This window comes from Pseudomonas sp. B6002 (assembly GCF_013385985.1).
Lineage (GTDB): Bacteria > Pseudomonadota > Gammaproteobacteria > Pseudomonadales > Pseudomonadaceae > Aquipseudomonas.
The window spans coordinates 114,912-172,582 of the sequence record NZ_JACAOY010000010.1; the positions used below are offsets into that span (position 1 = coordinate 114,912).

General features: G+C 61.5%; 47 protein-coding genes (1 of these 47 only partly in view). 26 read left to right on the forward strand and 21 right to left on the reverse strand.

Annotated features, from left to right (window positions below; all coding sequences use genetic code 11):
* Both HX792_RS14050 and HX792_RS14055 read left to right on the forward strand, forming a co-directional pair.
* A protein-coding gene (locus tag HX792_RS14050) for an RNA polymerase sigma factor (protein WP_176996667.1) crosses the window boundary here: on the forward strand, positions 1-41 show its end. Its footprint begins 586 nt before the window's first position; only the last 41 of its 627 coding nucleotides appear in the window; its start codon lies beyond the left edge, outside the window; the stop codon is at positions 39-41.
* Positions 38-715, forward strand: a complete 678-nt coding sequence (locus HX792_RS14055; protein WP_176996668.1) for an anti-sigma factor domain-containing protein — start codon at positions 38-40, stop codon at positions 713-715. Before HX792_RS14050 ends, HX792_RS14055 begins: the two co-directional genes overlap by 4 nt.
* A 128-nt stretch (positions 716-843) precedes the next feature.
* Here HX792_RS14055 and fdhA read toward each other — a convergent pair whose 3' ends face one another.
* The 8 genes from fdhA to HX792_RS14095 all read right to left on the reverse strand — a co-directional run bounded on the left by fdhA (position 844) and on the right by HX792_RS14095 (position 10,836).
* Positions 844-2,043: a formaldehyde dehydrogenase, glutathione-independent gene (fdhA, locus tag HX792_RS14060; protein WP_016972852.1), complete on the reverse strand. Its 1,200-nt coding sequence runs from the start codon at positions 2,041-2,043 to the stop codon at positions 844-846.
* Between the two features lie 185 nt (positions 2,044-2,228).
* On the reverse strand, positions 2,229-3,086 hold the full coding sequence (purU, locus tag HX792_RS14065; RefSeq protein ID WP_005792124.1) for a formyltetrahydrofolate deformylase: 858 nt from the start codon (positions 3,084-3,086) through the stop codon (positions 2,229-2,231).
* Positions 3,087-3,210: 124 nt separating this feature from the next.
* On the reverse strand, positions 3,211-3,843 hold the full coding sequence (locus HX792_RS14070) for a sarcosine oxidase subunit gamma (RefSeq protein ID WP_176996669.1): 633 nt from the start codon (positions 3,841-3,843) through the stop codon (positions 3,211-3,213).
* 124 nt (positions 3,844-3,967) lie between these two features.
* The gene (locus HX792_RS14075; RefSeq protein ID WP_176996670.1) at positions 3,968-6,985 is read right to left on the reverse strand and encodes a sarcosine oxidase subunit alpha; all 3,018 of its coding nucleotides are present in this window, start codon (positions 6,983-6,985) and stop codon (positions 3,968-3,970) included.
* On the reverse strand, positions 6,982-7,284 hold the full coding sequence (locus HX792_RS14080; RefSeq protein WP_010207083.1) for a sarcosine oxidase subunit delta: 303 nt from the start codon (positions 7,282-7,284) through the stop codon (positions 6,982-6,984). Before HX792_RS14080 ends, HX792_RS14075 begins: the two co-directional genes overlap by 4 nt.
* A gap of 15 nt (positions 7,285-7,299) precedes the next feature.
* Positions 7,300-8,550 (reverse strand): sarcosine oxidase subunit beta, encoded by a 1,251-nt coding sequence (locus HX792_RS14085; protein ID WP_176996671.1) that lies wholly within the window; start codon positions 8,548-8,550, stop codon positions 7,300-7,302.
* Between the two features lie 22 nt (positions 8,551-8,572).
* Positions 8,573-9,826, reverse strand: coding sequence for a serine hydroxymethyltransferase (gene glyA / locus HX792_RS14090; protein ID WP_176996672.1), 1,254 nt, complete (start codon positions 9,824-9,826; stop codon positions 8,573-8,575).
* A 281-nt stretch (positions 9,827-10,107) separates the two neighbouring features.
* On the reverse strand, positions 10,108-10,836 hold the full coding sequence (locus HX792_RS14095; protein ID WP_176996673.1) for a TraX family protein: 729 nt from the start codon (positions 10,834-10,836) through the stop codon (positions 10,108-10,110).
* 90 nt (positions 10,837-10,926) lie between these two features.
* Between HX792_RS14095 and HX792_RS14100 the strand changes: the two genes are divergently transcribed.
* Both HX792_RS14100 and HX792_RS14105 read left to right on the forward strand, forming a co-directional pair.
* Entirely contained in the window at positions 10,927-11,967 is a 1,041-nt protein-coding gene (locus HX792_RS14100) for a low specificity L-threonine aldolase (protein ID WP_110620199.1), read from the forward strand.
* Between the two features lie 174 nt (positions 11,968-12,141).
* Positions 12,142-12,342, forward strand: a complete 201-nt coding sequence (locus HX792_RS14105) for a hypothetical protein (RefSeq protein WP_176996674.1) — start codon at positions 12,142-12,144, stop codon at positions 12,340-12,342.
* Positions 12,343-12,436: 94 nt separating this feature from the next.
* Here the strand turns inward: HX792_RS14105 and gbcB are convergent, their stop codons facing one another.
* On the reverse strand, positions 12,437-13,537 hold the full coding sequence (gene gbcB / locus HX792_RS14110) for a glycine-betaine demethylase subunit GbcB (RefSeq protein ID WP_028618224.1): 1,101 nt from the start codon (positions 13,535-13,537) through the stop codon (positions 12,437-12,439).
* Positions 13,538-13,817: 280 nt separating this feature from the next.
* Between gbcB and gbcA the strand changes: the two genes are divergently transcribed.
* Positions 13,818-15,113, forward strand: a complete 1,296-nt coding sequence (gene gbcA / locus HX792_RS14115; protein WP_016972861.1) for a glycine-betaine demethylase subunit GbcA — start codon at positions 13,818-13,820, stop codon at positions 15,111-15,113.
* Positions 15,114-15,959: 846 nt separating this feature from the next.
* Here the strand turns inward: gbcA and HX792_RS14120 are convergent.
* From HX792_RS14120 to HX792_RS14145, 6 genes are all read right to left on the reverse strand, one after another.
* Positions 15,960-16,730, reverse strand: a complete 771-nt coding sequence (locus tag HX792_RS14120; protein WP_176996675.1) for an electron transfer flavoprotein subunit beta — start codon at positions 16,728-16,730, stop codon at positions 15,960-15,962.
* Between the two features lie 10 nt (positions 16,731-16,740).
* The gene (locus HX792_RS14125) at positions 16,741-17,961 is read right to left on the reverse strand and encodes an electron transfer flavoprotein subunit alpha/FixB family protein (protein ID WP_176996676.1); all 1,221 of its coding nucleotides are present in this window, start codon (positions 17,959-17,961) and stop codon (positions 16,741-16,743) included.
* Positions 17,961-19,916, reverse strand: a complete 1,956-nt coding sequence (gene dgcB / locus HX792_RS14130; RefSeq protein WP_176996677.1) for a dimethylglycine demethylation protein DgcB — start codon at positions 19,914-19,916, stop codon at positions 17,961-17,963. The genes HX792_RS14125 and dgcB overlap by 1 nt, the downstream gene beginning before the upstream one ends.
* Before the next feature lie 163 nt (positions 19,917-20,079).
* Positions 20,080-22,140, reverse strand: a complete 2,061-nt coding sequence (gene dgcA, locus HX792_RS14135; RefSeq protein ID WP_176996678.1) for a dimethylglycine demethylation protein DgcA — start codon at positions 22,138-22,140, stop codon at positions 20,080-20,082.
* Positions 22,141-22,155: 15 nt separating this feature from the next.
* A complete protein-coding gene (locus HX792_RS14140) occupies positions 22,156-22,686 on the reverse strand; it encodes a DUF5943 domain-containing protein (RefSeq protein ID WP_016977793.1) in 531 nt (176 codons plus the stop codon).
* 78 nt (positions 22,687-22,764) lie between these two features.
* Entirely contained in the window at positions 22,765-23,742 is a 978-nt protein-coding gene (locus HX792_RS14145; RefSeq protein ID WP_176996679.1) for a dipeptidase, read from the reverse strand.
* A 218-nt stretch (positions 23,743-23,960) separates the two neighbouring features.
* Here HX792_RS14145 and HX792_RS14150 point away from each other — a divergent pair, with 218 nt between their 5' ends.
* A complete protein-coding gene (locus HX792_RS14150; RefSeq protein WP_176996680.1) occupies positions 23,961-24,362 on the forward strand; it encodes a lysozyme inhibitor LprI family protein in 402 nt (133 codons plus the stop codon).
* A 41-nt stretch (positions 24,363-24,403) separates the two neighbouring features.
* Positions 24,404-24,820 carry a DUF3010 family protein gene (locus HX792_RS14155; RefSeq protein ID WP_176996681.1) on the forward strand — a complete coding sequence of 139 codons (417 nt, stop codon included), beginning with the start codon at positions 24,404-24,406 and terminating at the stop codon, positions 24,818-24,820.
* A gap of 125 nt (positions 24,821-24,945) precedes the next feature.
* Here the strand turns inward: HX792_RS14155 and HX792_RS14160 are convergent, their stop codons facing one another.
* The gene (locus HX792_RS14160) at positions 24,946-26,124 is read right to left on the reverse strand and encodes an AAA family ATPase (protein WP_176996682.1); all 1,179 of its coding nucleotides are present in this window, start codon (positions 26,122-26,124) and stop codon (positions 24,946-24,948) included.
* Positions 26,125-26,192: 68 nt separating this feature from the next.
* Entirely contained in the window at positions 26,193-27,137 is a 945-nt protein-coding gene (locus HX792_RS14165; RefSeq protein ID WP_176996683.1) for a GlxA family transcriptional regulator, read from the reverse strand.
* Between the two features lie 193 nt (positions 27,138-27,330).
* On the opposite strand from HX792_RS14165, the gene HX792_RS14170 reads away from it, so the two are divergent.
* The 6 genes from HX792_RS14170 (at position 27,331) to HX792_RS14195 (ending at position 32,740) form a co-directional block, all read left to right on the forward strand.
* A complete protein-coding gene (locus HX792_RS14170) occupies positions 27,331-28,275 on the forward strand; it encodes a choline ABC transporter substrate-binding protein (protein ID WP_176996684.1) in 945 nt (314 codons plus the stop codon).
* Between the two features lie 77 nt (positions 28,276-28,352).
* Positions 28,353-29,240, forward strand: a complete 888-nt coding sequence (locus HX792_RS14175) for a 3-keto-5-aminohexanoate cleavage protein (protein WP_176996685.1) — start codon at positions 28,353-28,355, stop codon at positions 29,238-29,240.
* Between the two features lie 129 nt (positions 29,241-29,369).
* On the forward strand, positions 29,370-30,335 hold the full coding sequence (locus tag HX792_RS14180) for an L-carnitine dehydrogenase (protein ID WP_176996686.1): 966 nt from the start codon (positions 29,370-29,372) through the stop codon (positions 30,333-30,335).
* A gap of 111 nt (positions 30,336-30,446) precedes the next feature.
* Positions 30,447-30,923: a thioesterase family protein gene (locus tag HX792_RS14185; RefSeq protein WP_176996687.1), complete on the forward strand. Its 477-nt coding sequence runs from the start codon at positions 30,447-30,449 to the stop codon at positions 30,921-30,923.
* A 15-nt stretch (positions 30,924-30,938) separates the two neighbouring features.
* The gene (locus HX792_RS14190; protein WP_176996688.1) at positions 30,939-32,099 is read left to right on the forward strand and encodes a gamma-butyrobetaine dioxygenase; all 1,161 of its coding nucleotides are present in this window, start codon (positions 30,939-30,941) and stop codon (positions 32,097-32,099) included.
* Between the two features lie 377 nt (positions 32,100-32,476).
* Complete coding sequence (locus tag HX792_RS14195) at positions 32,477-32,740, forward strand: hypothetical protein (RefSeq protein WP_176996689.1); 264 nt, start codon at positions 32,477-32,479, stop codon at positions 32,738-32,740.
* 88 nt (positions 32,741-32,828) lie between these two features.
* Here HX792_RS14195 and HX792_RS14200 read toward each other — a convergent pair whose 3' ends face one another.
* Both HX792_RS14200 and HX792_RS14205 read right to left on the reverse strand, forming a co-directional pair.
* Positions 32,829-33,932 carry a GlxA family transcriptional regulator gene (locus HX792_RS14200; protein WP_005792167.1) on the reverse strand — a complete coding sequence of 368 codons (1,104 nt, stop codon included), beginning with the start codon at positions 33,930-33,932 and terminating at the stop codon, positions 32,829-32,831.
* A 502-nt stretch (positions 33,933-34,434) separates the two neighbouring features.
* Positions 34,435-35,811 (reverse strand): L-serine ammonia-lyase, encoded by a 1,377-nt coding sequence (locus HX792_RS14205; RefSeq protein WP_176996690.1) that lies wholly within the window; start codon positions 35,809-35,811, stop codon positions 34,435-34,437.
* A gap of 415 nt (positions 35,812-36,226) precedes the next feature.
* Here HX792_RS14205 and HX792_RS14210 point away from each other — a divergent pair, with 415 nt between their 5' ends.
* The 3 genes from HX792_RS14210 to choV all read left to right on the forward strand — a co-directional run bounded on the left by HX792_RS14210 (position 36,227) and on the right by choV (position 39,261).
* Entirely contained in the window at positions 36,227-37,174 is a 948-nt protein-coding gene (locus HX792_RS14210) for a choline ABC transporter substrate-binding protein (RefSeq protein ID WP_176996691.1), read from the forward strand.
* Between the two features lie 66 nt (positions 37,175-37,240).
* Positions 37,241-38,086: a choline ABC transporter permease subunit gene (gene choW / locus HX792_RS14215; protein ID WP_010565949.1), complete on the forward strand. Its 846-nt coding sequence runs from the start codon at positions 37,241-37,243 to the stop codon at positions 38,084-38,086.
* Positions 38,083-39,261 carry a choline ABC transporter ATP-binding protein gene (gene choV / locus HX792_RS14220; RefSeq protein WP_176996692.1) on the forward strand — a complete coding sequence of 393 codons (1,179 nt, stop codon included), beginning with the start codon at positions 38,083-38,085 and terminating at the stop codon, positions 39,259-39,261. Before choW ends, choV begins: the two co-directional genes overlap by 4 nt.
* Before the next feature lie 156 nt (positions 39,262-39,417).
* Here the strand turns inward: choV and HX792_RS14225 are convergent, their stop codons facing one another.
* Positions 39,418-41,352, reverse strand: a complete 1,935-nt coding sequence (locus HX792_RS14225; protein WP_371319357.1) for a BCCT family transporter — start codon at positions 41,350-41,352, stop codon at positions 39,418-39,420.
* Positions 41,353-41,743: 391 nt separating this feature from the next.
* Here HX792_RS14225 and betI point away from each other — a divergent pair, with 391 nt between their 5' ends.
* From betI to yccS, 10 genes are all read left to right on the forward strand, one after another.
* Entirely contained in the window at positions 41,744-42,337 is a 594-nt protein-coding gene (betI, locus tag HX792_RS14230; RefSeq protein ID WP_176996694.1) for a transcriptional regulator BetI, read from the forward strand.
* Between the two features lie 110 nt (positions 42,338-42,447).
* Positions 42,448-43,920, forward strand: coding sequence for a betaine-aldehyde dehydrogenase (betB, locus tag HX792_RS14235; protein ID WP_176996695.1), 1,473 nt, complete (start codon positions 42,448-42,450; stop codon positions 43,918-43,920).
* A 137-nt stretch (positions 43,921-44,057) separates the two neighbouring features.
* A complete protein-coding gene (betA, locus tag HX792_RS14240) occupies positions 44,058-45,752 on the forward strand; it encodes a choline dehydrogenase (protein ID WP_176996696.1) in 1,695 nt (564 codons plus the stop codon).
* 214 nt (positions 45,753-45,966) lie between these two features.
* On the forward strand, positions 45,967-47,409 hold the full coding sequence (locus HX792_RS14245) for a TldD/PmbA family protein (protein WP_176996697.1): 1,443 nt from the start codon (positions 45,967-45,969) through the stop codon (positions 47,407-47,409).
* On the forward strand, positions 47,409-48,725 hold the full coding sequence (locus HX792_RS14250) for a TldD/PmbA family protein (RefSeq protein WP_176996698.1): 1,317 nt from the start codon (positions 47,409-47,411) through the stop codon (positions 48,723-48,725). The genes HX792_RS14245 and HX792_RS14250 overlap by 1 nt, the downstream gene beginning before the upstream one ends.
* A gap of 401 nt (positions 48,726-49,126) precedes the next feature.
* Positions 49,127-50,017 (forward strand): alpha/beta fold hydrolase, encoded by an 891-nt coding sequence (locus HX792_RS14255; protein WP_176996699.1) that lies wholly within the window; start codon positions 49,127-49,129, stop codon positions 50,015-50,017.
* A 36-nt stretch (positions 50,018-50,053) separates the two neighbouring features.
* Entirely contained in the window at positions 50,054-51,481 is a 1,428-nt protein-coding gene (gene mdtD / locus HX792_RS14260) for a multidrug transporter subunit MdtD (protein ID WP_176996700.1), read from the forward strand.
* Positions 51,482-51,611: 130 nt separating this feature from the next.
* Positions 51,612-52,949: an ATP-dependent RNA helicase DbpA gene (gene dbpA, locus HX792_RS14265; protein ID WP_256349848.1), complete on the forward strand. Its 1,338-nt coding sequence runs from the start codon at positions 51,612-51,614 to the stop codon at positions 52,947-52,949.
* Positions 52,950-53,144: 195 nt separating this feature from the next.
* The gene (locus HX792_RS14270) at positions 53,145-54,323 is read left to right on the forward strand and encodes an NAD(P)/FAD-dependent oxidoreductase (RefSeq protein WP_176996702.1); all 1,179 of its coding nucleotides are present in this window, start codon (positions 53,145-53,147) and stop codon (positions 54,321-54,323) included.
* 211 nt (positions 54,324-54,534) lie between these two features.
* Positions 54,535-56,718 (forward strand): YccS family putative transporter, encoded by a 2,184-nt coding sequence (yccS, locus tag HX792_RS14275; protein WP_176996703.1) that lies wholly within the window; start codon positions 54,535-54,537, stop codon positions 56,716-56,718.
* Positions 56,719-56,812: 94 nt separating this feature from the next.
* On the opposite strand, the gene HX792_RS14280 is transcribed toward yccS, so the two are convergent.
* Positions 56,813-57,550: an ABC transporter substrate-binding protein gene (locus tag HX792_RS14280; protein WP_176996704.1), complete on the reverse strand. Its 738-nt coding sequence runs from the start codon at positions 57,548-57,550 to the stop codon at positions 56,813-56,815.
* Positions 57,551-57,671 lie beyond the last annotated feature (121 nt).

Here is a 57,671-nt window from a genome sequence, read left to right on the forward strand (position 1 = left end):
GTCGCGGCATGGAGCGCCTGCGCAGGTGCCTTGAATCATGAACTACCAAACCACCGCCCTGCGCCGCGCCCTCGCCGCCGACTACGCCATCGGCTTGATGCCGGCCACCGCGCGCCGACGTTTTGATGCCCTGTTGCTCGACGATGCCGCGCTGCGGGTCGAACTCGGCCACTGGCAGGACGCCCTCGCCAGCCTGACCGGCGCGCTGCCCGAACGGCCGGTGCCGGAACATGTGTGGGAGGGCATCAAGGCGCGCATCGAACCGCAGGTGCTGCATATGCCGGCGAAGAAACCGTTCTGGATGAGTTTCCGCGTGCTGGCTGCCGCCTGCGCCGTGGTAGTGGCGCTGTTGGTGGGCGTGCTGTACCAGCGCGATATCGGCCCCGAGTACAGCGCCACACTGGCCAGCGCCAACCAGCAACCGGCGCTGCAGATCCAGGCGTTTGGCGATCATTTGCAAGTGGAGGCGCTGTCACTGGCCGCCGTGGAACCGACGCGCGCCTTGGAACTGTGGGCTATCCCGGCTGGCGGTAAGCCGGTGTCCCTGGGCCTGGTGCCTGTTGCCGGCAAAGGTCGAATTCAGTTGAGCAAGGAGCAGCAGGCATTGCTCACCGCCCCGCTAACCCTCGCCGTCAGCCTGGAACCACAGGGCGGCTCGCCCACTGGGCAACCCACCGGCCCCGTGCTGTATCAGGGCCAATTGGCATCAATTTAAGCCGAGCCAAAACACCATGGGAGGGGGCTTGCCCCCGATAGCGGTGTTTCAGCCAACAAATAAGCGACTGACACTACGCCATCGGGGACAAGCCCCCTCCCACATTTGGATTTACGCGTGTTTGAGATTTACGCCGCGCTGAACAGCTTGTGCGGATCGATCACAAACTTCTTCGGCACACCCGCATCGAACTCGCCATAACCACGCGGCGCGTCATCCAGGCTGATCACCTGCACACCGACGATTTCGGCAATGTTGATTCGGTCCCACATGATCGCCTGCATCAACTGGCGGTTGTACTTCATCACCGGGGTCTGGCCGGTGTGGAAGCTGTGGGATTTAGCCCAGCCCAGGCCAAAGCGAATGCTCAGGCTACCCATCTTCGCGGCGGCATCCACAGCACCCGGGTCTTCGGTCACGTACAGGCCGGGGATACCGATCTTGCCTGCCACACGCACCACGCCCATCAGCGAGTTAAGCACAGTGGCAGGAGCCTCCGCCTTCACGCCTTCGTGACCATGACCACGAGCTTCGAAGCCTACGGCGTCGACCGCGCAATCCACTTCCGGCTCGCCCAGTAGTGCGGCGATCTGTTCGTGCAGCGGAGTGTCCTTGGACAGGTCGGCAATTTCAAAACCCTGGGCCTTGGCGTGGGCAAGGCGCACCGGGTTGACGTCACCGATGATCACCACCGCCGCACCCAGCAGGCGGGCAGAAGCGGCTGCGGCCAGGCCAACCGGGCCGGCACCGGCGATGTAGACGGTGCTGCCCGGGCCAACGCCGGCCGTCACAGCGCCGTGGTAGCCGGTCGGCAGAATATCGGAGAGGCAGGTCAGGTCGCGGATTTTCTCCATGGCCTTGTCGCGGTCCGGCAGTTTGAGCAGGTTGAAGTCAGCGTACGGCACCAGCACGTACTCGGCTTGGCCACCGGTCCAGTCGCCCATGTCGACATAGCCGTAGGCGCCACCGGCACGGGCCGGGTTGACGGTCAGGCACACGCCGGTGTGTTGTTCCTTGCAGGAGCGGCAACGGCCGCAGGCCACGTTGAACGGCACGGACACCAGGTCGCCGATTTTCAGGTTCTCGACGTCGCTGCCCTTCTCGATCACTTCGCCGGTGATCTCGTGACCGAGCACCAGGCCGGTCTGGGCGGTGGTACGGCCGCGGACCATGTGTTGGTCGGAGCCGCAGATGTTGGTGGAGACCACGCGCAGGATGACGCCGTGCTCAATCTTCCTGCCACGGGGGTCCTGCATTTTGGGATAGTCGATTTTCTGTACTTCGACCTTGCCGTTGCCGAGATACACGACACCACGATTACCAGACATGCTTTCACCTCGCTGTTGTTTTTATGGAACCACGTTGCCCAGGCAGGCAGCGCGTTTAAGTGCTCGGGTACAGATGCTGTTTCTTGTGTTGTTTATTAGGGCCTCATCGCAGGCAAGCCAGCTCCCACATTTGATCGGGTTCACACGGTCAAAAATGTGGGAGCGGGCTTGCCCGCGATAGCGATCTAAAGAACGACCGTGCGATTGGCGTTCAAGAACACCCGCCGCTCAATGTGATACCCCACCGCCCGGGCCAACGTCAGCCCTTCGATATCGCGCCCCTTGGCAATCAAGTCCTCGGGGTAGTGGCTGTGGTCCACCACCTCCACGCCCTGGGCAATAATCGGGCCCTCATCCAGGTCGTTGTTGATGTAATGCGCCGTGGCGCCCACCAGCTTCACACCCTTGTTGTACGCCTGGTGATACGGCTTCGCGCCTTTGAACCCCGGCAGCAACGAGTGGTGAATATTGATGGCCTTGCCATCGAGCTTGCGGCACAGCTCCGGCGACAGCACTTGCATGTAGCGCGCAAGGATCACCAGCTCGGCGCCGGTGTCTTCCACCACTTGCCACACCTGACGCTCCTGGGACGGTTTGTCGTTGGGGTCGAGGGGGAAATGGTAGTAGGGAATCTGGTGCCAGTCGGCCAACGGCTTCAAATCGGGGTGGTTGGACACCACCGCGACCACGTCCATCGACAGTTGGCCGATGCGTTGGCGGTACAGCAGGTCGTTCAGGCAGTGATCGGCCTTGGAGACCATGATCACCACTTTTGGCCGGTAGTTCGGCGCCGTCAGTTCGAAGATCATGCCGAAGGCTTCACCGCGCGTGGCCAGGCCATCGCGGAAAGCCTGCTCGTCAAACCCGTCGGGCTGGCGGAATTCCACACGAATGAAGAACCGACCCGAAAGGCGATCATCGAACGAATGGTGCTCGGTGACGTAGCAGCCCTGCTCGAACAGGTAGCGGGTGACCGCATCCACCGTGCCGAGCACGCTGGGGCAGTCGGCGGTCAAAATCCATGTGTCGGGTGCGCGGCTCATTGCAAAACACTCCTCAACCATCTGCATGCAACGCAACCTTGTAGGAGCCGGCTTGCCGGCGATGGCGTTCTCAAGACCGCTATCGCCGGCAAGCCAGCTCCCACAATGTCAGCGTTGCGTCATATCAGGCTTCTACGCTCAGGCCGAACTCGGCCGACGCATCCTGCAGCCACAACCACCAGTAGTCCGAGAAGCTGCGACGGATCAGCAGTTCCCACGTGTCTTCGGCCGTGTGGCGGATCACCAGTTGCGACTTGGCGAACACCGTGCCCACCGCCTTGCCCACCGGGAAGTTGTTGGGGTGCACGTCGTAGCTGGTGGACTTCATCAGCACATCGCGTACGTTCGGGCCGCGCAGTTCTAGGATCTGCTGGCCGCCGCTGACGTTGACGACCTGGATATGCAAATCACCCAGGGCGGCACGCAGGTTTTGCTCGGCGGCAAATTCTTCCCCACTTGGCACGACCAGTAGCCACTCATCCGGGCCGAGCCATTGCAGGCTGGTTTCACCCTTGACGATGACTTGCAGGGCGCCGGGCAATTCGATGCCCAGGGCCTTGTGTACGCCGGCCGCGAAGGCGGCGTCATGGCCGTCGCCACGAATCGTCAGGTGGCCCAAAAGTTTCTTTTCACGCACGGTCACGCCGGCGTTCTTGCGGCCCTTGCCGACCAGGCTGGCGAGGTCGGCATGGTGCAGCGACGACTCGGCCTTGGCACCGGAAGTGGGGCGTTGTTGGTAAACATTGGCTGCTGTCATGGAGCACCTGTTCTGAATGCTGTGCTGTCTGTTCGGGCCTCATCGCGGGCAAGCCCGGCTCCCACAGGGGAATGCATTCCAAATGTGGGAGCTGGCTTGCCTGCGATGCAGGCGACTCGGTCTGTCAGATGTTCTGGCGATCGCCTTTCGGGTCGAAGAACACCGAGGAAACAATCTCCGCCTCGATCACGCTGCCATCCGCTTGCGGTGAGAACACCCGCTCGCCCATGCGCTTCAAGCCGCCCTTCACCACCGCCATCGCGAACGAATAGCCGAGGGAGTTATGGGCATAGCTTGAGGTGACGTGGCCGACCATCTTCATCGGGATCGTCTGCTTCGGATCGAACACCAGCTGGGCGCCTTCCGGCAGCCACACTTTTGGATCGACCGGCTTCAAGCCCACCAGTTGCTTGCGCTCTTCGCGCACGCAGTCTTCACGGTTCATGCCGCGCCAGCCGATCCACGAGAACGGCTTGGTACGGCCGACGCACCAGCCCATGTTCAGGTCGTCCGGGGTCATCGAGCCGTCGGTGTCCTGGCCGACGATGATGAAGCCCTTCTCGGCCCGCAGTACGTGCATGGTTTCGGTGCCGTACGGGGTCAGGTTGTATTTCTTGCCTGCCTCGACGATTTTTTCCAGCACGCCCATGGCGTAGTCGGCCTGCACGTTGACTTCGTACGACAGCTCACCGGTAAACGAGATCCGGAACACGCGCGCCGGTACGCCGCCGACCAGACCTTCCTTCCAGGTCATGAACGGGAAGCCGTCCTTGTCCAGGTCGATGTCGGTCACTTCGCTCAACAGCTTGCGGCTGTTGGGCCCGGACAGGGTCATGGTCGCCCAGTGGTCGGTGACCGAGGTGAAGTACACCTTCAGGTCTGGCCATTCGGTCTGCTGGTAGATTTCCAGCCACTGCAACACGCGAGCCGCGCCGCCGGTGGTAGTGGTCATCAGGAAGTGGTTGTCGGCGATGCAAGCGGTCACGCCGTCATCGAAGACCATGCCGTCTTCCTTGCACATCAGGCCGTAGCGCGCCTTGCCCACGTCGAGCTTGGTCCAGGCGTTGGAGTAGATGCGGTTGAGGAACTCACGCGCATCCGGGCCCTGGATGTCGATCTTGCCGAGGGTGGACGCATCCAGCAGGCCGACGCTGTCGCGCACGGCCAGGCATTCGCGTTTCACCGCAGCGTGCAGGTCTTCACCGTTGCGCGGGAAATACCAAGGGCGTTTCCACTGGCCAACGTCTTCAAACTCGGCGCCGTTCTTCACGTGCCAGGCTTGCAGCGCGGTGTAGCGCACTGGCTCGAAGATGTGCCCACAGTGACGGCCCGCGACCGCACCGAAAGTCACCGGCGTGTAGTTCGGCCGGAACATGGTGGTGCCCATCTGCGGGATAGTCACGTTCAGCGAACGGGCGGCAATGGCCAGGCCGTTGACGTTGCCCAGCTTGCCCTGGTCGGTGCCGAAGCCCAGCGCGGTGTAGCGTTTGACGTGCTCGACCGACTCGAAACCTTCGCGGGTCGCCAGTTCGATGGCGGCGGCGGTCACGTCGTTTTGCAGGTCGACAAATTGCTTCGGCGCCCGTGCAGTCGGTTTGTCATGCGGTACCTGGTAGACAGCCAGTGTCGGCTCTTCCAAGCGGCTCAAAGCTTTTGGCAGAGTGCCTTCCACTGGTGCAAACCCGGCTTCGCTGGCCGCGCGCACGCCACCTTCAAAGCCGTCCGCCAGGGAATCACCGAGGCCGTAGACGCCGTTGATGCCCCCCACGCACACGCGTTTCTGCGGGGCTTCGCCCGGTACGAAACCGAGGATGTCTTCACGCCAGGTCGGCTTGCCACCCAGGTGCGAAGCCAAGTGAACCACCGGGCTGTAACCGCCGGAGCTGGCGACCAGGTCGCACTCCAGCCACTCGCCAGGGCTGGTGACTTTGTGGGCTTTCACATCAATCGCGGCCACGCGGGCAGCGGTGACGTGTTTGCTGCCACGGGCCTCGATCACGGCGCTGCCGGTGAGGATACGAATGCCTTTGGCACGCGCCTCTTCCACCAAGGCGCCGCGTGGGTTGTGGCGCACATCGGCCACCGCCACCACTTGCAGGCCCGCGTCGAGCCAGTCCAGCGCAACACGGTAGGCATGGTCGTTGTTGGTCGACAACACCAGCTTCTTGCCCGGTGCCACGCCGTAGCGGCGCACGTAGGTCGAAACGGCACCGGCCAGCATGTTGCCCGGCACGTCGTTGTTGCCGTACACCAGCGGACGCTCGCACGCGCCGGTGGCCAGCACCACACGCTTGGCGCGTACACGGTGAATACGCTGGCGCACCACACCAATCGGCGCACGGTCACCGAGGTGATCGGTGAGGCGTTCGTGAATGGTCAGGAAGTTATGGTCGTGGTAGCCGTTGACGGTGGCGCGAGGCAGCAGCACCACGTCCGGCAGGGCTTTCAATTCAGCAATGACGCTGGCGACCCATTCGGCGGCCGGCTTGCCGTCGAGGCTTTCGCGGGAATCGAGCAACGAGCCGCCGAACTCTTCCTGCTCATCGGCGAGGATCACACGGGCACCGCTGCGCGCCGCTGCCAGTGCAGCAGCCAGGCCTGCAGGGCCTGCGCCGACGACCAGCACGTCGCAGTGACGGTTCATGTTGTCGTAGGTGTCCGGATCGTTCTCGGTCGGCGAACGGCCAAGGCCAGCTGCCTTGCGGATGTACTTCTCGTACGTCATCCAGAACGATTGCGGGTACATGAAGGTTTTGTAGTAGAAACCCGGCGGCATCAGCTTGCCGCCGACCTTGCCGAGAATGCCCATCACGTCATTGTTGACGTTCGGCCAGCCGTTGGTGCTGGTCGCGACCAAACCTTGGTACAGCGCCTGTTGCGTGGCGCGCACGTTAGGGATCTGGGTGGCTTCGGTGGCGCCGATCTGCAGCACCGCGTTCGGCTCTTCGGCGCCGGCCGCAAAGATGCCGCGAGGGCGCGAGTACTTGAAGCTGCGGCCGATGATGTCGACGCCATTGGCCAGCAGGGCTGCGGCCAGGGTGTCGCCTTCAAAGCCTTTGTAGGTCTGGCCGTTGAAGCTGAAGGTCAGGACTTTATTACGGTCGATCCGGCCACCGTTGGACAGGCGATTGGTCTGGCTCATACCTTCTCTCCAGAGGCCTTGGCGGTGAATTGTGGCTTCTCACCGATCTTGTAGGTTTCAAGAATTTCGTAGGTCAGGGTGTCACGCGTGGCGTTGAAGTACTGGCGGCAACCGGCAGCGTGAATCCACAGCTCGTGGTGCAGGCCACGGGGGTTATCGCGAAAGAACATGTAGTCGCCCCACTCTTCATCGGTGCAGGCATTCGGGTCCAGCGGGCGCGGGATGTGCGCTTGGCCGGAGGCGTGGAATTCCTCTTCGGAGCGCAGTTCGCCACAGTGAGGACAGAAGATATGCAACATAGGGAATTTCTCCTGTTAGTGGGCGACGGCCGCAGCGCCGTGTTCGTCGATCAACGCACCGTTGTGGAAACGGTCGATGGAGAAAGGTGCCGCCAACGGGTGCATCTCACCCTTGGCCAGGCTGGCGGCAAACACGTTGCCTGAGCCTGGGGTGGCCTTGAAGCCACCAGTACCCCAACCGCAGTTGAAGAACATGTTCGGTACCGGGGTCTTGGAGATGATCGGGCACGCATCCGGCGTGGTGTCGACGATGCCGCCCCACTGACGGTTCATGCGCACGCGCGACAGCACCGGGAACATCTCGACGATGGCCTGGATGGTGTGTTCGATCACCGGGTACGAGCCACGCTGGCCGTAGCCGTTGTAGCCGTCGATACCGGCGCCGATCACCAGGTCGCCCTTGTCGGATTGGCTGATGTAACCGTGTACGGCGTTGGACATGATCACGCTGTCGATAATCGGCTTGATCGGCTCCGACACCAACGCTTGCAGCGGGTGGGACTCAATCGGCAGGCGGAAGCCCGCGAGCGAGGCCATGTGCCCAGAGTTACCGGCGGTGACCACACCGACGCGCTTGGCGCCGATAAAGCCCTTGTTGGTTTCCACGCCGATGCACACGCCGTTTTCCTTGCGGAAACCGATCACTTCGGTCTGCTGGATCAGGTCCACGCCCAGTGCGTCAGCCGCACGGGCAAAGCCCCAGGCCACGGCATCGTGACGGGCCACGCCGCCACGACGTTGCACGGTGGCGCCCAGCACGGGGTAGCGGGTGCTCTTGGAGCAGTCGAGGTACGGGATCTCGTCGGCCACTTGCTTGGCATTGAGCAGTTCGCCGTCCACGCCGTTGAGGCGGTTGGCACTCACGCGGCGCTCGGAATCACGGATGTCTTGCAGGGTGTGGCACAGGTTGTACACACCACGCTGGGAGAACATCACGTTGTAGTTCAGGTCCTGGGACAGGCCTTCCCACAGTTTCATCGCGTGTTCGTACAGGTGCGCCGACTCGTCCCACAGGTAGTTGGAACGCACGATGGTGGTGTTGCGCGCGGTGTTACCGCCGCCCAGCCAGCCTTTCTCGACCACGGCCACGTTGGTGATGCCGTGCTCTTTAGCCAGGTAATAGGCGGTCGCCAGACCATGCCCGCCGCCGCCGACGATGACCACGTCGTAGACCTTCTTGGGGGTCGGCGTGCGCCACATCTTCTGCCAGTTTTCGTGGTGGCTGAGTGAGTGCTTGAAGAGGCCGAAGCCCGAGTAGCGTTGCATAGTCATTACTCCAAAACCGCGCTCAGCGATAAACCGGGAAATCAGCGCACAGGGCAGACACGTGCTTGGCCACGTTGGCCTCGACGTCGGCGTCGCCGAGGTTGTCGAGGATGTCGCAGATCCAGCCAGCCAGTTCGATGCACTGCGGCACTTTGAAACCACGCGTGGTCACCGCCGGGGTGCCGATGCGCAGGCCCGAGGTCACGAACGGCGACTGCGGGTCATTCGGCACGGCGTTCTTGTTGACGGTGATGTGGGCGCGGCCCAGGGCGGCGTCCGCCTCTTTGCCGGTAAGGCCCTGACGGATCAGGCTGACCAGGAACAGGTGGTTGTCGGTGCCGCCGGACACAACATCGTAGCCACGTTTGATAAACACGCCGGCCATGGCCTGGGCGTTGTCGATCACTTGTTGCTGATAGGCCTTGAAGCCAGGCTCCAGCGCTTCCTTGAAGCACACGGCCTTGCCGGCGATGACGTGCATCAGCGGGCCGCCCTGGGCGCCCGGGAACACGGCAGCGTTGAGTTTCTTTTCGATCTCTTCGTTGGACTTGGCCAGGATCAAGCCGCCCCGTGGACCGCGCAGGGTCTTGTGGGTGGTGGTGGTGACCACATCGGCATACGGCAGCGGGTTCGGGTACAGGCCAGCGGCAACCAGGCCGGCGACGTGGGCCATGTCCACGAACAGCAGCGCGCCGACCTTGTCGGCGATCTGACGGAAGCGTGGGAAATCCAGGGTCTTGGAGTAGGCAGAGAAACCGGCCACGATCATTTTTGGCTTGTGCTCCACCGCCAGGCGCTCGACTTCGTCGTAGTCGATCAGGCCGGTGTCGGTGTTGATGCCGTATTGCACCGCGTTGTACAGCTTGCCCGAGGACGACACTTTGGCGCCGTGGGTCAGGTGACCGCCGTGGGCCAGGCTCATGCCCAGGATGGTGTCGCCGGCGTTGATCAGGGCCAGGTACACGGCGCTGTTGGCCGAGGAACCGGAGTGCGGCTGCACGTTGGCGTAATCGGCGCCGAACAGTTGCTTGGCGCGCTCGATGGCCAGGGCTTCGACCTTGTCCACGTGCTCGCAGCCACCGTAGTAGCGCTTGCCCGGGTAGCCTTCGGCGTATTTGTTGGTGAGGCCGCTGCCTTGGGCTTCCATCACGCGTTTGCTGGTGTAGTTCTCTGACGCGATCAGCTCGATATGATCTTCCTGACGTTGCTCTTCGGCATTCATGGCCGCCAGCAGTGCGTCGTCATATCCCTGGATCTGGTCTTTTTTGCTGAACATCGCGTCTCTCCCAGCCTTTCGTATTGTTGAGGCCCTCGCAGGGCCCTTTGATGCGATGGTAGGGCTGGTGCAGACAGGTCAAATGCCTACGCACGCCACGCAAAGGTGCGTTTACGACATTCATTGAGCGGCGCAGAACAAATGTGAGAATGGGCCTGTATGGGCGCTGGCTTTTGTGGGAGCTGGCTTGCCTGCGATGGCATCACCACCGTTTAGCTGAGAGACCGAGGTGTCTGCATCGCAGGCAAGCCAGCTCCCACACAAGCCCGCCCCACAGGGGGTTAGGCGATGATCTGGCGGACGAGTAACAGCAGCAGGAAATGCAGGGGATAGAGGACATAAGCCCAACGCCGCATGGCCGGTGGCGAGACGTTTTTGGCACGTCGCAACAGAAACAGACCAGCCAATGGCGCAATCAGACATGCCGCCAACCCCATCAATGCGACCGGCGTGCCGCTCTCGAGCAAAATCTGCCATTGATTGGCGGCCACGCAAACCACCCCCGGCAGCAGGTTGAAATACCAGGCACGACGAAACACCAACAGCATCGCCAACGGCAACAACACACCGAAAAAACCGAACATCAACTGCGCGGAAAACACAGCGGCAATCATGACGGCAATCAGCGCCAATCCTCGATCAAAAAGCGTCTTCTGCTGCCATCCTCGGGCAACCAGCAGGCCCAGCGCCAAGGTCGGCAATACGTTCAACGTATCGGCATCGTCGATAAACAGGCGGTATGGCACTTCACTGATCGCGCTGAACAGCAACAGCCACCCCAGGTAGCGCCATTGACCGGTCACGGGTGCATTTCGTGCGCGGTGCAGATTCGCTGCAATCGCCAGGCAAAACCACGGAAACGCCAGGCGCCCCGGCACGTACAGGCCATCCAGGCTCAAGCCGACATACCGCAGGTGGTCCAGCACCATGCACAGCAGGGCCAGCCACTTGAGCAAATCCAAAGCGCCATCACGGACGCGTCCGACAGGAATCGTTTCAGTACCGTGCATAATTCCCCAGTTACTTTGCATTTACAGAGCGTGCGCACCCGCGACAATCTTGGTTACAGTGCGCACCAACATCGACCACAGGAATGGGCCATGACCGACAAGAGCCAACAATTTGCCAGCGACAACTATTCCGGCATCTGCCCGGAAGCCTGGGCCGCCATGGAACAAGCCAACCAGGGCCATCAGCGTGCCTATGGCGACGATGAATGGACCCACCGCGCCGCCGACGGTTTCCGCAACCTGTTTGAAACCGACTGCGAAGTGTTCTTCGCCTTCAACGGCACCGCCGCCAACTCCCTGGCGCTGTCGTCCTTGTGCCAGAGCTACCATAGCGTGATTTGCTCGGAAACCGCCCACGTCGAAACCGACGAATGCGGCGCGCCGGAGTTTTTCTCCAACGGCTCCAAGCTGCTCACCGCCCGCACTGAAAACGGCAAGCTGACCCCGGAATCGATCCGCGAGATCGCCCTCAAGCGCCAGGACATCCACTACCCGAAACCCCGCGTAGTGACCCTGACCCAGGCCACCGAAGTGGGCAGCGTGTACACCCCGGAAGAAATTCGCGCCATCAGCGTCACCTGCAAGGAGCTGGGCCTGAACCTGCACATGGACGGCGCGCGCTTCTCCAACGCCTGCGCATTCCTTGGCTGCTCGCCAGCGGACCTGACCTGGAAAGCCGGCGTCGACGTGCTGTGCTTTGGCGGTACCAAGAACGGCATGGCCGTGGGCGAGGCGATCCTGTTCTTCAACCACAAGCTGGCTGAAGACTTCGATTACCGCTGCAAACAGGCCGGCCAACTGGCCTCGAAAATGCGCTTCCTCTCGGCCCCGTGGGTGGGCTTGCTGGAAAACGACGCCTGGCTCAAACACGCACGCCACGCCAACCATTGCGCGCAGCTGCTGAGCAGCCTGGTGGCGGATATCCCTGGCGTGGAATTGATGTTCCCGGTGCAGGCCAACGGCGTGTTCCTGCAGCTGTCGGAACCCGCCATCGCGGCGCTGACAGCCAAGGGCTGGCGCTTCTACACCTTCATCGGTAAAGGCGGCGCACGGTTCATGTGTGCGTGGGATACCGAGGAAGAGCGTGTAAGAGAACTGGCGGCGGATATTCGGGAAGTGATGGGCGCCTGATACTGGCGCAGTGCCGAGTCTGTTATTTGATATTTCTGACAGCAGCACGCTGCATTTTCATTGTCTAGCCTCTTGGAACCCGGAAGGAAAACGCCGCTGCAGCGGCTCTCCTTTCGGGTACGACAACCTGCCGAATGATCGGCCGGAAATGGACATCCAATAGAGAGCTAAGCCATGGAATATCAGAGCATCGGCAACACCCTGGAAAGCGACGGCAGCGTCAGCACCACCGTTATTGACTGGGATGAGTTCCGCAAATACGCAAAAGTCGGCGACACCATCCGCGAGCCATCAAGGACGTTGCGGATCTACGATAAAGTCTATGAATTGACAGCATCAGGTCAGCATTTCGTCGTACACATCTACGCCCAATAACCACCCCCCCATGTGGGAGCTGGCTTGCCTGCGATGGCGTCCTCATGATCGCCATCGCTGGCAAGCCGGCTCCTACAGGGGGCGGTGCAAGCCTTTAGAATTCGATGCGCACGTCGCCTTTCGGCACGCTGCAGCACGACAGGATGTAGCCCTCGGCTTCGTCTTCCTCGGTGATCCCGCCGTTGTGGTCCATCTCGACCTCGCCCCCCAGCTTCATCACCTTGCACGTGCCGCAGATGCCCATGCCGCAGGCTTTTGGAATCAACAGGCCAAGCTTGGCCGCCGCCGCATGCACGGTTTCGCCCGGGGCCACACGAATGCTTTTGCCCGAGGCAATGAATTCCACCTGGTGCAGATCCGCCAGGTCGATTTCCGGCGCGTCGGCGGCTTGTTCGGCTTGTTCGACTGCATCGGCACGGGCTTCCGGTGGCGTGGCACCGAAGGATTCCTCGTGATAACGCGTCATGTCGAACCCGGCCACTTCCAGCAGGCGCTTCACCGCGTTCATGTAGGGCGTAGGCCCGCAGCAGAACACTTCGCGCTCCAGGAAGTCCGGCACCATCAGTTCGAGCATCTTGTGGTTCAGGTAACCGCGATAACCGGCCCACGGCTCACCCAACCCGTGTTTCTCACAGATCAGGTGCAGGCTGAAGTTATCAATCCGCGACGCCATGTGCTCCAGCTCGCGGTGGTAAATGATGTCTTTGGGGGAACGGGCGCTGTGGATAAACGTCATGTCGACATTGGCGTTGGTGTCGTAAAACCAGCGCGCCATGGACATAACCGGCGTGATACCCACGCCGCCGCTGAGGTACAGCACTTTGGGGCTCGGGAAGTCGATGGCATTGAACAGGCCCACCGGCCCGTGCACCGCCAGCTCCTGGCCTTCATGCAGCGTGTCATGCAGCCAGTTGGACACCTTGCCGCCCGGCACACGCTTGATGGTCACCGAGAAGCTGTAAGGCACCGACGGCGAGCTGGAAATGGTGTAGGAACGCATGATCGGCTGGCCTTCGATTTCCAGCTCCAGGGTGACGAACTGCCCCGGCTTGAAAAAGAACAGGATCGGCTGGTCGGCCATAAAGCAGAAGGTGCGCACGTCCCAGGTTTCCTGGATGACTTTGACGCAACGGACAATGTGCCGACCATTGGCCCAGGTCTGGGTGGTTACCGGATTCAGGAAATTATTGGACATGTTGTTCTCCACCGCCGACATCGGCCTTATGGTGGCGATTCTGCGTAACGCCAGAACCACCCATTTACCTATCTGCGACATTCACATACTTATCGCGACCAGCCCCCAACGACCTAGGGTTGCGCGTCGGGAACAGATTGGGCCATGTCGCCCATGGATAAGGTTCGGCCCATCGGCGGCCCCACACTCGCTCCCAACAACGACGCTTTCTTTACGCCTTGCTGCACACCTGATTAGCCACTTATCTCGGCCACACAGAATGGCCATGAGGACCTACACGATGGACGTCACCGCAACCTTAAGCTTGGGCGATCCGCTGGAACCCGCACGCAAGGCCACCGCGCAAATGCTGCAAGAGCGCGAGCGCACCTTTTCGCTGCCACAGCCGTTCTACTCTGATGAGCGGTTGTTTGATATCGACATGCAGGAGATCTTCCAGAAAGAGTGGCTGATCGCCGGCATGACCTGCGAAATCCCCACCAAGGGCAACTACCTGACCCTGCAAGTGGGCAAGAACCCGATCATCGTGATCCGTGGCGCCGAAGGCGTGGTACATGCGTTCCACAACGTCTGCCGCCACCGTGGTTCGCGCTTGTGCACCAGCGACAAGGGCAAGGTCGCCAAACTCGTGTGCCACTACCACCAGTGGACCTACGAGCTGGACGGTCGCCTGCTGTTCGCCGGCACCGAGATGGGCGCCGACTTCGACATGAAGCAATACGGCCTGAAGCCGGTGAACGTGAAAACCGCCGGCGGCTACATCTTCATCAGCCTGTCGGAGAACCCGCCGGCCATCGATGACTTCCTGTCGACGCTCACCCACTACATGGAACCGTACGACATGGAAAACACCAAGGTGGCGGTGCAAACCACCTTGATGGAAAAAGCCAACTGGAAACTGGTGCTGGAAAACAACCGCGAGTGCTACCACTGCAACGCGTCGCACCCGGAGCTGCTGAAAACCCTGCTGGAATGGGACGACGTCACCGATCCGCGTGCCGACCAGGCCTTCAAGGACCACGTCGCCGCCTCCGCCGCTGCCTGGGATGCCGAGAAGATCCCTTACGCCCACGCCAGCTTCGGCCTGCGTAACCGCATCGTGCGCATGCCGCTGCTCAAGGGCACCGTGTCGATGACCATGGACGGCAAGCAAGGCTGCGCCAAGCTGATGGGCCGCATCAAGAACCCGGACCTGGGCTCGATGCGCATCCTGCACCTGCCCCACTCCTGGAACCACTGCATGGGCGACCACATCATTGTGTTCACCGTGTGGCCGATCAGCGCCCAGGAAACCATGGTCACCACCAAGTGGATCGTGCACAAGGACGCGGTGGAAGGCGTGGACTACGACCCGGCGCGCATGCGCGAAGTGTGGGACGCCACCAACGACCAGGACCGTCGCCTGGCCGAAGAAAACCAGCGCGGCATCAACTCCACCGCCTATCAGCCTGGCCCGTACTCCAAGACTTACGAGTTCGGCGTGGTGAACTTCGTGGACTGGTACAGCGAGCGCATGCTCAGCAACCTGGGGGCGGCGCCAGCGCCTTACCTCAAGGGTGTGGCAGTACACGAGTAACAGAGCCCACAAAGACCAAACTGTGGGAGCTGGCTTGCCTGCGATAGCGGCGGTGAATTCACTGCACTCATCGCAGGCAAGCCAGCTCCCACATTTGCATCTGCACAGTGTTCAAAATTTGATCAAACCTCTTGAAACCCTTTAACGCCCTGCCCTCCAGCCGTTACCCAACAACTTATCCACAAAGCCACCCACAGCAATTGTGGGCAACTGCGCCATTCACCTGAATTTAATTGAAGAAAATCCGTGACTTATTCAACTCATGGGTTTCAGCATGCATTGCTCACTTATTGATCAAAAACCTACAAACCCCGTAGATAGAGGCCTGTAGCAGTACGCAAACACCTTATCCACAGAGCCACCAACAGAGATTGGGTGTAACTTCAAAAACGTTGTGGAAAACCCTATCAAACCGTCATGAACCGGGGGTTTTCACGGTTTCACAGTAAAATTGGTCATTTTTTACCCAAGTCTGTGTAAGCCACGTTTTATAAGGCCCTCAGCCGATAGCGAACATCTTATCCACAGAAGCGCCAACAGACTTTGGGGGCAAGTCTGTGTGTAAACGCGGTTTCACACAGGGAAAAAACCCAGGAAAAACCGCCAGTTAGCCTGGTTGTTTTTCGTGCAGGGGGCTGGAGGGCTTGATTTGCAAGGGGTGTGGACAGCCGCGAACAGGTTATCCACAGACGGGTCAACAGGGATTGTGGGTAATCTAGCGAACACCGTAAAAACAAATGTGGGAGCGGGCTTGCCCGCGAAGGCGGTGGGTCAGTCAACGCTTGTATCGAAGACCTACCGCCATCGCCGGCAAGCCGGCTCCTACAAGGCTTGGGGGTGGCTGGGTTAGCGTACGACGCCTTCTTCAACCAGCAGCTTGAGGATGGCTTCGGCACCCGCCTCCGGGCTGAGGCCCTTGAGCACTTGCCCGCCGCCGCCACTGGCCTTGGCCGTCGCGGCTTTCATCCGATCGGCACCGCTCTTGGCCTTGATCACCTTGAGGCGCTTGGGCCGAGGTTTGGCCGGTTGCAGCACGGCGCCTGTGAATAACTCGTCCTCCTCCACCTCGACCTCATGGGCTGCCAGCTCGCCGCGTTGCGCGGGGCCGTAGGCACTTTGCCGGGGCTTGGGCGCCGCGTTATCCACCGTGGCCAGGAAGGGCAAGCGCACCTTCAAGCGGCGCCGCTGGCCACGCGGCAAGGCTTGCAGCACATGGGCCACGCCGCCGTCGATGGACTCCACTTGCGCCAGCCCGACGATCAACGGCCAGCCCAATTGTTCGGCAAGCAGGAACGGCAGCATGCCCGAACCTTCGCCGGTTTCCGCCTGACTGCCGGCGAGCACCACCTGGGCACCTGCCTCGCGCAGGTAGTCGCTGAGCACCGGCAAGGCATCGCTGCCCGCCGGTTGCTCCAATACCTGCAGTTGGGGCAACCCCATGCCCAGGTAGCTGCGCAGGGTCGGCTCGTTGATGTTGCCAGCATGCAGCACCTGCAACTTATCCCCAGCCATTTGCAGGCCCAGTTCGACGGCGCGCGCATCCTGCTCGGCACGGCGCGGGCGCCCCGAAGTGGGGTGGGCGCCGATGGACACCAGGCTGATTACATTCGTGGTCATGGCCAACTCCTTAAGCTGCATCGCGCTTGGCGCCGTTGCGGTAGGCCTCGACCGCTGCGATCAAGGCGTGCAGGATCGCGGCGCTTTCGCCAATCACCGACAGGTCGGCACGCTTGATCATGTCGCAGCCCGGGTCCAGGTTGATCGCCACCACCTTGTCGCAGGCACCAATGCCCTGCAGGTGCTGGATCGCGCCGGAAATGCCCACCGCCACATACACCCGTGCCGTGACCCAGGTGCCGCTGGCGCCGACCTGACGATCACGCGCCATGAAGCCGTCGTCCACCGCCACCCGCGAAGCGCCTTCGGTGGCGCCCAGTGCAGCGGCGGTCTGGTGGAACAGCGCCCAGTCCTTCACGCCGTTGCCGCCAGAGAAAATGAATTCCGCCTCGGCCATGGGAATCGCCGCCGGGTCCACCGCCACTGCGCCGAGGTCTTCGATACGCGGCAGGCTGCGGGCCAGGGGTGTGGATAACTCTACGGGCAAGGCTTCGTGACGGGTTTCGCTGACCGGATCGGCGCACTCGGCAGCCGCCAGGATCAGGCGCGGCAGAGGGCGGGCCAAGTCTTCCTGGCCAGCGCCGGCGCGGCCAATGCACTCGTTGCCCTTGATCTGCCAGACACGGGTGGCCGGGCGTTCCTTGAGGCTGGCGGCAAACCGTCGGCCCAATTCGCCCCCGCCACTGCGGCTGTCGGGCAGCAGCCAGTGACGCGGGTTGAATTGGTTATCCACAGCCCGCAGGCCCTGGACACGTTGTTCCGGTGAATAACCGTCGAATGCGTGACCTTCCAACACCAGCAGGCGGTCGACGCCGGCTGCGGCAAACGCGCTTTCCTTGTGCTCGCCAAACACCACCGCCAGCACGGCGCCGTCGCTGCCGGCCAACTGCCGCGCCAGGCCGAGCAAGTCGCGGTCGTGGCTGCTCAGGCGGCCGCCGACCATGTCCGGCACCACGTTGATGTAGAACGCAGGCGTTGGCACCTGGTGCAACGGCAACTGCACTTCCACCGCCACCGTGCGCTTGGCCGCGCCACCCTGTTGGGCGCCGCTGCGGTCGATGCGCTTGATGCCGTTGGGGCCGATAAAACCGACGCCATGTACATGCTTGCGGATGACGCCGTTGGGCCCCATCCAGCTGTGTTGCACCGGCTGCATCGCCGCATGCAGCGGGTGCAGGCGGTTACGGGCGATCCATTCGGCCCGGGGGTCGCGGCGGATAATGTCGCTCATCAGTGCACCTCCGCAGACTTTTGTTGGACAGGGCGCTTTAAAGGAGCTTTTGCCGGTGCGACGTCTTCGAGCAAGGCATCAGCAACGAGCTCGGCAATATCTTTGATCAGTGGGCGCGGTTCGACCACACCCTCAAGCATCGCCGTGCACTGTGGACAGCCCACGGCCACCAGCTCGGCACCGGTTTCGCGGATGTCTTCCATGCGCATGTCCGGGATCCGTTGCTTGCCGGGAATGTCGGTGATTGGCGCCCCACCACCGCCACCGCAGCAACGTGAACGGAAGCCCGAGCGCTGCATTTCCTTGACCTCGATCCCCAACGCCCGCAGCACTTGGCGTGGCGCCTCGTATTCGCCGTTGTAGCGGCCCAGGTAGCACGGGTCGTGATAGGTCACGCTGTTGCCCTTGTGCTGGCCCAGGTTCAACGCGCCCTCGCCGATCAGCTCGGCCATGAAGGTGCTGTGGTGCTGCACGAGGTAGTTGCCGTTGAAGGCGCCGTATTCGTTTTTCAGCACGTGGAAGCTGTGGGGATCGCAGGTGACGATGCGCTTGAAGCAGTACTTTTCCAGCGTCTGGATATTGCGTGTGGCCAGCAGTTGGAACGTAGCTTCATCGCCCAGGCGCCGAGCCACATCGCCGCTGTCGCGCTCTTCCAGGCCGAGTACCGCGAAGTCCACATTGGCTGCTTTCAGCACTTTGACGAACGCACGCAAGGTGCGTTGGTTGCGCATGTCGAAGGCGCCGTCGCCGACCCAGAACAGCACGTCAGTGGTGCCTTTTTCGCTGAGCAAAGGCAGGTTCAAATCCGCCGCCCAGTTCAGCCGCCCGCCCGGTGCAAAACCGCCGGGGTTGTCGGTGGCGATCAGGTTTTCCAAAACTTCGGCGCCCTTGTTCGGGGTCGCGCCCTTTTCCAGGGTGAGGTGGCGGCGCATGTCGACGATGGCGTCCACGTGCTCGATCATCATCGGGCACTCTTCCACGCAAGCGCGGCAGGTGGTGCAGGACCACAGGGTTTCAGCGTCCACCAGGCCGTTGACGATCGGCTGATGCGGGTTACCGCTGTGTTCGCCAATGGCTTTGCCCGGGTAAGGGCTGCCGGCAAACTTTGCATCGGTACCACCGGCCAGGCCGACGACCATGTCCTGGATGAGTTTTTTCGGGTTCAGCGGTTGGCCGGCAGCGAACGCCGGGCACGCGGCTTCGCATTTGCCGCACTGCACGCAGGCGTCAAAACCGAGCAGTTGGTTCCAGGTGAAATCCTTGGGTTTTTCCACACCCAGGGGCGCGGTTTTATCGCTGAGGTCCAGCGGCTTCAAACCGGTGGAACGGCCACCGCCGAAGCGCTCGGCACGGCGGTGCCAGGCCAGGTGCAGCGCACCGGCGAAGGCGTGCTTCATCGGGCCGCCCCAGGTCATGCCGAAGAACATTTCGGACACGCCCCACAGCACACCCACGCTCAGCAAGGCGGCGAGCAGCCAGCCACCGAAGTCAGCCGGCAGAATCCCGGCCACCGGCAAGGTGACCAGGAAGAAGCTCACCGAGAACGCCATGAGGCTCTTCGGCAGGCGCATCCACGGGCCTTTGGACAGGCGTGACGGCGGGTTGCGACGGCGCAGGTACACAAACGTGGCGCCGACAAACATCAGCACCGAGGCCAACAGCAAGGCATAACCGAGAATGCGGTTATGCAGGCCGAAGCCGTGCACCAGAATGGCGAGCAGCGCCGACAGCACAAACCCGAGCGCCGTGGCGACGTGGGTGTTGGCGATGTATTTGTCGCGGGCGACCACATGGTGCAGGTCGACCATGTAGCGCTTGGGCATGGCCAAAAGGCCGCCCAGCAAGTCGACCTTGGACGCACGGCCACGGCGCCACATGTTCACCCGGCGCAGGGCGCCGAGGACGGCGAGGCCCAGGGCGGCGAACAGCAGGATGGGAAGAAGGGTGTTCAGCATGGTGAAGCTCCCAAAGACCTCGGGGTCTTGCAGGTCGAGATGCCTTGCTCAATTCCTGTGGGAGCGGGCTTGCCCGCGATTGCAGTGTGTCAGTCAACAAAGATGTCTACTGAACCACCGCTATCGCGGGCAAGCCCGCTCCCACAGGGTTCTCCACAAGCCGTCAGAAATCCTTGCACAGGCGCAGGGCGTCATAGATCGCAGCGTGGGTATTGCGCTGCGCCACACAGTCACCGATGCGGAACAGCAAGTACCCGTCACCCGCTTCGCTCAAGCACGGTTGCGGCTTGATCGCGAACAGGGCTTCGACGTCGATCTGGCCCTTGTTGCGCGAGCCTTCCTTGAGTGCGTAGTAGATGGCTTCGTCCGGACGCACGCCGTTCTCGACGACCACCTGGTCCACCACCCGCTCCTCTTTGGCGCCGGTGTATTCGTTCTCCAGCACCGCCACCAGCTTGTCGCCTTCGCGGTAGACCTTTTCCAGCATCATGTCGCCGGTCATGATCACTTCTTTGGGGTACATGCTGCGGTAGTAGGTGGGGAACGACGTACCGCCAATGGCCACGCCCGGCTTGATGTCATCGGTGACGATCTCGACCTGGCTGCCTTTGTCGGCCAGGAAGTCGGCCACCGACATGCCGGTGAATTCGCAGATGGTGTCGTACACCAGTACGTTTTTGCCCGGCGCGACTTTGCCGTCGAGCACGTCCCAACTGCTGACGACCAAGCCTTCGGCCGCGCCCCAGTGTTCGTTCTGTTCGACGTTCGGGGTGCCGCCGACCGCCAGTACCACCACGTCCGGACGCAAGTCCTGGATGGTGTCGGCATCGGCCGCCACGCCCAGGCGCAGGTCAACTTTCAAGCGTGCCAGCTCCAGCTGGAACCAGCGGGTGATACCGGCGATCTGGTCACGCTGCGGCGCCTTGGACGCTGTGGTGATCTGCCCACCGATAAATTCTTTTTTCTCGAACAAGGTCACGTCGTGGCCACGCTCGGCAGCGACGCGCGCAGCTTCCATCCCGGCAGGGCCGGCACCGACCACCACGACTTTGCGTTTTGGCCCAGTGGATTTTTCGATGATGTGCGGCACGCCCATGTATTCGCGGGAGGTCGCGGCGTTCTGGATGCACAACACATCCAACCCTTGGTACTGGCGGTCGATGCAGTAGTTGGCGCCGACGCACTGTTTGATCTGGTCGATCTGGCCCATCTTGATCTTGGCGATCAGGTGCGGGTCGGCAATATGCGCACGGGTCATACCGACCATGTCCACATAACCGCCTTCCAGAATCCGCGTGGCCTGGTTCGGGTCCTTGATGTTCTGCGCATGCAGCACCGGCACCTTGACCACTTCCTTGATCCCGGCCGCCAAGTGCAGGAATGGCTCCGGTGGATAACTCATGTTCGGGATCACGTTGGCCAGGGTGTTGTGCGTGTCACACCCTGAGCCGACCACACCGATGAAATCGAGCATGCCGGTGTCGTCGTAGTACTTGGCGATCTGCTTCATGTCCTCGTGGGACAAGCCGTCCGGGTGGAATTCGTCACCGCACAGACGCATGCCCACGCAGAAGTCATCGCCCACTTCGGCGCGTACGGCCTTGAGTACTTCCAGGCCGAACTTCATGCGGCCTTCAAAGGTGCCGCCCCATTCGTCAGTACGCTTGTTGACCCGTGGGCTCCAGAACTGGTCGATCATGTGCTGGTGCACGGCGGACAGTTCCACGCCATCCAGGCCACCGGCCTTGGCACGGCGTGCAGCCTGGGCGTAGTTGCCGATCACGCGCCAGATTTCTTCCGGCTCGATGGTCTTGCAGGTGGCACGGTGCACCGGCTCACGCACGCCGGACGGCGACATCAGCGTCGGCCAGTTAAAACCGTCCCAACGCGAGCGACGGCCCATGTGGGTAATCTGGATCATGATCTTGGCGCCATGCTTGTGCATGGCGTCGGCGAGGTTCTGGAAGTGCGGGATGATGCGGTCGGTGGACAAGTTCACCGAGCTCCACCATTCCTGCGGGCTGTCGATGGCCACCACCGAGGAGCCGCCACAGATCGCCAGGCCGATGCCGCCCTTGGCTTTCTCTTCGTAGTACTTCACATAGCGGTCAGTGGTCATGCCGCCGTCGGTGGCATACACCTCGGCGTGGGCAGTGCTGAGTACGCGGTTGCGAATGGTCAGTTTGCCGATCTGGATCGGCTGGAACATTGCTTCGAAAGCCATGGCACGGTCCTCGGCTTACAACGGCTTGACGGTGAACAGGCCGTCATCGTGGCCCTCTTCGGAGCCTCCGTAGACTTGCTCTGCGACAGTGCGGATCTGGCTCCCGCGCGCTTGAAGAATCTGGTCCATGGCGCCGGCAAACCAGCCGGTGAACATGTAGTCGACTTTGCGCCCGACCTTGCCGTACACATAGACGAACGCCGAGTGTTCCAGCTTGACGCTGGCGGTGCCCTTGTCCAGGTCGATGTCCTGGATCTTGAACAGGCCCCAGCCGCGTTGCGACAGGCGCTTCATGTAGTGCTCGAACACCGCAACGCCTTCCAGGCCGTGGCATTCAGCTTCTTTTTCGCACCAGTGCCAGGCGGACTTGTAGCCGGCCTTGTAGAGGATTTCGGCATAGGCGTCAGCGCCCAGCACTTCTTCGATACCGATGTGGTTGTTGACGAAGAAATGGCGCGGCACGTACAGCATCGGCAGGGCGTCGGAAGTCCAGACACCGGTTTCGCTGTCGACTTCGATAGGCAATTGCGGGGCGATCTTGGCCATGGAAACTTAACTCCAGAAAATTCGTTTGGATGCCCGCTGCGCGAAGGGCAGCGGGTTAAGGATTAGGAGAGCGGTGGCTTATTCGCCCCAGACGTCTTTCAAGACGTTGACCCAGTTCTCGCCCATGATCTTGCGCACCACACGCTCGCTGTGGCCGCGCTTGAGCAGGGTCTCGGTGAGGTTGGGGAACTCGCCCACGGTGCGGATGCCCAGCGGGTTAATGATCTTGCCGAAGCTGGTCAGGCGGCGGGCGTAGCCCTTGTCATGGGTCAGCATTTCGAAGAAATCCTGGCCATGGCCCTGGGTGAAATCGGTGCCGATGCCGATGGCGTCTTCACCGACAATGTTCATGGTGTATTCGATGGCTTCGGCGTAGTCGTCGATGGTCGAATCGATGCCCTTGGCCAGGAACGGCGCGAACATGGTCACGCCGACAAAACCGCCGTGGTCGGCGATGAACTTGAGCTCTTCATCGGACTTGTTGCGCGGGTGCTCTTTAAGCCCGGACGGCAGGCAGTGGGAGTAGCACACCGGTTTCTTGGATTCGAGGATGACCTCTTCGGATGTTTTGGAGCCCACGTGGGACAGGTCGCACATGATGCCGACGCGGTTCATCTCGCCCACCACCTCACGGCCAAAGCCTGACAGGCCGCCGTCACGCTCGTAGCAGCCGGTGCCGACCAGGTTCTGGGTGTTGTAGCACATCTGCACCACGCCCACGCCGAGCTGCTTGAAGATCTCGACATAACCCAGTTGGTCTTCGAAAGCATGGGCGTTCTGGAAGCCGAAGATGATGCCGGTCTTGCCCAGCTCCTTGGCGCGACGGATGTCGGCGGTGGTTTTCACCGGGATCACCAGGTCGCTGTTCTCACGGATCAGGGTCTGGCTGGCCACGATGTTATTGATGGTGGCCTGGAACCCTTCCCACACCGACACGGTGCAGTTGGCGGCGGTGAGACCACCTTTGCGCATGTCCTCGAACAGGTCGCGGTTCCACTTGGCAATAATCAGCCCGTCGATAACGATGCTGTCGGCGTGCAATTCGGCTGGGCTCATCAGGCGTCCCCTTATTGGCGATTCATGCGCCGAATCGTCTGCCGGCGCTTTGGGGCCAGCATATGCCCAGGGGCCGACAGAGCCGGGTGCAAAAACGACAGGGGAATTGCCGAAAGCGTCAATCCACGACAAAGGCTGCTATGACGCGTCTGACTGGCAGCTGTTATTTGTCTTACGCTTGGGCCAGAATTCCGCATCACCTGATATGAGACGGCGCAATGAAATCGATTTTCCTGGCTTTGGCACTCATCGCAACCACCGCACACGCGGCTGAAGACACCGACAACACGCCGTGCGATGGCATCGAAAACGACAAGCAAACCCTGGAATGCGCCACCTACAACAAAACCACCGCCGAGCAATTGCTTAAGGATAACTACCAAGGCCTGCTCGAACGCATGGGTTCGACCTACGGCAGCAACAAGTCGCAGCTCGCCGACATTACCGCTCGTCTGAAGGATGCCCAGCAGAAGTGGGAAAAACTGCGTGACGCCGATTGCGCCGTAGACACCTTCCCGGCAGTGAACGGCACCAAGGAATACGCGATCCAGCAGAACGATTGCCTGGCGCGGATGAGTGATGAGCGGTCAGAGTTTTTGGAGTCGATCGGACAGGAATAAGCGACAATCCCCGCCACTTTCTCTCTGAAACAAGGCTACTCATGAAGACTTGCGGCATCGAAATCAAAGGCAGCGAAGCCATCATCGCTGTCGCTTCCCTCGACAACGGGGCGCTGACTCATGTCGCCTTGGCCACCAAGAAAATCGCTCTGGAAGACGACGATGAAGCGGCCAACGTCAAAGCCTTCGCCACCCAGGTGAAGGCGTTTGTGCAGGACAACGCCATTGAGCGAATCGCCATCAAGAAGCGCAGCAAGAAAGGCGAATTTGCCGGGGGCCCGACCACGTTCAAGATTGAAGGGGTGTTCCAGTTGCTGGACGGTGTGGAGGTGACGCTGCTGTCGCCGCAGACCATTAATGCCCAGAACAAGAAGCACAACTTTGATTTGCCGGCGACGCTGAACAAGTACCAGCATGAAGCCTACAAAGCGGCGTGTTCGGCCCTGCTAAAAAAATAAGCCACACCACCTATCCACTGTGGGAGCTGGCTTGCCTGCGATAGCGGTACATCAGTCGACATCTATCGTGCTGACCCACCGCCATCGCAGGCAAGCCAGCTCCCACATTTGATTTGAGTTGCCCCTTAGTCAGGTGTACGGCGCTTGTGCCGCAGCCAATCGCCAAACGTCTTGTCCTCCAGGGCATACCCGCCCCGGCTCGACTTCCACACCAGCTCCTTATCCCGCAGGGCATCAATGCAAGCCTGAATCGTCTGGGTGCCCGGCACTACATCGCTGCCCATCTCTTCCAGCGCCTTGCTGACTGCCGCGAGGGTGCTGTCGGTAAACGGCGCGAACGGTTCGTTGTTTTGCGAACGCTCCACCATCACTTCCAGCACGGCACGTTGGGGAATAGTGAGATTGTTCCAGGCGCTTTCGAACTCGGTCCACACGCCCGCGCGCAGTAACTCGGCGCGGCTGTGCAGCAGCTGGCCCAGGTTGCTCGCCTCGCCCAGCTCCAGCGCCACTTCACCGATGATGGTGCGCAACATCTCAGGGCGACGGCCTACCAACTCAAACGCTTCATCAATGTCGGCTGCGTTGAACTGGTTAGTCTTGGCCAGATTCGCGTTGAGGTGTGCGGTGTAGGCCTGGGTGAACGCTTTGCCCAATAGCGGAAACGGCGTGATGCTGGAACCGAAGAACGGCTGGCTCTTGCCCAGAACCAAATGGGCCAGCTTGTCGCGGTTGGAGCCGGTGAACACCAGGTGCAACCCACTGCCCTCCTCATCACGCCCTTGGTTGAGCTGATCCCGGGCGGCCTTCAACGCGAACATCGCGTTGATACCTGAATCGCTGGTCAGCGCGTGCTGCGCTTCATCAATGACCAGCACAACGGATTTTTCCGCCGCGTGGTGCAGCAGTTCCAAGGCTTGGGTCAACGTCGCGCCAACAGGCAACTGAGGCTTGCTGAAATCCCAGGACAACGTCCGCAGAAAGCTCAGTTTTTCGATGCCAATGTTCTTGGCCAGCTTGCGGATGCCCTTTTCATAGGGCACCAGCGCGGCGGCAATCGCGCTGGCAATCAACTCTGCCGGATCTTTCTCTTTGTCCGCCCACAGGTCGACATACACGGCCAGCCAGCCTCGAAGCTGACACTCCGGGATCAGGTCTTCACGTAGAAAGGTACTTTTGCCTGTTCGGCGCGGCGCTGCGAGAAACAGGCCAGAGGTGAAATCCTGAATGCCAGCCCCCACCAGGCCGTCGGCAATGCTGCTGGCCAGGGCGGGGCGGCGGAATACAAAGCCGCTGTGCTTGGACATGGTTTTATACTCAATTATTCAAAGGACTATAAATTATAGTCACGAGTATAATTGACTATAATTGCCCGTCAAACCACCTCCCGTCGCCGATCCTCCCGTGGGCACTTGGCAAACCGCGCCCGATAACTGCGGGTGAAATACGACGGCGACTCAAACCCGCAGGCAATACTCACTTCCAGCACGCTCATGTCGCTTTGACGTAAGAGCTGCCGGGCTTTTTCCAGGCGCAGGCCGAGGTAGAAGTTGCTGGGGGTGTCGTTCAAATGTAGGCGGAACAGGCGCTCCAGCTGGCGCCGCGTAACCTTGATCGCTTCTGCCAGGGCCAGGGTGCTCAAGGGTGGCTCGGTGTGCTGCTCCATCTCACCAATCACCTGCACCAGCTTTTTGTTGTTGATGCCATAGCGTGTGGCGATCTGCATGCGCTGGTGGTCTTTGCGCGGGCGGATGCGGCCGAGCACGAACTGCTCGGACACCTGGATCGCCAGTTCCGGGCCATGGGCCTGGGCGATCAGGTCGAGCATCAGGTCGATGGAGGCCGTCCCGCCGGCGCAGGTGATGCGGCGGCGGTCGATCTCGAACAGTTCCTGGGTCACGCTGAGCTGTGGATAAGATTCCTTGAAGGCGTCGATGGCTTCCCAATGCAGGGTCAAGCGATGGCCGTCGAGCAGGCCGGCTTCAGCAAGTACGCAGGCGCCGGTGTCGATGGCGCCCAGGGTCACGCCGTCGTGATCGAGGCGGCGCAGCCAGTGCTCCAGAGCGGGTGTGGCGAACTGCAAGGGTTCGAAACCCGCCACCACTAACAACGTCGCACCTTTTTTCAGCGGCTCCAGCGCAGCGTCGGCGTTGACCGACATGCCATTGCTCGCCAGCACCGCGCCGCCGTCGGCACTCAACACATGCCAGCGGTACAGCTCGCCACGAAAGCGGTTGGCCACCCGCAGTGGTTCCAGCGCAGAGATAAAGCCAATGGCCGAGAAGCCCGGCATCAGCAAAAAGTAGAAATCCTGGGACATGGTGGCGCTCTCGTAGGACGGGCAGCGTGGCACTGTGATACTCCCGTTCTCGGGTGGATTCAAGGGGGCAGGTCGCTGCAGTGCAAGAGCTGGTCGCCGCCGTGCGTTTTGTGGCCCGCGAAGGTACGTAACTTGGCCTCACGGCGCACAAAGACGCCGGACCCCACAATAACGACCTGCCGAGGGATCCACCATGAACCGACTGATCAGCCGCTGCGTGCTTGCACTCAGCGCCAGCGCCATCTTGAGCACGAACGTACTGGCCGCCGACGCGGCGTCCTGCCAGAACGTGCGCATGGGCGTGGTGAACTGGACCGACGTAATCGCCACCAGCGCCATGACCCAAGTGTTGCTCGACGGCCTCGGCTACAAGACCAAACAAACCAGCGCCTCCCAGCAAATCATCTTCGCCGGCATCCGTGACCAACGCCTGGACCTGTTCCTGGGCTACTGGAACCCGCTGATGACGCAGACCATTACCCCGTTCGTCGACGCCAAGCAGGTCAAGGTCCTCGACAAGCCGAGCCTGGAAGACGCGCGCGCCACCCTGGCCGTGCCGACTTACCTGGCCGACAAGGGTTTGAAGACCTTTGCCGACATCGCCAAGTTCGAAAAAGAACTGGGCGGCAAGATCTACGGCATCGAACCCGGCTCGGGCGCCAACACCCAGATCAAGGCGATGATCGCCAAGAACCAATTCGGCCTGGGCAAGTTCCAGCTGGTGGAGTCCAGCGAAGCCGGCATGCTCGCCGCCGTCGACCGCGCCGTTCGCCGCAAGGAAGCCGTGGTGTTCTTCGGCTGGGCGCCGCACCCGATGAACGTCAACGTCGCCATGACCTACCTCACCGGCAGCGACGACGCCCTGGGCCCGAACGAAGGCATGGCAACGGTATGGAGCGTGACGTCGCCGACCTACGCCGAACAGTGCCCGAACATCCACAAGTTGCTGACCAACCTGACCTTCACCGCCGCCGACGAGAGCCGGATGATGCAGCCGTTGCTGGACCACAAGGACGCCATCGAGTCCGCCAAGCAGTGGCTCAAGGATCACCCGCAAGACCAGGCCCGCTGGCTGGAAGGCGTGACCACCTTCGACGGCAAGCCGGCCGCCGCCAACCTGCAATTGACCAGCAAATAACCTGATTTGAATCACCGCTTCGCAGCCGCTCCTGGCTGCGAACGGCACCATTACGCCCGCCTGTAAGGAACCGCCTCATGAATCACGACGTCATCATCACCTGCGCACTCACCGGTGCTGGCGACACGACCAGCAAAAGCCCACACGTGCCGGTCACTCCCAAACAAATCGCCGCCGCGGCGGTAGAAGCCGCCAAGGCCGGCGCCACGGTTGTGCACTGCCATGTGCGTGACCCACAAACCGGCAAGTTCAGCCGCGACGTGGCCCTGTACCGCGAAGTGATGGAGCGCATCCGCGAGGCCGACATCGACATCATCGTCAACCTCACCGCCGGCATGGGCGGCGACCTGGAGATCGGTGGCGGCGAGAACCCGATGGAGTTCGGCCCCAACACCGACCTGGTCGGCCCGCTGACCCGCCTGGCCCATGTGGAAGAGCTGCTGCCAGAAATCTGCACCCTGGACTGCGGCACCCTGAACTTCGGCGATGGCGACACCATTTACGTCTCCACCCCTGCGCAACTGCGCGCCGGCGCCAAACGCATCCAGGAGCTGGGCGTGAAGGCCGAGCTGGAAATCTTCGACACCGGCCACCTGTGGTTCGCCAAGCAGATGATCAAGGAAGGCCTGCTGGACGACCCGCTGTTCCAACTGTGCCTGGGCATCCCGTGGGGCGCTCCGGCCGACACCACCACCATGAAAGCCATGGTCGATAACCTGCCGGCCAACGCCGTGTGGGCGGGCTTCGGCATCGGCCGCATGCAAATGCCGATGGCCGCGCAAGCGGTGCTGCTGGGCGGCAACGTGCGGGTTGGCCTGGAAGACAACCTGTGGCTGGACAAGGGTGTGCTCGCCACCAACGGCCAGCTGGTGGAACGCGCCAGTGAAATCCTCAGCCGCCTGGGCGCACGGGTCATGACCCCGGCCGAAGGGCGCGTGAAGATGGGCCTGACCAAGCGCGGCTGATCCTTTCAGAACACAACCAACCCTGTAGGAGCCGGCTTGCCGGCGATGAGGCCCTCATGCCTGTGGCGATGCCTCTGACGCCATCGCCGGCAAGCCGGCTCCTACACTGCCTCCATTCAGGAATATGCCATGAGCTTTATCACCGAAATCAAAACCTTCGCCGCCCTCGGCAGCGGTGTCATCGGCAGCGGCTGGGTATCCCGCGCCCTGGCCCATGGCCTGGACGTCGTGGCCTGGGACCCGGCGCCCGGCGCCGAAGCTGCGCTGCGCAAACGTGTCGCCAATGCCTGGGGCGCCCTTGAGAAACAAGGCCTGGCACCGGGTGCATCCCAGGACCGCCTGCGCTTTGTCGCCACAATCGAGGAGTGCGTGAAAGACGCCGACTTCATCCAGGAAAGCGCTCCGGAACGTCTCGAGCTGAAGCTGGAATTGCACAGCAAGATCAGCGCCGCGGCCAAGCCCAATGCATTGATCGGTTCCAGCACGTCCGGCCTGTTGCCGAGCGAATTCTATGAAGGCTCGACCCACCCGGAACGCTGCGTGGTCGGCCACCCGTTCAACCCGGTTTACCTGCTGCCGCTGGTGGAAGTGGTGGGTGGCAAGAACACCGCACCAGAGGCCATTCAAGCCGCGATCAAGGTGTATGAATCCCTCGGCATGCGCCCGCTGCACGTGCGCAAGGAAGTCCCGGGTTTCATTGCCGACCGCCTGCTCGAAGCGCTGTGGCGCGAGGCGCTGCACCTGGTCAATGACGGCGTGGCCACCACCGGCGAAATCGACGACGCGATCCGCTTTGGCGCAGGCCTGCGCTGGTCGTTCATGGGCACCTTCCTCACCTACACCCTGGCCGGTGGCGATGCCGGTATGCGGCACTTCATGGCGCAATTCGGCCCGGCGTTGCAACTGCCGTGGACCTACCTGCCGGCGCCGGAGCTGACCGACAAGCTGATTGACGATGTGGTCGACGGCACCAGTGATCAGTTGGGCAAGCGCAGCATTTCGGCGCTGGAACGCTATCGTGATGATTGCTTGCTGGCGGTGCTGGAAGCGGTGAAGACCACCAAGGAAAAGCACGGCATGGCATTCGCTGAATAACCGCTGTTGATCCCTGTAGGAGCCGGCTTGCCGGCGATAGCCCCCTCAAGGACGCCATCGCCGGCAAGCCGGCTCCTACAGTTGACCGAGTACCTACCCGGAATTTATGTCATGCCTGCACTGACGACCTACACCACCCACATCCAGCCCGACTGGGTGGACTACAACGGCCATCTGCGCGATGCGTTCTATCTGCTGATCTTCAGCTACGCCACCGATGCGCTGATGGACACCCTGGGCCTGGACAGCGAAAACCGCGAAGCCAGCGGTCATTCGCTGTTCACCCTCGAGCTGCACCTGAACTACCTGCACGAAGTGAAACTCGGCGCCGAGGTGGAGGTGCACACCCAACTCATCGCCCATGACGCCAAGCGCCTGCACCTCTATCACAGCCTGCACCTCGTGGGCGACGAGAAGGAATTGGCGGGCAACGAACAGATGCTGCTGCACGTCGACCTCGCCGGCCCGCACTCCGCGCCGTTCACCGAGGCCACGCTGGAAAAACTCACGGCCATCAGCGCAGAACAGGCCGACCTGCCACGCCCCGCCCTGCTTGGCCGAGTGATTGGACTGCCACCCAAAAAATAAAAACAAGGAGCCACCATGCAAACCGCCGCCGCTGTTGCCGATTTCCGTACCTACCCGAAGATCTGTGACCTCGACGAGGTCCAGGTACTCGACGATCAGATTCGTGTGCGCTGGGCCGATGGGCGGGTCAGCCCTTTCCACCATCAGTGGCTGCGGGACAACTGCCCGTGCGCGCAGTGCGTGTACAGCGTGACCCGCGAGCAGGTGCTGGAGATCGTCGATGTGGACGAACAGCTCACCGCAATCAGCGCGCACATCGTGCAAGGTGACCTGAGCGTGGAATGGAGCGGCGGCCACCACAGCCGGTACGATTCCGGCTGGTTGCGGGCCCATGCCTACGATGATGAATCCCGCGCTGAACGACGGGCGGCAAAGCCCAAGTCCCAGCTGTGGGACAGCCGTTTCAACCTGCCGGTTTTCGACTATGCGGCGGTCATGCAAGACCCCGACACATTGCTGCAATGGCTGCTGGCCTTGCGCGACACCGGCCTGACGCAAATCCGTGGCGTGCCCACCGAGCCCGGCTCACTGGCGTTCATCGCCAAGCGCATTTCGTTCATCCGCGAGAGCAACTTCGGCGTGCTGTTCAACGTGCAATCCAAGGCCGATGCCGACAGCAATGCCTACACCGCGTTCAACCTGCCGCTGCACAGTGATTTGCCGACGCGGGAGCTGCAACCGGGCCTGCAATTCCTGCATTGCCTGGTGAACGACGCCGACGGTGGCGAGAGCATTTTTGTCGACGGGTTTGCCATCGCCCAGGCCCTGCGCAACGAAGACCCCGAGGCGTTTCGTGCACTGTGTGAGATCCCCGTGGAATTTCGCAACAAGGACCGCCACAGCGACTACCGCCGGCTCGCACCGATCATCGCGCTGGATGCCCTGGGCGAAGTGGCGGAGATCCGCATGGCTAACTTTCTACGCGGGCCGTTCGAGGCCAGCGTGGAGCAGATGCCACTGCTCTACCGCGCGTATCGGCGGTTTATTGCGATGACGCGGGAGGAGCGTTTCCGCGTGGTACAGCGCCTGAATCCGGGTGAGTTGTGGTGCTTTGATAACCGCCGGACGTTGCATGCGCGCAATGCATTCGACCCGGCGTCCGGGGCGCGGCATTTTCAGGGGTGCTATATCGATCGGGATGAGTTGTTGTCCAGGATATTGGTATTGCAAAGGTAGACCGAGGTGCGGCCATCGCCGGCAAGCCGGCTCCTACAGGGGTACGCATTCCAAAGGTGGAACTCGGTCAAATGTGGGAGCTGGCTTGCCTGCGATGAGGCCGGTACAAACACCACAAAACCCAGGCAAAAAAAGCCCCAACCCAGCCGTGACTGGATCGGGGCAGAGCGCTTGGTGTGAGCGTGACATCCCGAGGGTGACCAAACCTTCAAGGTGCTTGCCTGGCATTCAGTGTGCCTATTACTGCTGTCGGTAAATGGCCCGAAAACGACATGCTCATAGCCATCTGAGGCATTCGTTGATTCTGCCCTTGCCGACCGCTCGGGGGGCTACCAGAATCGAGGTCAGACCCCGCTCCCTACACCAGGAAAAACGCCATGATGCACGCGGATTTGATTGACCAGGATGACCTGCTGGGCCACCTGCGCTCGCTGGGTTTTGAAGTGTCCAGCGGCGCCACCGCTGAGCAGGCTTGCGAGTGCGCGGTACGCGGCTTGAGTGCGGCTCGGGCCAAGGCACTCAAGGGCATGGTGGAACAGATGTACACCGGCAGCGCGACGATCTTGCCGGCGGTGCGCCAGGCGATCGACAAGCAGTTGTTGCCGGCGTTGGTGCAGTTCAAGCAGAACTCTGGCGCCTGATACATAGCTATCGCAGGCAAGCCAGCTCCTACAGGGGAATGCGTTCCAACTGTGGGAGCTGGCTTGCCTGCGATGAAGGCGACTCGGTCTAGAGCCTCACGCTGGCAAACGTCGACTCATTACGCGCCTGGCTCAACGCCGACATCGGCCCCGACAACGGTGACAACACCAGCGCCTGCGGAATCGGCATCATCGCCACCTGTTGGGTGGTGTTGGAGCCTACGCGCTCATCCCGTGGTGGAATGCCGAAGTATTCGCGGTAGCACTTGGAGAAGTGCGGCGTGGAGACAAACCCGCACACCGACGCCACTTCGATGATCGACATCGGTGTTTGCTTGAGCAACTGCCGTGCACGTATCAGGCGCAGCTTGAGGTAGTAGCGCGACGGCGAGCAGTGCAGGTATTTCTGGAACAGGCGCTCCAGCTGACGACGGGACACGGCGACATACACCGCCAGTTCGTCCAGGTCGATCGGCTCTTCCAGGTTGGCTTCCATCAGCGCGACGATTTCCTGCAGCTTCGGCTGGTTGGTGCCGAGCATGTGCTTGAGCGGCACACGCTGGTGGTCCTGTTCGTTGCGGATGCGTTCGTACACGAACATCTCAGAGATGGCGGCCGACAGTTCACGGCCGTGGTCGCGGCTGATCAGGTGCAGCATCATGTCCAGCGGTGCGGTGCCGCCCGAACTGGTGAAGCGGTTACGGTCGAGGGTGAACAGGCGTGTGCTCATGGCCACGCGGGGGAAGGCTTCCTGCATCGACGCCAGGCATTCCCAGTGCACGCTGCAATCGAACCCGTCCAGCAAACCGGCACAGGCCAGGGCCCAGCTGCCGGTGCACACCGCGCCAAGGCGGCGGGACTGGCGCGCCTGGCTTTGCAGCCACGACACGTGCTCACGGGTCACGGTGCGTTGGATACCCACGCCGCCGCACACAATCACGGTGTCCAGGGCTGGGGCTTTGTGCATGGAGGCATCGGGGGTGATCTGCAGACCGTCGCTGGCCCACACCTGGTTTCCGTCAACACTCAAGGTGGTCCAGCGATACAGCTCGCGGCCGGAGAGTTGGTTGGCCATGCGCAGCGGTTCGACTGCGGAAGCCAGGGAAATCAGCGTGAAATTGTCCAGCAGCAAAAAGCCGATGGATTGAGGCGCACGGTTCTGGGGTTGGGCCCCGGAGTTGAACGACGTCATCGCGGTATCTCCTCACACAAAGCGGGTGATGGCCTCAGGCGAGGCTCTTGTTATTGCGCTCGTCTGCGACACAGAACGAGGCTTTGAATTGATAGAGCAAATGCCATGCCTAAAATTGAATGGCCGTCCAATAACTCCTAAAAACGACCTCATGACGCGTCTATATAAGCCCGCGCGGTATGTGCGGGATATGACCCGAAATGGGCGTAGGAGCAGGCCTACCTGAGGGGTGTGAGCAGATCGGTAGCACTTGTGGGAAGGCGCTTTGCGGGTGTGGGAGAAGTCTGTCACCGCAAGCGCGGATGACGAGGGGTCAGGCGGGAAATCGTTTGGGAGCTACTTATCTGTTTGCGACGCGCTAAAAGGTGGCGCTTTTGGATCCGGGTGTTCACTTTATGCGCAATGTTGCCTGGGCTGACGCTATCGCCGGCAAGCCGGGCTCCTACAATGGAACGCGCACTCCTGTAGGAGCCGGCTTGCCGGCGATAGCCATTTCAAAGGCTCAACATTCCACGGCACTCACCGCCAACCCACCCCGCGATGTCTCTTTGTACTTGTCATGCATGTCCGCCCCGGTATCGCGCATGGTGCGGATCACCCGGTCCAGGGAGATGAAATGCTGGCCATCCCCGCGCAAGGCCATCTGCGCCGCGTTGATCGCCTTCACCGCCGCAATCGCATTACGCTCGATGCACGGCACCTGCACCAACCCGCCCACCGGGTCGCAGGTAAGGCCGAGGTTATGTTCCAAACCGATTTCAGCGGCGTTACACAATTGCTCCGGGGTAGCGCCGAGGATTTCCGCCAAGCCGGCCGCCGCCATGGCGCAGGCCGAGCCCACTTCGCCCTGGCAGCCCACCTCGGCGCCTGAGATCGAAGCGTTTTTCTTGCACAGGATGCCCACCGCCGCCGCGCCGAGCAGGTAGTCGACCACGTTGGCTTCGGTGACGTCCTCGCTGAACTTCATAAAGTAGTGCAGCACCGCCGGGATGATCCCCGCCGCGCCATTGGTCGGTGCGGTGACCATGCGCCCACCGGCGGCGTTTTCTTCGTTGACCGCCAGGGCGAACAGGTTGACCCATTCCATGGCGCTCAAGGTCGAACCGATCACATTGGGCTTGTTCAATTCCTGCAGGCTGCGATGCAACTTGGCCGCACGCCGGCGCACGTTCAGGCCACCGGGCAGGATGCCCTCGTGCTTGAGGCCCTGCTCCACGCAATCTTGCATGGCGCGCCAGAGCTTCATCAGGCCGCTGCGGATCTCTTCTTCAGAGCGCCACACCTTTTCATTGGCCATCATCAACTCGGCCACGCGCAGGTTGTGGGTCTTGCACAGCTGCAGCAACTCCACCGCGCTGGAGAAATCGTAAGGCAACTCGGTGCGGTCCATGTCGGCCACGCCGCTTTGCGCCTGGGCCTCATCCACCACAAAACCGCCGCCGACTGAATAGTAGGTGTCGCGGTGCAGTTCGCCGTCATCGCCGTACACCACCAGGGTCATGGCGTTGGGATGGAACGGCAGGTTTTCGTCGAGCAGGCGCATGTCCCGTGCCCACACGAACGGCACCGGCAAACGCCCGTCCAGCAGCAGCGTGTCGGTTTCGCGCAAGGTGTGAATACGCAGGCCGATCTGCGAAGGGTCGATTGCATCCGGCCATTCCCCCATCAAGCCCATGATGGTGGCGGTATCGCTGCCATGGCCGATGCCCGTGGCGGACAGCGAGCCATAGAGCTGAACTTCGACGCGCCGCACTTGTTCCAACCATTCACGTTCACGCAGTGCCTGGACGAACAATGCCGCGGCGCGCATGGGGCCGACGGTGTGAGAACTCGAAGGCCCGATGCCGATCTTGAACAGGTCGAAAACACTGATAGCCATTGCCGTGCAACTCCTCGGGTGAACAGGCCAGGCACCAAGGAGCTGCTACGCTCAGATCGCCCAGATGGCGGCATCATCTAGCTTTTATCCGTCATCACGGCGTCTCACACCGACGTGACCATGCTCAGTAACGTCGCTCGCGTTCGATCACTTGTTTTGGCCGTTTTTAGCGGTGCAGATCGGTAAAAACCGCAGTTTTGCCGTGGAAAAAATCTGTAAGCGACGTCACCGACACTGGATACGACCATCCCTGTACTGGATACGACGCCCCCTGTAGGCGTCAGATTTTCACTGGTACATGATCAGTCTCGACTCGTTTGCAAGGCACCGTGCCAGAGCTGTTGTCGCACGCACCAACCGCAACACCTATAAAGCGCGGCGAACGCCGCCAGAAAAAACACAGGAGTCTAGCCCCATGAAAGGTTCACCCTCGTTGTTGTTGGCCGCCATGTTGAGTCTGCCAGTCCTGGCGCACGCTGCAGAACCGGCACAATGTCAGACCGTCAACTTCTCCGATGTCGGCTGGACCGACATTACCGTCACGACCGCGACCACCAGCGAAGTCCTCAAGGGCCTGGGCTACAAGCCCCGCACCACGATGATTTCGGTGCCAGTGACCTACAAGTCCCTGGCTGACGGCAAGAACATGGACATCTTCCTCGGCAACTGGATGCCGACCATGGAAAACGACATCAAGCAGTACCGTGATGCCGGCACCGTGGAAACCGTCCGCGCCAACCTCGAAAACGCCAAGTACACCCTGGCGGTGCCCGAGGCGCTGTACAACAAAGGCCTTAAAGATTTCGCCGATATCGCCAAATTCAAGGATGAGCTGGGCGGCAAGATCTACGGCATCGAGCCGGGTAACGACGGCAACCGCACCATCCAGACCCTCATCGACAAAGATGCCTTCGGCCTGAAAACCGCTGGCTTCAAAGTGGTCGAGTCCAGCGAAGCCGGGATGCTGTCGCAAGTGGAACGCGCCACCAAGCGCGACCAGGCCATCGTGTTCCTCGGCTGGGAACCGCACCCGATGAACACCCGCTTCAAGATGAAGTACCTGACCGGGGGTGACGATTCGTTCGGCCCCAACTACGGCCAGGCCACCATCTACACCAACACCCGCAAGGGTTACACCCAGGAATGCAGCAACGTTGGCCAGCTGCTGAAAAACCTGGTGTTCACCCTGAACATGGAAAGCACCCTGATGGGTAAAGTCCTGGACGACAAACAGAAACCCGACGTCGCCGCCAAGGCCTGGCTCAAGGCCAACCCGCAAGTGCTCGACACCTGGCTCGCCGGTGTCACCACCGTTGATGGCAAACCAGGTCTGGAGGCCGTTAAAGCTTATCTCGCCAAGTAATCGCTGACCCCGGGGCGGTGCGCTGCCCCGGGATGTTTTCCCTTTCGCATGTGGACATTCACTACCATGCTGACTGAACAGAAAATCCCACTAGGCCAGTACATCGCTGCCTTCGTCGAATGGTTGACCAAACACGGTGCCAACTACTTCGACGCAATTGCATCGACGCTGGAAACGATGATCCACGGCGTGACGTTTGCGCTGACCTGGTTCAATCCGCTGGCATTGATCGGTCTGATTGCACTGCTGGCTCACTTCATTCAACGCAAATGGGGCCTGACTGTTTTTGTCATCGCCTCCTTCCTGCTGATCCTGAACCTGGGGTACTGGCAGGAAACCATGGAAACCCTCGCGCAGGTGTTGTTCGCCACCCTGGTCTGCGTGGTCATCGGCGTGCCGCTGGGCATTGTTGCCGCGCACAAACCGATGTTCTACACCATGATGCGGCCGGTGCTCGATCTGATGCAGACCGTACCGACCTTCGTCTACCTCATCCCTACCCTGACCCTCTTCGGGCTGGGTGTGGTGCCTGGGTTGATTTCCACGGTGGTGTTCGCGATTGCCGCGCCTATCCGCCTGACCTACCTGGGCATCCGAGACGTCCCGCAAGAATTGATGGACGCCGGCAAGGCCTTTGGCTGCTCGCGCCGTCAGTTGCTCTCGCGCATTGAACTGCCCCACGCCATGCCGAGCATCGCTGCCGGCATTACCCAATGCATCATGCTGTCGTTGTCGATGGTGGTGATCGCGGCCCTGGTCGGCGCCGACGGCCTCGGCAAACCGGTGGTCAACGCACTGAACACCGCCGACATCGCCCTGGGCTTTGAAGCCGGCCTGGCAATCGTGTTGCTGGCCATCATGCTCGACCGCATCTGCAAACAACCCGACGCCAAAGTAGGGGGTGATGCATGAGCATTATCCGATTCGACAATGTCGATGTGATCTTCTCCAAGGACCCACGCGAAGCGCTCAAGCTGCTGGACCAGGGGATGCACCGCAACGAGATCCTGAAAAAGACCGGGCAGATTGTCGGCGTTGAAAAAGCCAGCCTGGACATCGAGAAAGGCGAGATCTGCGTGCTGATGGGCCTGTCGGGCTCGGGCAAGTCGAGCTTGCTGCGTTGCATCAACGGCCTCAACACCGTCAGCCGTGGCCAGTTGTTCGTGGAGCATGAAGGTCGCCAGATCGACATCGCCTCCTGCACCCCCGCCGAGCTGAAAATGATGCGCACCAAGCGCATTGCCATGGTGTTCCAGAAGTTCGCCCTGATGCCATGGCTGACGGTGCGCGAGAACATCAGTTTCGGCCTTGAGATGCAGGGCCGTCCGGAGAAAGACCGGCGCAAGCTGGTGGATGAAAAACTCGAGCTGGTGGGCCTGACCCAGTGGCGCAACAAGAAGCCCGATGAACTCTCCGGTGGCATGCAGCAGCGCGTGGGCCTGGCCCGTGCACTGGCGATGGACGCCGACATCCTGCTGATGGACGAACCCTTCTCCGCCCTCGACCCGCTGATCCGCCAGGGCTTGCAGGACGAGCTGTTGGAACTGCAACGCAAGCTGAGCAAGACCATCGTGTTCGTGAGCCACGACCTCGACGAAGCACTCAAGCTCGGCAGCCGTATCGCGATCATGAAAGACGGCAAGATCATCCAGTACAGCGTGCCGGAAGAGATCGTGCTGAACCCGGCCGATGACTATGTGCGCACCTTCGTCGCCCATACCAACCCGCTGAACGTGCTGTGCGGCCGCAGCCTGATGCGCACCCTGGACAACTGCAAACGCGTCAACGGTTCAGTGTGCCTGGACCCGGGCGGCGACTCGTGGCTGGACCTGGCCGAAGGCAACACCATCAAAGGTGCCCGCCAGAATGGCGCGGTGATGAACCTGCAGAACTGGGCGCCGGGGCAAGCGGTGGAAGGCCTGGGCCGGATACCGACGCTGGTGGATTCGAACATCGGCATGCGCGATGCGCTGCAGATTCGGTATCACACGGGGAACAAGCTGGTGTTGCATGACAACAACCAGGTGGTGGGGATTCTGGGGGACAGCGAGCTGTACCACGCCTTGCTAGGCAAGAACCTGGGCTAAATCCAACTAAAGAAATGCGGTCGATGTGGGAGCTGGCTTGCCTGCGATAGCGGTGGTGAATTCACCATTGCAATCGCAGGCAAGCCAGCTCCCACAGTTGACCTCATTTCAATCATGAAACAGCGGCACCAGTGACGGCGCCGCACAGCTCAATCATCAGCTATAGACACGGCCAAGGAGCTGCCGATGGCTTTCAAACTGATCGAGCACGTCCCGGGTGATCTGTTCCTGGGTAAAGCCCATCAGGTCGTATTCCTGAGGTCCGTTGTGCAGGTAGACCTCGGCCCGGTAGTAACGGGTGCGCTCTTCCTCGGGCAGGTCGGTCGGTGCCGACGAGTAAGCATCCAGGCTCACTTCGTAGACAAACGGGTTGCCCTCTTCCATCTCGATCCGCACACCGATGCAACGCTTGGACTTGCCGAGCAAGGTCTGCACTTCGAGGCCCTGCTCACGCAGCGCGCTCGCGGCTTCTTCCAGCGCCGGCGTGACGTGCTTGTCCATGAAACGCTGCACAGTGCCTTGGCTCGGTTGCAGGTCCAGCGCAGTCAAACGCTCGCTGAAACCACGACGGCCACGCTCTGCCAGTTGCGCCTGCTCTTGTTCGATGGCCACGTCCTGGCGCATCGCCTTGTGCAAGCCAAACATGAAGAAAATCAGCACCACCGAGAACGGCAGCCCTGCCAGCACCACCATGGTTTGCATGGCTTCGAAGTTACCGGCAAACAGCAGGCCGATGGTCACCAGGGTGATCACCGCCGACCAGAAGATCCGCAGCCAGTGCGGCGCATCTTCGTCCACGTTGCCGCCTTTGCACGAAAGGTTGGCCATCATCACCGCGCCGGAATCCGCCGGGGTCAGGAACAGCACGAAGCCTACGAAGATCGACACACCGATGACGATTTTCGACGCCGGGTAATGCTCAAGCAGTTGGTAAATGGCCATGGACGGTTGTTCCAGCGCCGTCTTGCCCAACTCCACCGCACCGTGGTTCAGCACCAGGTCCAGGGCCGAGTTGCCGAAGATCGACAGCCACGCCAGGGTGAAACCCAGTGGAATCAACAGCACGCCCGCCACCAGCTCACGCACCGTGCGACCACGGGAAATACGCGCGATGAACATGCCGACGAATGGGGCCCAGGAAATCCACCACGCCCAGTAGAACAGGGTCCACAGGCCCATCCAGCGCTCGGTCTTGTCGGCGTCGCCTTCGTACACATAAAGGTCAAAGGTTTTCAGCACCAGGCCGTTCATGTAGTCGCCGATGTTCTGCACAAAGCCGTTGAGCAAGTGCAGGGTCGGACCGAACAGCAGCACAAAGATCAGCAAGCCGCTGAACAGCACGATGTTGAGGTTGGACAGGCGGCGAATGCCGTTCTCCACACCCGACACGGCGGCGATGGTCGCCACGGTGCTCATCACGATGATCACGATCAGCAGGTTGGTGTTGCTGTGCTGCATGCCGAACAGGTTTTCCAACCCCGACGACACCTGCATCGAGCCAATGCCCAGGTTGGTCACCAGGCCCAGCAGGGTCACGAACATGCCGAAGCCGTCCACCGCGTGACCGGCCGCACCTTTCACCCAACGCTCGCCCACCAGTGGGTAGAGTGCCGAGCGCAAGGCCAGCGGTTGGTTGTGGCGGTACGCAAAGTACGCCACGGCCAGGCCGACCAGGGCGTAGATCGCCCAGCCATGCAGGCCCCAGTGCAGGAAGGTCAGTTGCAGCGCCTGGCGCGCGGCGCCGTTGCTGGCGGCGGCGCCTTCAGGCGGGTTGAAGTAGTGGTCCAGAGGCTCGGACGCACCGAAGTACAGCAGCGAGATGCCGATGCCGGACGAGAACAGCATGCCGGCCCAGGCGCCGTAGCTGAAGTCCGGGGTGTCGTCCTTGCTGCCCAGTTTCAACTTGCCGTAGGACGAAAACGCCAGGCCCACCACAAACACGAGGTAGGCGGCGATGACCACCATGTAGTACCAGCCGAAGCTTTTGGAAAGCCAGGCCTGTGCAACGCCGAGCATGCGCCCGGCCTCCTGCGGGGCGATGATCAGAATGGCGGTCAACAACAGAATCAGCGCGGTGGAGGTGTAGAACACCCAACCGTTGACCCGGACCTTTTCCGGCGGGGTCTTTATAAGAGAGGCAGAACTCATGGCGCAGATGCTCCGGGCAGTGCGAGAGAGAAACACAAGGCAACGGTTATCCCGGGACATCGATTTTTCGGCAGTCGACGGACGGGTGTTATAAAGACACCCCGAAAATTCCTGAACCCCGCCGAAGCGGTGGCCAGGCCCTGATACGGCCTGTTTCAAGGATTTTTGCAGGTGTCAGATGTCGCGGCCCATTTGTAGGAAATACCTGTAGGCAGCGACCATTTGTCGCAGATCTTATTCTTTGTTGATTGAACGTTCAATCAAAACAAAATAGACTGGCCATCAAGCCGACGGACGTTTATCGCCCATCGGCAGGCCTAAGGAGAGGTGCTACATGCCCAAGGTCGGTATGCAACCCATACGCCGCCAGCAGTTGATCGAAGCCACGTTGACGGCCATCGATCAGGTCGGGATGGGGGATGCCAGCATTGCGCTGATCGCCCGCTTGGCCGGCGTCTCGAACGGCATCATCAGTCACTACTTTCAGGACAAGAACGGCCTGATCGCAGCGACGATGCGTTACCTGATGAACGCGCTGATCGACAACGTCCACGAACGCAGGCGTGCCCTGAAGGATGACAGCCCACGGGCGCACCTCCAGGTGATTATCGAAGGCAACTTCGACGCCAGCCAGGTCAACGGCCCGGCAATGAAAACCTGGTTGGCTTTTTGGGCCACCAGCATGCACCACCCGTCATTGCACAGGTTGCAGCGGATCAACGATCAACGTCTGTATTCCAACCTGTGCTGCCAGTTTCGCCGAGTGCTGCCGCTGCCCCGCGCACGCAAAGCAGCCCGAGGCCTGGCGGCCCTGATCGACGGTTTGTGGTTGCGCGGCGCCCTGTCGGGAGACGCTTTCGACACGGAGCAGGCGCAACGGATCGCTTACGAATACATGGATTTCCAATTGGCCATGCAGGTGAGTTAGAGCACACATAACCGCTCAACCCCTGAACTGCTGTCGCTCAGTGTTGCCACACCCTTATGGCCCACTGTTCGGCGGTTAACGCCAACCACTTATGCACTTGCGAGGACTTTATGGCCCGTTTCGAACTGCAAAAACTCTACATTGACGGCGGCTACAGCGACGCTGGCAGCGATGCCACCTTCGACGCCATCAACCCGGCTAACGGTGAAGTTCTCGCCCAAGTGCAACGCGCGACGAAAGAAGACGTTGAACGTGCCGTGGTCAGCGCCGAAAAGGGCCAGAAAATCTGGGCCGCGATGACCGCCATGGAGCGTTCGCGCATCCTGCGCCGTGCCGTCGACATCCTGCGCGAGCGCAACGACGAGTTGGCCGCCCTGGAAACCCTGGACACCGGTAAAGCCTTCTCCGAAACCAAGTACGTCGACATCGTCACCGGCGCCGACGTACTGGAATACTACGCAGGCCTGGTGCCCGCCATCGAAGGCGAGCAGATTCCGCTGCGTGACACCTCCTTCGTCTACACCCGTCGCGAGCCGCTGGGCGTGGTCGCCGGTATCGGCGCATGGAACTACCCGATCCAGATCGCCCTGTGGAAATCCGCACCGGCCCTGGCCGCCGGCAACGCGATGATCTTCAAGCCAAGCGAAGTCACTTCGCTGACCACCCTGAAACTGGCCGAGATCTACACCGAAGCCGGCGTTCCGGCGGGCGTGTTCAACGTACTGACCGGCAGCGGCCGTGAAGTCGGCACCTGGCTGACCGAGCACCCGCGCATCGAGAAAGTCTCGTTCACCGGCGGCACCGACACCGGCAAGAAAGTCATGGCCAGCGCGTCGAGCTCCTCGCTCAAAGACGTGACCATGGAACTGGGCGGCAAGTCCCCGCTGATCATCTTCGACGACGCCGACCTCGACCGCGCCGCCGACACCGCGATGATGGCCAACTTCTACAGCTCCGGCCAGGTCTGCACCAACGGCACCCGTGTGTTCGTACCCAAGCACCTGCAAGCGGCGTTTGAAGCCAAGATTGCTGAACGTGTTGCGCGCATTCGCATCGGCAACCCGGAAGACGAAAACACCAACTTCGGCCCGCTGGTCAGCTTCCAACACATGGAAAGCGTGCTGGGCTACATCGCCAAGGGCAAAGAGCAAGGCGCCCGCCTGCTGTGCGGTGGCGATCGCCTGACCGACGGCGACTTCGCCAAAGGCGCCTTCGTGGCCCCGACCGTGTTCACCGACTGCACTGACGACATGACCATCGTGCGTGAAGAAATCTTCGGCCCAGTCATGGCGATCCTGACCTACGAAACCGAAGAAGAAGTGATCCGCCGCGCCAACGACACCGACTTCGGCCTGGCCGCTGGCCTGGTGACCAAGGACTTGAACCGCGCCCACCGCGTGATTCATCAGCTGGAAGCGGGTATCTGCTGGATCAACGCCTGGGGCGAGTCCGACGCGAAGATGCCGGTCGGTGGCTACAAGCAGTCGGGTGTTGGCCGTGAGAACGGTATCAGCTCGCTGAACAACTTCACCCGCATCAAATCGGTACAGGTTGAGCTGGGCGATTACGCCTCGGTGTTCTGATACCCCGAGTGTTGTGTTGCCTGTGAGGCCCCTATCGCAGGCAAGCCAGCTCCCACATTTGGAATGCGTTCCCCTGTGGGAGCCGGGCTTGCCCGCGATGAGGCCCGACCTGACTATCTCAAAAGAGGGTGCATCCAATGTCCCAAGAATACGATTACATCATTGTGGGTGCCGGCTCCGCCGGTAACACCCTGGCGACCCGTCTGACCGAAGACGAAGGCGTCACTGTTCTGCTGCTGGAAGCCGGTGGCCCCGACTACCGTTTCGACTTCCGCACGCAAATGCCCGCCGCCCTGGCGTTCCCGCTGCAAGGCCGCCGCTACAACTGGGCCTACGAGACCGATCCAGAGCCACACATGGACGGCCGCCGTATGGAATGCGGTCGCGGCAAGGGCCTGGGTGGTTCTTCGCTGATCAACGGCATGTGCTACATCCGTGGCAACGCGATGGACTACGACGGCTGGGCGAAACTGCCAGGCCTGGAAAACTGGACCTACCTGGACTGCCTGCCGTACTTCCGCAAGGCCGAAACCCGCGACATCGGCCCGAACGACTGGCACGGCGGCGACGGCCCGGTCAGCGTGACCACGCCAAAAGCCGGCAACAACCCGCTGTTCCACGCGATGGTTGAAGCCGGCGTACAGGCCGGTTACCCGCGTACCGAAGACTTGAACGGCTACCAGCAAGAAGGCTTCGGCCCGATGGACCGTACCGTCACGCCGAAGGGCCGTCGCGCCAGCACCGCGCGCGGTTACCTGGACACCGCCAAGAAGCGCTCCACGCTGACCATCGTCACCCACGCCCTCAGCGACAAAGTACTGTTTGAAGGCAAGCGTGCCGTTGGCGTGCGTTACCTGATCGGCGCTGCCGAAGAGCGCGTTGAAGCCCGTGCACGCAAGGAAGTCATCGTGTGCAGCGGTGCAATCGGTTCGCCGCAACTGCTGCAACGCTCCGGTGTTGGCCCGTCCAAGCTGCTGGAAAGCCTCGACATCCCGGTGGTCCACGACCTGCCAGGCGTCGGCGAAAACCTGCAGGATCACCTTGAGCTGTACCTGCAATACGCTTGCACCCAACCGGTGTCGCTGTACCCGTCGCTGCTCTGGTACAACCAGCCGGCGATTGGTGCCGAGTGGCTGTTCAACGGCACCGGCATCGGCGCCAGCAACCAGTTCGAAGCGGGCGGTTTCATCCGTACCCGTGAAGAATTCGAATGGCCGAACATCCAGTACCACTTCCTGCCGGTGGCGATTAACTACAACGGCAGCAACGGTGTGCAAGAGCACGGCTTCCAGGCGCACATGGGTTCCATGCGTTCGCCAAGCCGTGGCCGCATCCAACTGAAGTCGAAGAACCCTCGGGACTACCCGAGCATCCTCTTCAACTACATGGCCACCGAGCAGGACTGGCAAGAATTCCGCGACGGCATCCGCCTGACCCGTGAAATCATGCAACAGCCGGCGCTGGATCAATACCGCGGCCGTGAAATCAGCCCGGGCATTGACGTGCAAACCGATGAGCAGCTGGACAAGTTCATCCGCGAGCACGCCGAAACCGCGTTCCACCCGTCCTGCTCGTGCAAGATGGGCACCGACGACATGGCGGTGGTGGATGGCGAGGGCCGCGTGCATGGCATGCAGGGCCTGCGTGTGGTGGATGCGTCAATCATGCCGATCATCACCACCGGCAACCTGAACGCGCCAACGATCATGATCGCCGAGAAAATCGCCGACAAGATCCGTGGCCGCCAGCCGCTGCCGCGCAGCACCGCCGACTACTACGTGGCCGGCGATGCGCCGGTGCGTGGCAAGCCGCTGCGTGAAATCGCGCAGTAACTGATACACCGCGGCGCTCCCATCGCAGGCAAGCCAGCTCCCACACCGACCGAGTTCGTCTGAACAACTCGATCACCTGTGGGAGCCGGGCTTGCCCGCGATGAGGCCCGACCAGACGCCGAAAAACCACCCGCCTACACTTTCCTTGATCAGCTCCCAGCCCAGGCCTACTCTGTTTGCCTGCCCGCGCCGAGCCGCCCACAAGGAAGGCCCCATGTTCGATTACCACGCCACACTCAAGCAGCACTTCAGTGCCCTGCGCACCCGCGCCGAATTCTTCTCGCTGCGTTACGTGCGCGAATCCGGCCAATACCTGTCGGTACGCAAGAACGTCGCCGAGCCGCCCCACCTGAACCACGACGAAGGCGCGATGCTCACCGTGCGCATCAACGGCGTCGAAGCCTACGCTGCCACTAACGATATTTCCCTCGCGGGCCTGCAAGCCGCCCTCGAACGCGCCGAACAGCAAGCCCGGCAGATCAAGCCCCACGCCCTGCTCGACCTGCGCGAACAACACGTCTCCAGCGACGTCGCCGACTACTTGTCGCCCGAGCTTCAACAGCCCTTCCCTTCCCTGAGCGACTGCTACGCATTGCTCGGCAGCGAATCGGCCGCCGTGCCCAAGGATGAGCGCCTGGTGAACTGGGAAGTCAGCCTCGGCCTGACTCACGTCGAACAGATCTACCTCAATAACGCCGGCGCCGAACTGCGCCAGGCCCAGCGCTTTGTGTTCCCTGGCGTCAACGTCACCGCCTACGATGGCAACGACAGCCAGACGCGCACCCTGGGCGGCAGCAACTTCGGCCAACAAGGCGGCTTTGATGTGATCAGCCGTTTCGGCCTGGTGGGTGCCGCGCCGCGCATCGCCGACGAAGCCCTGCAATTGCTGCTCGCGCCCAACACGCCCAACGGCCCGCGTGACCTGTTGCTGATGCCCGACCAGATGATCCTGCAGATCCACGAGTCCATCGGCCACCCGCTGGAACTGGATCGCATCCTCGGTGATGAACGCAACTACGCCGGCACCAGCTTTGTGAAGGCCAGCGATTTCGGCCACCTGCAATACGGCTCCAAACTGCTCAACGTGACCTTCGACCCGGACATCCCCGAACAACTCGCCAGCTACGGCCATGACGACGACGGCACCGCCGCCAGCAAGCAGTTCCTGATCCGCGAAGGGCTACTGCTCAAGCCGTTGGGCGGGGCGCTGTCGCAATTCCGTTCGGGCATGAGCGGCGTGGCCAACAGCCGCGCCAGCAGTTGGAACCGCGCGCCCATCGACCGCATGGCCAACCTGAATATCGAAGCCGGCGATCAGAGCCTTGCGCAACTGATTGGCGGTGTGGAAAACGGCATCCTGATGTCGACCAACCGCTCGTGGTCCATCGACGATGCGCGCAACAAGTTCCAGTTCGGCTGCGAGTGGGGCCAGCTGATCGAGAACGGCGAGCTCAAAGGTGTGGTGAAGAACCCCAACTACCGCGCCATTTCCGCGCACTTCTGGCGCAACCTCAGCGCGGTCGGCGACGCCAGCACCTTCAAGGTATTGGGCACGCCCAACTGCGGCAAAGGCGAACCCAACCAGGTGATCCGCGTCGGCCATGCCTCGCCCGCCTGCGTATTCAGTGATGTCGACGTATTTGGGGGAGACGCCTGATGAACAACTTCAAGGCATTGGTGGAATGGCTCAAGCACGCCATCACCGACAACGAACAATTCCACTTGGGTTATGCCGATGAAGCGTCCGAGTACGTACGCTTCAACCACGCCAAGGTGCGCCAGGCGGGCCAGGTGCAACAGGCCAGCCTCAACCTGAAGCTGATCAATGACGGCCGCCACGCCGACTTGGGCATTACCCTGTCCGGCGAGCCGGAGCTGGACCGTCAGCGCCTCGCCGATGGCCTGCAGCAACTGCGCGAAACGCTGCCGCTGCTGCCAGAAGATCCGTACCTGCTGCTCAACCACAACGCTTGGCAAAGTAACAACGAACAAACGCGACCGCTGCCTGACCTGGCCCGGGTGTTGGAAGAAATCAGCCAGGCTGCTGAAGGTGTTGACCTGGTCGGGTTCTACGCCGCTGGCCCCATCAGCCGTGGCTTCGCCAGCTCCGACGGCGCATTCGGCTGGCATCGCGCCAATAGCTTCAACTTTGATTTCAGCCTGTTCCACGCCAATGGCGAAGCGGTAAAGGCCAGCTACGCCGGGCACACCTGGGACAGCGCTGAGTTCGCCGAACGCTTCCAGCAGGCCCGCGAGCAACTTGAGTTCCTTGGCCGACCGCTGCACACCCTCGCACCCGGGCAATACCGCGCCTACCTGGCCCCGGCGGCGATTGAAGAAATCATCAGCATCATCACCTGGGGCGGTTTTTCTGCCCAGGCCATCGCCAGTAAAGGCAGCTCGTTGCAAAAACTGTATGCCGGCGAGCAATCCCTGAGCCCGCTGGTGACGGTGAGCGAACAGATCAGCGGTTCCCTGAGCCAGGGGTTTTCCACCGAGGGCTACCCGCGCGGCGATGTCACGCTGATCAATGCGGGCAAGGCCGAAGGCCAGTTGATCAATTCGCGCAGTGCTGCGGAATACGGTTTGAGCACCAACGGCGCCAGCAGCGATGAATCCCCCAGCGCCTTGCAGATGGCAGCAGGCGACTTGGCCCAGGCCGATATCCTCAAGCAGTTGGGCACCGGGTTGTACATCAGCAACCTGTGGTACCTGAACTACTCCGACCTGCCCGCCGCCCGCCTGACCGGCATGACGCGCTTCGCCACGTTCTGGGTGGAAGACGGCGAGATCAAGGCGCCGGTCAGCACCATGCGTTTTGATGACAGCGTGTACAGCCTGCTCGGCTCGCAACTCGAAGCCCTGACCGCCGATCGGGAACTGCTGTTGTCGGCCAGCACCTACGGCCAGCGCAATACCGCATCCAATCTATTGCCCGGCGCCCTGGTCAAACGCCTGACCCTCACCCTGTAACCCACCCCGTGCCGGCGATGGCGCCCTCTGGAACACCGCAACATTCAAGGGACCCATCGCCGGCAAGCCGGCTCCTACGGTGGGTGCGTCATGTAACACCCCGTTCCCGTGTAGGAGCTGGCTTGCCAGCGATTGGGCCCGTAAGCCATGCACCACGCTTAACGACGCCATCGCCGGCAAGCCGGCTCCTACAGGGGAATTACCGTCAACGCGACGAAGCTTCCCTTCTCCATACTTTGGCCATTCGGCCTGTTGTTCCCCTCCAGATTCCCCGTTATAACGGTTAGTGGCACCTAGCCACGTCCGTGCGGTAACAATAATTCCAACCCCGCCGCCCTTAAACCACTTGAGACCAAGTGATGCACGACCTTGCCCGGGAAAGGGCAAGCTGGAGCGTTGACATGAACCATGGAAGTTTTGTCATTGAAAGGCTGTTCAAGCACTACAACGTTCACATAGAGCAACTGGGTAACGACCCACACAAGAAAACCGTGCTGATGGTCAACGGCGCGCTGTCCACCACCCGCTCGTTTGCGCGCACCAGCAAATGCCTGGCGGAACACTTCAATGTGTTGCTGTTCGACCTGCCCTTCTCGGGCTACTCGCGCGAATACAACACCGACCTCGACCTGGTGACCAAGGACGACGAAGTGCAAATGCTGCGCGCCCTGGTGGAGCGCTTTGAGGTCAACCACCTGGTGTCGGCCTCCTGGGGCGGCATCTCCACATTGCTGACCCTGGCCCACAACCCGCCCTCCATCGAAAGCTCGGTGGTGATGGCCCTGGCGCCCAACCTCAACCAGGCCATGCTCGACTACGTGGAGCGCGTGCGCGTGCTGATCGAAGCCGATGACAAGTCGGCCGTTGGCCATTTGCTCAACGAGACCGTCGGCAAATACCTGTCACCCAGGCTCAAGCGCAACAACCATCGCCACCTGTCGACCATGGCCACCACGGAGTACCGTCAGGCGCGCTTTCATATCCATCAAGTGCTGGCGCTGGGCGATGGCAACTACCTGCCGGCCCTCAAGCAGATTGAAACGCCGGTGCATTTCCTCAACGGCACGCTGGACGAATACACCCCGGCCGCCGAGGCGCAGTTGTTCAAGCAATACGTAGGGCGCAGCAGCTTTGCCGTGGCCGAACACACCGGCCATCTGCTCGACCTGGAGTCCCGCGAGGCCGCCTTGGCGGTGCACCGTGCGCTGTTGGATTTTTTGGTGGGCAAGGACGCCGCGCTGTCAGATATAGACGAACCGCCAGTGGGAAAAGGAGCGACGGATGGCGCATAATCGCCGACACATAGCCTGCTAACAAAAGGGTTTTCCATGCCGAATCGCGTCCCGCTCGATGCCAAGACCGCCCGCTGGCTACCCTGGGTGGTCGCGATTGCCTTCTTCATGCAGTCGCTGGACGGGACGATTCTCAACACGGCACTGCCGGCCATGGCCCGGGACCTCGCGGAAAACCCGCTGCGCATGCAAGGGGTGGTGATCGCCTACATGCTCACCGTCGCCTTGCTGATCCCGGCCTCAGGCTGGGTCGCCGACCGTTTCGGCACCAAGAAGATCTTCTTTGGCGCCATCATGCTGTTCACCCTTGGCTCGCTGCTGTGCGCACTGTCCAGCAGCCTGACCATGCTGGTGGGTGCGCGGGTCATCCAGGGCTTGGGCGGTGCCTTGATGCTGCCCGTCGGCAGGCTGGTGGTGCTGCGCGCTTACCCCCGCTCCGAGCTGGTGAGGATCATGGGCTTCATCACCATCCCCGGCCTGCTCGGCCCGTTGCTCGGCCCGACCATGGGCGGCTGGATGGTGCAATACCTGACCTGGCACTGGATCTTCCTGATCAACCTGCCGGTGGGCATGGTCGGTTGCTACGCCGTGTGGAAACTGATCCCTGACCTGCGCGGCAGCGAACGCACGCGTTTTGATAGCGTGGGCTTCCTGCTGTTCGGCGCGGCGATGGTGCTGATCACCATCGCCATGGAAGGCCTGGGCGAACTGCACCTGCCGCACCTGCGAGTGATGTTGCTGCTGTTCGGCGGGCTGGCGTGCCTGGCGGCCTATTGGTTGCGGGCCGGGCATATCGATAACCCGCTGTTCTCGCCGGTGCTGTTCAAGACCCGCACCTTTGCCGTGGGCATCCTCGGCAACCTGTTCGCGCGGCTGGGCAGCGGCGCCCTGCCGTTCCTGGTGCCGTTGCTGTTGCAGGTGGCGCTGGGCTACTCACCGTCGGAAGCCGGCATGAGCATGCTGCCCCTGGCGGCAGCGGCGATGTTTGCCAAGTCCATCGCCCGCACCCTGATCGAGCGCCTCGGTTACCGCGTCGTGCTGACCGGCAACACCTTGTTCCTCGGCATCATGCTGGCCAGCATGGGCCTGGTCAGCGAACACACGCCCTACCCGCTGCTGCTGTGCATGCTGGCGATCCTGGGGGCGATCAACTCCCTGCAATTCACCGCGATGAACACCGTTACCCTGATCGACCTGGACGACGCCCAGGCCAGCAGCGGCAACAGTTTGCTGTCGGTGGTGGCGCAATTGTCCCTGAGCCTCGGGGTGGCCTGCGCCGGTGCGCTGCTCGGCGGCTTTACTGCCGAAGCCGGGAACGATGGCGTGGAAAGCGTGCTCGGCGCCTTCCAATTGACCTTCCTCACCGTCGGCATCATGGCGATGCTGGCGGCGGCGATCTTCCTGCAATTGTCGCCCACCGACGGCAAACGGGTGGTCAGCCGCGAGCATGATATCGAGCACTAGCGGGCGTCTCGTCTAGAACTTGCAGGGAAAATCCTTCGAGACTGGTACACTGCGCAACATTTTGTTTTGCAGAGCCAGTCCCGTGACTACCATCGCCACCGCTTTTAATACTTTGCCCCTGTCCGCCGCCATGCTGGCTAACCTCGACTCGCTGGGTTATGTCGAGATGACGCAGATCCAGGCGCAAAGCTTGCCGGTGATCCTCAAGGGGCTGGACCTGATCGCCCAGGCCAAGACCGGCAGCGGCAAGACCGCCGCCTTCGGCATCGGCCTGTTGAACCCGATCAACCCGCGCTACTTCGGCTGCCAGGCCCTGGTGATGTGCCCGACCCGTGAGTTGGCCGACCAGGTCGCCAAGGAAATCCGTCGCCTGGCCCGTGCCGAAGACAACATCAAGGTACTGACCTTGTGCGGCGGCGTGTCCCTCGGCCCGCAAATCGCCTCCCTGGAGCACGGCGCCCACGTCATCGTCGGCACCCCGGGCCGCATCCAGCAGCACCTGCGCAAGGGCTCGCTGGTACTGGACGGATTGAACACGCTGATCCTCGACGAAGCCGACCGCATGCTCGACATGGGTTTCTACGACGCCATCGAAGACATCATCAGCAAGACCCCGCCGCGCCGCCAGACCCTGCTGTTCTCGGCCACCTACCCGGTGAGCATCAAGCAGTTGGCCTCCAAATTCATGCGCGCGCCGCAACAGGTGAAGGCCGAAGCGTTCCACTCCGACGACCAGATCGAGCAGCGTTTCTACGAGATCTCGCCGGAAGAGCGTATGGACGCAGTGACCAAGGTGCTGGCGCACTTCCGTCCGGCCTCCTGCGTGGCGTTCTGCTTTACCAAGCAGCAAGTGCAGGAAACCGTGGATCACCTGACGGCCAAGGGCATTTCCGCCGTTGGCCTGCACGGCGACCTGGAACAGCGCGACCGTGACCAGGTGCTGGCGATGTTCGCCAACCGCAGTACCTCGGTACTGGTGGCCACCGACGTTGCTGCACGCGGTTTGGACATCGACTCGCTGGACATGGTGATCAACGTCGAACTGGCCCGCGACTCGGAAATCCACATCCACCGCGTGGGCCGTACGGGCCGCGCCGGTGAGACCGGCATCGCCATCAGCCTGGTGGCGCCGTCCGAAGCGCACCGTGCCCAAGCCATCGAGCAGTTGCAGAAAACCCCGCTGAACTGGGACCAACTGGACAACCTCAAGCCGCAAAGCGGTGGCCCGTTGCTGCCACAGATGAGCACCCTGTGCATCGCGGCTGGCCGTAAAGACAAGGTTCGCCCGGGTGACATCCTCGGCGCGCTGACCGGTGAAGCCGGGATTCCGGGTGCCCAGGTGGGCAAGATCGCGATCTTTGATTTCCAGGCCTTCGTGGCGGTGGAACGCGGAATCGCCAAGCAAGCGTTGCAGCGCTTGAATGACGGCAAGATCAAGGGCCGTTCGTTGCGCGTTCGCATCTTGTAAGAACCCCACATATTTACTGTGGGAACCGAATCAATGTGGGAGCAGGCTTGTGTGGGAGCCGGGCTTGCCCGCGATAGCATCACTTCGGTATGTCAGGTACACCGAGGTGATGCTATCGCAGGCAAGCCAGCTCCCACACAAGCCTGCTCCCACATTTGATTGCATTTCATATTAAGTTTTTGTGAGGACATTGCTTTGCGCTCGACCGAAGTTGTGATCATTGGCGCCGGCGCCGCAGGCTTGATGTGCGCGCTGACCGCTGCCGGGCGTGGGCGCAAGGTGATGTTGATCGACCATGCGAACAAGGCCGGCAAGAAGATCCTGATGTCCGGTGGTGGCCGCTGCAACTTCACCAATATGTACACCGAGCCGGCCAACTTCCTGTCCCAGAACGCGCACTTCTGCAAATCCGCCCTGGCCCGCTATACCCAGTGGGACTTCATCGGGCTGGTGGCCAAGCACGGCGTGCCGTACCACGAGAAGAAGCTCGGCCAGCTGTTCTGCGACAACAAGTCCAGTGACATCCTCGGCATGTTGCTGGACGAGTGCATCCAAGTCGGCGTGAACCTGCACCTGGACACCTCGATCCAGGAAATCGCCAAGGTCGGCGGCGGCTATCAGTTGCAGACCACCTTGGGCGAACTGCGCTGCGAATCCCTGGTGATCGCCACCGGCGGCCTGTCGATTCCGACACTCGGCGCCACCGGCTTCGGCTACCAGGTGGCCAAGCAGTTCGGCCATGAACTGCTGCCGACCCGCGCCGGGTTGGTGCCATTTACCATCACCGACCAGCTCAAGGAGTTGTGTGGCGAGCTGTCTGGCACTTCGGTGGATTGCCTGGTGAGCTGCAACGATCAGAGCTTTCGCGAGAACATCCTGTTTACTCACCGTGGCCTGAGTGGGCCGGCGATTTTGCAGATTTCCTCGTATTGGGAAAGCGGCGATACGGTCGAGATCAACCTGCTGCCCGACCACGACGCCCACGCCTGGCTGCAACAGCAACAGGTCGAGCGTCCGAACAGCGAACTGAAAACCCTGCTGGGCGAGATCTTCACCAAGAAGATGGCCAACCTGCTGGCCGAAACCTGGTTCGCCTCCAAGCCGATGAAGCAGTACACCCACGCCGAAATCGCCGACATCGCGCAAAAACTCGGCAGCTGGCAGTTGGTGCCTGCGGGCACCGAGGGTTATCGCACCGCGGAAGTCACGCTAGGCGGCGTGGACACGCGGGAAGTGTCGTCCAAGACCATGGAATCGCTGAAAAGCCCGGGCCTGTACTTTATTGGGGAAGTGCTGGATGTGACCGGTCACCTGGGTGGTTTCAACTTCCAGTGGGCCTGGGCTTCGGGCTATGCGGCGGCGCAGTACGCCTGACACGGCTTAACCTTGAAATGCTATCCCCTGTGGGAGCTGGCTTGCCTGCGATGGCTGTAGTGAATTCACCACTGCTATCGCAGGCAAGCCAGCTCCCACATTGGTTTTGGGGTGACCGAGAAAAATTTGCTGTCAGATGTGATCGCCGCGCTTGCCGTGGCGTCATTACTGGCTCAATTTAGCGGCATCGTCCCGGAAGACTCCAGACTTCATGTCATCGACCTCGTTCAAGCAGTCCATGCGGCGCCTGTGGGCGCTGGATAAATTCAGTTACAGCGTTCGGGTATTCATCGCCCTCACCGGCAGCATGGCGCTGTGCTGGTATCAGGATGAAATGACACTGCTGATCCCGCTGTTCCTGGGGATTATCGCCAGCGCCCTGGCCGAGACCGATGACAGCTGGCAAGGCCGCCTCAACGCCCTGGCGGTGACGCTGGTGTGTTTCAGCATCGCCGCGCTGTCGGTGGAGCTGCTGTTCCCCTACCCCTGGATCTTCGCGATCGCCCTGGCCCTGGCCAGTTTCTGCCTGACCATGCTGGGCGCCTTGGGCGAACGCTATGGCGCAATTGCCTCGGCGACGCTGATCCTGTCGGTGTACACCATGATCGGCGTGGACCAGCGCGGCGGCGCGGTAACCGACTTCTGGCACGAGCCCTTGCTGCTGGTGGCCGGCGCCGCCTGGTACGGCGTGCTGTCGGTGTTGTGGCAGGCACTGTTTTCCAACCAGCCGGTGCAACAGAGCCTGGCGCGGTTGTTCCGCGAGCTGGGGCGTTACCTCAAGCTCAAGTCGTCGTTGTTCGAGCCGATCCGCCAGTTGGACGTGGAAGCACGCCGCCTGGAACTGGCCCAACAAAACGGCCGCGTGGTCGCGGCGCTTAATGCGGCGAAGGAAATCATCCTGCACCGCGTGGGCAATGGTCGCCCAGGCTCGAAGGTCAGCCGCTACCTGAAGCTGTACTTCCTGGCCCAGGACATCCATGAGCGCGCCAGCTCGTCCCACTACCCCTACAACGCCCTGGCCGAAGCCTTCTTCCACAGCGATGTGCTGTTCCGCTGCCAGCGCCTGTTGCGCCAGCAAGGTAAAGCCTGCCAGACCCTGGCCGAGTCGATCCAACTGCGCCAGCCGTTCATCTATGACGACAGTTTTGCCGAGGCCCTGGGCGACCTGAACGCCTCCCTGGAACACCTGCGCATCCAGAGCAACCCGGCCTGGCGTGGGCTGCTGCGTTCCTTGCGTGCCCTGGCCGCCAACCTGTCCACCCTCGACCGCCTGCTGGGCGATGCGAGCAACCCCGATTCCCTGGCCGATGCCACCGACAGCAGCCTGCTCGACCGTGCACCGCGCAACCTCAAGGAAATGTGGACGCGCCTGCGCACCCAGCTCACGCCAACATCGCTGCTGTTCCGCCATGCGTTGCGCCTGCCGCTGGCGCTGAGTATCGGCTACGGCATGGTGCATTTGATCCACCCGTCCCAGGGCTACTGGATCATCCTCACCACCCTGTTCGTGTGCCAGCCCAACTACGGCGCCACCCGGCGCAAGCTTGGCCAGCGGATAGTTGGCACCGCCATCGGCCTGACCGTGGCCTGGGCGCTGTTCGACCTGTTCCCAAGCCCGCTGGTGCAATCGCTGTTCGCCATCGCCGCCGGCCTGGTGTTCTTTATCAACCGTACCACCCGCTACACCCTGGCCACGGCGGCGATCACCTTGATGGTGCTGTTCTGCTTCAACCAGGTGGGTGATGGCTACGGGCTGTTCCTGCCACGGCTGTTCGATACCTTGCTGGGCAGCCTGATTGCCGGCCTGGCGGTGTTCCTGTTCCTGCCGGACTGGCAGGGCCGCCGCCTGAACAAGGTGCTGGCCAATACCCTGACGTGCAACAGCATCTACCTGCGGCAAATCATGCAGCAATACGCCGCCGGCAAGAGCGACGACCTGGCCTATCGCCTGGCCCGGCGTAACGCGCACAACGCGGATGCCGCGCTGTCGACCACCCTGGCCAACATGCTGATGGAGCCGGGGCATTTCCGGAAGGAAGCCGATGTGGGCTTCCGGTTCCTGGTGTTGTCCCACACCTTGCTGAGTTATTTGTCTGGCTTGGGCGCACACCGGGAAACCCAATTGCCGGCCGAAGTGCGCGAGCATTTGATTGGCGGCGCCGGTAATTCGCTGGCGGCGAGTATTGATGAAATCGCCACCGGGCTTGCGAACAAGCAGCCCATTGCGATTCAGAGTGATGCGGAAGAGGCCCTGGCGGTGGACCTTGAGCAGATGCCGGATGAGATCGATGAAGGGCAGCGGTTGGTGCAGACGCAACTGGCGTTGATCTGTCGGCAGTTGGGGCCTTTGCGGACGTTGGCGGCGCATTTGATCAAGGATACCAGCGAGGCTTAGATCGCTATCGCAGGCAAGCCAGCTCCCACAGTTGACGGTATTCGCAATTCAACCTGTGGGAGCTGGCTTGCCTGCGATGGGGCCCTAAAGCCGCCTACATCCCGTGCTCTTTCATCAACCGCTCATAGCTGCCATCGACCTTCATCTTGGCAATTTCCCGGTCGAAGCTGGCCACGATCTGCTCATGCTGCGGGTTCTTCAGGCTCACCAGGATGTGCAGGCTGTTTTCGGTCAGGGGCTTGGGCAAGAACTCCACCGCATTGCGCACACGCGGTGACTCCCGCGCCAGGTAGTAACGGGCCACGTACTCATCTTCCACCGTCAGCCGCACACGCTGCGCCGCCAGCATGCGCACGGCCATGGCGAAGTTATGCACCGGTACTTTCTGCAATTGGGTGTCCTGGTCGAACGCTGGCGAGTAGGCATAGCCGCGCACCACAGCAATCGATTCGTCGTGCAGTTGCTCCAGGTTCTGGTAGTCGATGGGGTCGTCGCGGCGCTTGATGAAACGCACGCGGTTGAGCAGGTATTCGCCGGAAAACTGCCCCAGTTGCGTGCGGGCATCGTCGTACCAGGCATTGACCAGCACGTCGTAACGCCCGTCTCCCACGCCCATCAGCGCGCGGGCCCAGGGTACCTGCTCGAAGTCGCTGGCATACCCGGCACGCGCCAGCGCCGTGGTGACGATGTCGGTGGCCAGGCCGCCATTGATCAAGGTGGCATCGGTAAAGGGAGGCCAGGCATCCGCTACCAGGCGCAGACGCTGTGCGAGCGCCGGTGTCGCCAGCAGCAACATTCCTATCAAAGCAACGGCACGAGAAAATCGCGGCATGCTCAAAGTCCTTGGCGGGCAGGCGTTGGCCTGAGCTCAGGCTCAACCTGAGGTTCTAACAGTAGCTCATCAATGAGACTGCATTGCAGATTACACAAAGAAGTCAGCGGCGAATGCACAG

Coding starts and splice junctions, on each gene's coding strand:
- HX792_RS14055 (WP_176996668.1), top strand. CDS start 38: ATGAACTACCAAACCACCGCCCTGCGCCGCGCCCTCGCCGCCGACTAC.
- fdhA (WP_016972852.1), bottom strand. CDS start 2,043: ATGTCTGGTAATCGTGGTGTCGTGTATCTCGGCAACGGCAAGGTCGAA.
- purU (WP_005792124.1), bottom strand. CDS start 3,086: ATGAGCCGCGCACCCGACACATGGATTTTGACCGCCGACTGCCCCAGC.
- HX792_RS14070 (WP_176996669.1), bottom strand. CDS start 3,843: ATGACAGCAGCCAATGTTTACCAACAACGCCCCACTTCCGGTGCCAAG.
- HX792_RS14075 (WP_176996670.1), bottom strand. CDS start 6,985: ATGAGCCAGACCAATCGCCTGTCCAACGGTGGCCGGATCGACCGTAAT.
- HX792_RS14080 (WP_010207083.1), bottom strand. CDS start 7,284: ATGTTGCATATCTTCTGTCCTCACTGTGGCGAACTGCGCTCCGAAGAG.
- HX792_RS14085 (WP_176996671.1), bottom strand. CDS start 8,550: ATGCAACGCTACTCGGGCTTCGGCCTCTTCAAGCACTCACTCAGCCAC.
- glyA (WP_176996672.1), bottom strand. CDS start 9,826: ATGTTCAGCAAAAAAGACCAGATCCAGGGATATGACGACGCACTGCTG.
- HX792_RS14095 (WP_176996673.1), bottom strand. CDS start 10,836: ATGCACGGTACTGAAACGATTCCTGTCGGACGCGTCCGTGATGGCGCT.
- HX792_RS14100 (WP_110620199.1), top strand. CDS start 10,927: ATGACCGACAAGAGCCAACAATTTGCCAGCGACAACTATTCCGGCATC.
- HX792_RS14105 (WP_176996674.1), top strand. CDS start 12,142: ATGGAATATCAGAGCATCGGCAACACCCTGGAAAGCGACGGCAGCGTC.
- gbcB (WP_028618224.1), bottom strand. CDS start 13,537: ATGTCCAATAATTTCCTGAATCCGGTAACCACCCAGACCTGGGCCAAT.
- gbcA (WP_016972861.1), top strand. CDS start 13,818: ATGGACGTCACCGCAACCTTAAGCTTGGGCGATCCGCTGGAACCCGCA.
- HX792_RS14120 (WP_176996675.1), bottom strand. CDS start 16,730: ATGACCACGAATGTAATCAGCCTGGTGTCCATCGGCGCCCACCCCACT.
- HX792_RS14125 (WP_176996676.1), bottom strand. CDS start 17,961: ATGAGCGACATTATCCGCCGCGACCCCCGGGCCGAATGGATCGCCCGT.
- dgcB (WP_176996677.1), bottom strand. CDS start 19,916: ATGCTGAACACCCTTCTTCCCATCCTGCTGTTCGCCGCCCTGGGCCTC.
- dgcA (WP_176996678.1), bottom strand. CDS start 22,140: ATGGCTTTCGAAGCAATGTTCCAGCCGATCCAGATCGGCAAACTGACC.
- HX792_RS14140 (WP_016977793.1), bottom strand. CDS start 22,686: ATGGCCAAGATCGCCCCGCAATTGCCTATCGAAGTCGACAGCGAAACC.
- HX792_RS14145 (WP_176996679.1), bottom strand. CDS start 23,742: ATGAGCCCAGCCGAATTGCACGCCGACAGCATCGTTATCGACGGGCTG.
- HX792_RS14150 (WP_176996680.1), top strand. CDS start 23,961: ATGAAATCGATTTTCCTGGCTTTGGCACTCATCGCAACCACCGCACAC.
- HX792_RS14155 (WP_176996681.1), top strand. CDS start 24,404: ATGAAGACTTGCGGCATCGAAATCAAAGGCAGCGAAGCCATCATCGCT.
- HX792_RS14160 (WP_176996682.1), bottom strand. CDS start 26,124: ATGTCCAAGCACAGCGGCTTTGTATTCCGCCGCCCCGCCCTGGCCAGC.
- HX792_RS14165 (WP_176996683.1), bottom strand. CDS start 27,137: ATGTCCCAGGATTTCTACTTTTTGCTGATGCCGGGCTTCTCGGCCATT.
- HX792_RS14170 (WP_176996684.1), top strand. CDS start 27,331: ATGAACCGACTGATCAGCCGCTGCGTGCTTGCACTCAGCGCCAGCGCC.
- HX792_RS14175 (WP_176996685.1), top strand. CDS start 28,353: ATGAATCACGACGTCATCATCACCTGCGCACTCACCGGTGCTGGCGAC.
- HX792_RS14180 (WP_176996686.1), top strand. CDS start 29,370: ATGAGCTTTATCACCGAAATCAAAACCTTCGCCGCCCTCGGCAGCGGT.
- HX792_RS14185 (WP_176996687.1), top strand. CDS start 30,447: ATGCCTGCACTGACGACCTACACCACCCACATCCAGCCCGACTGGGTG.
- HX792_RS14190 (WP_176996688.1), top strand. CDS start 30,939: ATGCAAACCGCCGCCGCTGTTGCCGATTTCCGTACCTACCCGAAGATC.
- HX792_RS14195 (WP_176996689.1), top strand. CDS start 32,477: ATGATGCACGCGGATTTGATTGACCAGGATGACCTGCTGGGCCACCTG.
- HX792_RS14200 (WP_005792167.1), bottom strand. CDS start 33,932: ATGACGTCGTTCAACTCCGGGGCCCAACCCCAGAACCGTGCGCCTCAA.
- HX792_RS14205 (WP_176996690.1), bottom strand. CDS start 35,811: ATGGCTATCAGTGTTTTCGACCTGTTCAAGATCGGCATCGGGCCTTCG.
- HX792_RS14210 (WP_176996691.1), top strand. CDS start 36,227: ATGAAAGGTTCACCCTCGTTGTTGTTGGCCGCCATGTTGAGTCTGCCA.
- choW (WP_010565949.1), top strand. CDS start 37,241: ATGCTGACTGAACAGAAAATCCCACTAGGCCAGTACATCGCTGCCTTC.
- choV (WP_176996692.1), top strand. CDS start 38,083: ATGAGCATTATCCGATTCGACAATGTCGATGTGATCTTCTCCAAGGAC.
- betI (WP_176996694.1), top strand. CDS start 41,744: ATGCCCAAGGTCGGTATGCAACCCATACGCCGCCAGCAGTTGATCGAA.
- betB (WP_176996695.1), top strand. CDS start 42,448: ATGGCCCGTTTCGAACTGCAAAAACTCTACATTGACGGCGGCTACAGC.
- betA (WP_176996696.1), top strand. CDS start 44,058: ATGTCCCAAGAATACGATTACATCATTGTGGGTGCCGGCTCCGCCGGT.
- HX792_RS14245 (WP_176996697.1), top strand. CDS start 45,967: ATGTTCGATTACCACGCCACACTCAAGCAGCACTTCAGTGCCCTGCGC.
- HX792_RS14250 (WP_176996698.1), top strand. CDS start 47,409: ATGAACAACTTCAAGGCATTGGTGGAATGGCTCAAGCACGCCATCACC.
- HX792_RS14255 (WP_176996699.1), top strand. CDS start 49,127: ATGAACCATGGAAGTTTTGTCATTGAAAGGCTGTTCAAGCACTACAAC.
- mdtD (WP_176996700.1), top strand. CDS start 50,054: ATGCCGAATCGCGTCCCGCTCGATGCCAAGACCGCCCGCTGGCTACCC.
- dbpA (WP_256349848.1), top strand. CDS start 51,612: ATGCTGGCTAACCTCGACTCGCTGGGTTATGTCGAGATGACGCAGATC.
- yccS (WP_176996703.1), top strand. CDS start 54,535: ATGTCATCGACCTCGTTCAAGCAGTCCATGCGGCGCCTGTGGGCGCTG.
- HX792_RS14280 (WP_176996704.1), bottom strand. CDS start 57,550: ATGCCGCGATTTTCTCGTGCCGTTGCTTTGATAGGAATGTTGCTGCTG.